This is a genomic window from Alteromonas sp. P256 (assembly GCF_036864455.1).
In the GTDB taxonomy this organism is placed as follows: Bacteria; Pseudomonadota; Gammaproteobacteria; order Enterobacterales; family Alteromonadaceae; genus Alteromonas.
This window is the reverse complement of sequence record NZ_JAZETM010000008.1, coordinates 1-57,671: the sequence shown is the minus strand read 5'-3', so window position 1 is coordinate 57,671 and position 57,671 is coordinate 1. Positions and strand designations below refer to the sequence as shown.

Here is a 57,671-nt window from a genome sequence, read left to right as displayed (position 1 = left end):
CTGCTCTATTACTTCAAACCCTAGAAGGTGAAGCCAGTCTTTCATTCTGTAGGTAGTAAAAAAGCGGGCATCGTGCAAGATATTATCGCGCTTTACGGGCAAGTATTTGGCGACGCCAGCTAAGCTAAGCGGGTTAAAGCCGCTGATAATAACGTGCCCGTCTTGAGTGATTACCCTGTCTACTTCACGCAAAATTTCGTGAGGATCTTGGGCAAAATCGAGCTCGTTAGCCAACAATAGCCCATCAATACTGTTTTCTGAAAACGGCAGTTTGTGCGCTTGGCCAATAATGAAGTTCTCGTTTGCACAGTGCGCTCTTTCGTCAGCCTCACCATTCGCGACAGCCTTAAACATGTCATCTTTAGCCCGTTCGCTACAGGTAAAGTCGGGGGTATGATTAATGCGATGATGAATTGGACTATCGTTTAGCTGAATTTGTGCGCTTAAGTTGCCTAGTTTTACAAAGTGATAGCCAAAGATACGCTCTGCATATTCATTGCAAACCTGCTCCACCGCCAACTTAATATTTTCTCCTGCGGGAAACTCATCCCAGCTACCGGGATAGCGCGGTGGCTTTGACCTAAACGCCGTTTTCATTATCACTTCACACGCTCATCGGTTGCTCTGTAAACCACATGCCCCTATAGTAACGCATAATTGAAGCTAAACAAGCAGGTGTATTATGCGCATCGACACATTGCCCTCGGGCATAAAAGTCCATCCAATTCCCGCCTTTACTGACAACTATATATGGTGCATCCACAACGGTAAAAATGCGGTTGTTGTAGACCCAGGCGATGCTGAGCCAGTGTTAAAATACATGGCCAAACACGCATTGAACTTAGCTGCCGTTCTTATTACCCATCACCATCGCGACCACACAGGTGGCATTGCCAAATTGGTCTCGGCTATTGCAGATCTGCCCGTTATAGGCCCAAGAGGCGGGCATATAAGAGGGCTAACTAAAACCGTGGCGCAAGGCGATACGGTAGCGTTGCCGGTTGTAGATATGTCGTTTCAAGTAATGGAAGTACCGGGGCATACCCTCGATCACATCGCGTTTTTTGGTCACGGTGCATTGTTTTGCGGCGATACTCTGTTTTCAGCCGGGTGTGGCCGGTTATTTGAGGGCACTCCAGAGCAAATGCTGAATTCACTCAATAAGCTCAAGCGCCTGCCTGATGCCACTGCGGTGTATTGTACTCACGAATATACCCAGGCGAATGTGAACTTTGCTCTCGCGGTAGACCCTAACAACAGCGAATTGCAAGACTATGATGCTTGGGTAAAAACGAAGCGCTCTCACGACGAGCCGACCTTGCCCAGTACATTAGACAAACAAAAACAGATAAACCCTTTCTTGCGGTCACATGAGCCTGCGATAAAGGAAGCTGCGCAGCGTTTTGCTGATACTGAGCTGACGGATGATGCCGCTGTTTTCGCCGCAGTTCGACGTTGGAAAGATGAGTTTTAGTGAATATATTTGCCATTTAGCGTAGTATTACGCCCTTGCAGTACACAAAGAGGTTTCTTCAAAATATGCAGTCGAAGTTGTTCCCACTTGCGTCCGTTCTATTGGCGTTAGGGCTTTCAGGATGTCAGTTAACCGAAAATGAAAGTGAAAATGTAGCCGTAGAGCAAAACGAGAAAGCAGCACTTGAAGCATGTGCTGAAACCTATTTAGGTGAAGAAGACATTGCCGATTGCGAGGTAGCAAGAGACGGCGTCATTGATGTTATTCACCCAAAAGATGATGTGTTAGAAGAAACTGCGGAAGTTACAGCCCCCGAAGACGCGGAAGTGGCTGCGGTAATTACCGACGTATGGCAGCGAGCCAGCAATACATTTTCACTGAGTATACCGGATGACCGCCGTGTGACTGCGCAGCGAGATTGGTATTTAAAGCACCCAGAATACATGGCCCGCGTGGTAAAACGCGCAAAGCCGTTCTTGTTTTACATTGTTGAAGAAATTGAAAAGCGCAATATGCCAATGGAGTTAGTGTTACTCCCTATTGTAGAGAGCGCCTTCGATCCGTTTGCCTATTCCCATGGACGCGCCGCAGGAATGTGGCAATTTATTCCTAGTACGGGCAAACGCTTTGGCATGCCGCAAACTTGGTGGTATGACGGAAGACGCGATGTAGTGGCTTCTACCCAAGGTGCCCTTGACTACCTTACCTATCTAAACGACATGTTTGATGGCGATTGGCTACATGCGCTAGCGGCGTATAACAGCGGCGAAGGGCGCGTTATGCGCTCAATTCGTGCAAACAAACGTGCAGGCAAGCCCACCGACTTTTGGCATTTAGGTTTGCCAAGAGAAACCCGAGCGTACGTTCCTAAGCTTTTAGCCCTTGCGGATATTTTAAAAAATAAAACGGCCTTTGATTACCCGTGGCCAGAAGTTGAAAATGTAGCGGTTATTGAAGTGGTGGATATCGGCTCTCAGGTAGACCTTGCGTTTGCCGCAGAACTTGCTGATATGTCATTGAAGGAGCTGCACGGCCTCAACCCAGGATTCAATCGCTGGGCTACGTCACCAGATGGACCTCACCGCCTTGTGTTGCCGGTAGAAAAAGCAGCGTCATTTTCACAAGCATTGGCTCAAATAGACAGAAAAGAGCGCCTAAATTGGGTTCGCCACACAGTTAAAAGCGGAGACAGCCTGGGGAAAATTGCCAATCAATACCATACTACTATTAAGGTCATTCAGCAGGTTAATGAACTCGATTCTTCAATGATACGCATTGGCCAAGCTATTATGGTACCTGTTGCTCTTAAAGCGTTAGATGACTATGCCCTTTCTCAAGAGCAGCGATTAGCGAGTATTCAAAGTAGCAATAAATCGAAGCAAAAGGTTCGCCATACCGTAAAGTCTGGTGATACGCTGTGGGACATTGCTCGAAAATATAAAGTATCGACAAGACAACTTGCAAAATGGAACGGTATGGCACCTGGCGACATGTTGCGCCCAGGCAAAACCCTGGTGGTGTGGCTAGAGGGTAAAAGCGACGCTGGTGTTACCAAAAAGGTGACTTACACAGTGCGTAACGGCGACTCGCTCTCGCGTATTGCCAGTAAGTTCAATGTAAAAGTAAGCGACATTAGCAAATGGAATAGCCTTAATACCAAGCGCTATTTGCAACCTGGACAAAAACTAAAGCTTTATGTTGACGTTACCAGGCTAACATCTACAGGATAGAGACATGTTAAAAATTAACCGAGAAAATCTGCGAAACAGTCATGAAACGCCTTGGTTAATTTTAGACTTAGTCATGCTGGGTTTATTGTTTATTAACTTAGTATGGCTCATATTTGATGCGCTGTACGCAACTAATTTTGTGTATCAGCAGCTTGGCGTGCACTTTCCTGCAGTTATCGACGCCTACGACCCCATACACAACAACTTTTTACTTGTCGACTTAGTATTCATTGGCATATTTTTTACTGAGTTTTGTTTTCGCTGGGCGGTGGCAATAGTAAGAAAAGAACACCTGCGCTGGTACTTCTTCCCATTTTTACATTGGTACGATCTCGTTGGGCTTATCCCAACGGGCGGCACACGTTTGTTTCGCTTTCTCCGCATATTGTCTATTTTGCACCGCCTGCACAAATACGAAATTATCGATTTAAATCAAACCGCTATCTTTCGATTCTTTACCTTCTACTACGATGTTTTTGTGGAAGAATTAAGCGATAGAATAGTAGTAAAAGTGCTAAGCGATGCACAAAAAGATATTTCTGCGGGCTCTCCTCTGCTTGATGATATTACTAACCAAGTGCTAGCGCCCAGACGCCCTGTTATCACCCAGTGGATGGCCGGCATTATCAATCACCTAGGGCAATCTATCAGTAACGATGAACACGGTGACGTAATAAGAGAGCACGTTCGAAAGAGTGTGGGTAAGGCTGTGCGAGGTAATGCGCAAGTATCTTCTCTTAATTACTTGCCCATTATAGGTAAAACCATTGAAAATACACTGGAGCAATCGGTTACTGACATTGTTACCTCATCCCTCGTTAATTTGTTAAGCGACCTAGACTCAGAGCGTATTGATCACTTTATTTCTGTGGGCATGCACGACTACACCCCCACGGCTGACGCCCTCGATGAAGAAGTACTGAATGTGGTAAACGAATGCCTTGAGCTTGTGAAAGCCCACGTATCGCAACAGCGCTGGAAATCCCATTTGATGGAAAAAGAATCGACCGTACCCTCCCCTGGCCCGGTTTCAAAGGAAAACGATACGTTGTAAAAGATAGGGCGGTAGATTCGCCTTTTTATAACGCCTATTAACAACAAATAAAAGAAGACTACTAATGAAGTTTATTATTTTAGCTATCGTGATTGGTTTAGCCATTTTCTTATTTACCCGCCACACATCGAACAAGAAAATCGCGACTGAAAACATTGAAGCCGGTAACGTGTTTCTAGCAGAAAATAAAGCCAATATTGCTGTAAAAGAGACATCTTCAGGCCTTCAGTACGAAGTTCTTCAAGAAGGACAAGGTACACAGCACCCAACGGCATCATCAACAGTAAAAGTGCATTACCACGGCACCTTGCTTGATGGCACCGTATTTGACAGTTCGGTGGAGCGTGGTGAGCCCATTAGCTTTCCACTAAACCGTGTCATTGCAGGCTGGACAGAAGGCGTTCAGCTTATGGTTGAAGGTGATAAATATAAGTTTTTCATTCCATCACACCTAGCCTATGGCGACAGCGCAGCGGGAAAAATAGCACCAGGCTCGACGCTGATATTCGAAGTGGAATTGCTTGAAGTTAAATAACACAAAAAACCTGCTTTGAAGCAGGCTTTTTTTAACGCTATAGCTTACTAGATAGCAAGACTAACTTCTGCGCCAAGTGGTGCCGCCCGCGCCATCTTCTAGCACTACGCCCATTGCGGTTAATGCATCGCGCGCCGCATCAGCCGCGGCCCAATCTTTTGAGGCTCTCGCGTCGTTGCGTTGTTTTATCAACGCTTCAATTTCAACAGCTTCATCGTCATTGTCGTTACCGCCTTTTAAAAACGCATCAGGGTTACTCTGCAACATACCTAGAATACCGCCTAAACGTTTTAACACAGACGCTAACTTGCCCGCTTCAGCAGGGTCATCTTTTTTGCGGTTAATCTCACGAGCCACATCAAATAGCACTGAGAACGCTTCTGGCACATTAAGGTCGTCGTTCATAGCAGCTTCAAAGCGCGCTAAATAACCACCGTGTGTTAGCTCAGCCGTTTCATCAATATCAACACCGCGTAGCGCTGTATATAAACGCTCCAGCGCTGCTTTAGCTTGGGTAATGTTATCTTGCGAATAACTCAATTGGCTTCGGTAATGGGCAGACATCAAAAAGAAACGTAAGGTTTCTGAATCATGCTCTTTTAACACATCGCGAAGGGTAAAAAAGTTACCGAGAGATTTTGACATTTTCTCGTCATCCACCTGCACCATCCCCGCATGCATCCACACGTTCACATACTCGCTGTCATGGGCGCAGCATGATTGCGCAATTTCGTTCTCATGGTGAGGGAAGGTTAAATCTGAACCACCACCATGAATGTCAAAATGTGCGCCTAGATGCTTATAGTTCATTGCCGAGCATTCTATATGCCAACCAGGTCGGCCCTCGCCCCACGGTGATGACCATGCTGGCTCGCCGGGCTTAGTGGTTTTCCATAAAACGAAGTCGAGGGGATCGTCTTTACCTTGCGCTACTTCTACTCGCGCACCGGCTTTAAGCTGGTCTAAATCTTGTTTACTTAGCTTTCCGTAGTCTTCATATTTGCTGACATCAAATAGTACGTCGCCGCTTTGCGCTTGATAGGCGTAGCCTTTTTCAACTAAGCGCTCAATGATGTCGATAATTTCGGGCATGTGGCCGCTGACCGTTGGCTCAACATCGGGCTCAAGCAGATTGATGGCTGAAAAGTCTTCATGCATCATGCCAATTGTACGCTTGGTTAATGCTTCAAAACTTTCATTATTCTCGTTTGCTCGAGCTATAATTTTATCGTCAATATCCGTAATGTTACGCACATACTTCACCTCAAGACTAAGGTGGCGCAGATAGCGCACCAGCACGTCAAAACTTAAATAGGTACGGGCGTGTCCCATATGACTGAGGTCGTATACAGTAATACCACATACATACAGACCCACCTTCCCTTCTTCAAGCGGCACAAATTTAGCCTTCTCACGGGTTCGGGTATTGTAAAGATGTAGCATAAAGAGTCTTCCTGTATATCAATTTTGGGCGCAAAGTTTAGCACTGTATAAAAATAATGGTAAGGCTTTTAACCCCCTATTTCACTGACATAAAAAGCCAAAATCGGCCTAAACGAGTAATAACATCCTGTGACCGCTTAATTATGCGTCGCTATTTCCCCAAACAACGCTTTTGCGCTACCATTAGCGCACTTTTTACAGTCAATATATAGGACATCTTCAATGGTTACGTTAAAAACAAATTATGGTGATATCACGCTAGAGCTTTTCGAAGACAAAGCGCCGAATACCGTTGCAAACTTTCTTTCTTATGTTCAAGACGGTTTTTTTGATAACACTATTTTTCACCGTGTAATCAATAACTTTATGGTACAAGGCGGCGGTTTTACAGAAGACATGCAACAAAAAGAAACCAAAGCTCCTATTGAAAACGAAGCTAACAATGGCGTAGCAAACGAAGTTGGTACCGTTGCTATGGCGCGTACGCAAGACCCTCACTCTGCTACTTCACAGTTCTTCATTAACGTTAACAATAACGACTTCCTTAACCACACTAGTGAAAGTGCTAACGGTTGGGGATATTGTGCGTTCGGTAAAGTAACTGAAGGCATGGATGTGGTAGAAAAGATCAAAGCGGTGAAAACAGGCAATAACGGTTATCACCAAGATGTACCGGTAGAACCAGTAATTATTGAAAAAGCGATTGTTGCATAAGCCAGTCAATAAACGGTTTCTTGAGCCCTAAAATAGGCGCTTAGACAAAGCTGGTATATCAATAAAATTGCGTTATTAATCACTCAATTTTATGAGCAGTTCCGCTTTACAAATAAAGTTAATGCCGCATCGTTTAGGTGCGGCCTGTTTAATCTGAAAAAGATACATTATGCCTTTCACTTACTTTATTGCCGACCTTCATCTTAGCGCTGATAGACCTGATATTACCGACTGCTTAATGCGCTTTTTGAAAGAAGAGGCTATTAACGCAGATGCCCTTTATGTATTGGGCGATCTCTTTGAAGTATGGATTGGCGATGATGATGTAAACCCATTCAATACGGCCGTCGCAAAAGCGTTCAAGCAAGTAAGTCGGCATTGCCCTATTTACTTTATTCATGGCAACCGTGATTTTGCGATAAGGCAAAACTGGCTGAATAAAGCGGGCATGACCTTATTAAATGAACAGGAAGTTGTTGATCTTTACGGCACGCCTACATTGCTCACTCATGGCGACGAGCTTTGCACAAAAGACGTGGCATACCAAAAGTTTCGCAAAAAATCTCGCGGATGGTGGTGGCCTAGGCTCATGCTCGCCCTCCCTTTATGGTATCGACGAAGAGTTGCTCGCAATGGCAGAGCCCAGAGCAAAGCAAATCAACAAAGCTTGAAGCCAGAGATAATGGATGTAACCCCCTCTGAAGTGGTTGATGCACTCGAAAAATGGGGTGTGCAGCGTATGATCCACGGGCACACGCACCGTCCTAAAATTCACTCACTTCAAGCAAACGGTAAATCTGCGACGCGAATAGTACTTGGTGATTGGTATGACCAAGGCAGTGTTTTAAAGGTTACCCCTCGTGAGGTTATGTTACAACATCACAATTTTATGTAAGTTTATCTGATACTTATAGACTGGTCGGTCCAGATAACTTCATATATATTTATTAATTATTTTTTTGTGCTTATTCTCGCAAACGGTTAATAAACAAATAGAATTTTTCAATTTCCTTTCTTAATACCCACTTTCTCTTAACGTAATGTGACAGTTGTGACGGTTTAGCAATATATCTGTCAAATAATTGTCACTAATGCTGCCTACCTTCTAGCTTGCGTTTGGGCAAATGCACGATGGAAAAGACAATTTGCCCTTCATAACGCTTACCCACAACCGATTTTTATAAAACGTTTAGGAAACAATCATGAATCGTAACTGGAAAGTAGCATGCACAGCAGTAGCAATGGCGGTATCCGCTGGGCTACAGGCTGCAGTATTGCCGGAGCATCAAACAAATAGCGCTTGGTATACCGATGCGCAATCGAAATTGACTGAGAAACTAGCAACAAACAATAAATTCAAAGCCAAAAACGTAATCTTGTTTGTTGGTGACGGCATGGGTATTTCTACCCTTACCTCTGCTCGTATTCACAAAGGCCAATTAGCTGGCAATCCTGGTGAAGAGGGCTACTTAAGCTTTGAATCGTTTCCTCACACCGCATTGGTTAAAACTTACAATGTAAATGCACAAACTCCAGATTCTGCAGGCACAATGACTGCAATGATGTCAGGCCTCAAAACAGACGTTGGCGTTATTGGTGTTGATGAAGACATTGTGCGAGGCGACTGCTCTACTGTGGCTGGAAATGAAGTGATCACAGCTCTGGAGCTTGCAGAGATTAAAGGACTTTCTACTGGCGTTGTATCTACTGCTCGTATTACACACGCTACACCTGCAGCAACATATTCAAAGTCAGCAGACCGTAACTGGGAAGACAACTCAGATATGCCTGAAGATGCAATCGCTGCTGGCTGCCTTGATATTGCTGACCAACTTGTGAATTTCGAAACCTATCTTGAAAGTAGATACAGCGGTATCGATGTTGACGGTATTGAGGTTGCAATGGGCGGTGGTCGTCGTCACTTTTTACCTCGTGACGCAGCATTTAACAGCCCAGATGCGCAAAGCGATATTGAGGGCGATCGCACCGATGAGCGCGACTTAACAGCAGAGTGGCAGCAAAAATACGAAAACGGTGTTTATGTTTTTGACCAAACCGGTTTTGATGCTATTGACACCGAGACAACAGAGCGCGTTTTCGCTTTGTTTAACGAGTCACACATGCAGTACGAAGCAGATCGCGGCAACGATATTGCCGGTGAACCTTCAGTGGCTGAAATGACAGAAGCTGCTATTAATATTTTGGACAATAACGACAAAGGTTTCTTCCTGATGGTGGAGTCTGGCCGTATTGACCACGCTCACCATGCTGGTAATGCCGCTGGCGCTCTTACCGATACACTTGCTTTTGAAGAAGCAGTGATGACAGCGGTCGAAAATACTAACCAAGAAGAAACGTTGATTCTTGTTACTGCTGACCACGGCCACGTATTCACAATTGCTGGCTACCCTAAACGTGGTAACCCTATCTTAGGAAAGGTTGTTAACGTGGGTTCTGATGAAGAAGCTACCGCGTCTGATGGCACTCCTTATACTACGTTAGGTTACACCAACGGAAGAGGCTTTTATGACCTCGGCGATGAGACGAATTCTGATGTTTCTTATGGGCTAGACATCGCTGCAGGACGCGTAGACCTCACAAATATCGATACCACTACACCAGGTTATCACCAAGAAGCACTTATTCCGCTAAGTTCTGAAACGCACTCTGGTGAAGATATTTCTTTGCATGCAACTGGTCCTGGAAGTCAACTCGCGCAAGGTGTGGTAGAGCAAAATGTTGTTTTCCACTTAATTAACCAAGCCCTTGGCCTTGTAAACGAATAAGTGGAGATAAAAAAGATGAATTTATTTAAATTAAGTTTAATTGCAGTGGCAATTGCTGGGTTATCGGCATGTTCATTAGAAGGCGATGACGGACAAGACGGCGTAGATGGTACAGATGGTGTCGCAGGCGTAGATGGCTCTAATGGAGCAGACGGTTCCGATGGCACTAACGGTGCTGACGGCTCAGATGGCGCAAATGGTTTTAACAGCCTTACCGTGCAAACGCAGTTACCGGAAGGCGATGTTAATTGCCCAAACAGCGGCGTTCGCATCGACTCGGGCCTAGACACTGACAGCGATGGCGTTCTGTCAGACAGCGAAATCACCTCAACTAGCTATGTATGCGTGCCTGGAGCTAGTTCGGTCGATAATAGCGAAATTCTGACCAGTTTAAACAACGAATGGTTTGTTGATGGACAGACAGAAGTTGAAAACAACAAGCGCGTTTGGATGAATGCGACATCAGGCAATGCTGCGTCATCGTCTAATGTCAGTGTCGCTACTGTAAGCTCGCAACAAGAACTCGATGCGATGGTTCAGAACCTGCGCGGCACAGCGAAAAACGTTATCCTTTTCATTGGCGACGGCATGGGTGTTTCAACCGTTACTGCAGCTCGTATTCTCGACGGCCAAATGAAAGGTTTAGAGGGTGAAGAAAATCAATTGAGCTTCGACGCTTTCCCTTTCTCCGGTTTATCAAAAACCTATAACGTTGATGCGCAAACGCCTGATTCAGCAGGTACAATGACTGCGATGATGAGTGGTATCAAAACTGACGTGGGCGTAATTGGCGTTGACGAAGACATTGAGCGCGGCGACTGCAGTACAGTAGCAGGTAACGAGCTTGTAACAGCATTAGAACTTGCTGAAATTGCTGGTAAATCTACCGGTATTATTTCAACAGCACGTATAACGCATGCTACGCCTGCTGCTACCTATGCAAAATCAGCAGATCGTAACTGGGAAGACATCTCAGATATGCCTGAGGCAGCAATCACTGCTGGCTGTAGCGACATTGCAGACCAGTTAATCAATTTCGAAGCTAACCTAGAAGCGAAGTTTGATGGATTGGATGTTGATGGTATTGAAGTAGTTATGGGTGGCGGTCGTCGTCATTTCCTACCAAGAGATCCTGCGTTTAATAGCCCTGATGCTTCAAGCAGCACTGAGGGTGACCGTACAGATGGTCGTGACTTAACGGCAGAATGGCAGAGCCTATACACCAACGGTGTTTATGTCTTTGACCAGTCAGGTTTTGACGGTTTAAACACAGAAACCACCGAGCGCGTGTTTGGTTTATTCAACGAATCGCACATGCAATACGAAGCAGACCGCAGTAACGATATTGCAGGTGAGCCGTCGGTTGCTGAAATGACAAGCGCTGCCATTAAAGTACTTGATAACAACGATGAAGGTTTCTTCTTAATGGTTGAGTCGGGTCGTATTGACCATGCTCACCACGCTGGAAATGCGTACGGTGCCTTACACGACACTATCGCATTTGCCGAAGCAGTCGCTACTGCAGATGAGCTTACTAACGATGAAGACACACTAATCATTGTTACAGCTGACCACGGCCATGTATTTACTATTGCGGGATACCCGAAGCGCGGTAACCCAATTTTGGGTAAAGTGGTTAATGTAGGCGCTGAAGACGCTGCAACAGCTGCCGACGGTACGCCTTACACCACGCTTGGTTACACTAACGGTCGAGGCTTTAGAGACTTGGGTGATGAGACTAATTCAGACGCGACGTATCTTGCCGATCCAGACACTGGCCGCAAAGATATCACCGATGTTGATACCACTACTCCTGGCTATCACCAAGAAGCATTGGTACCGCTTAGCTCTGAAACTCACTCTGGCGAAGACGTTGGTATTTATGCTAAAGGGCCAGGTGCTTTCTTAGTGAATGGTACTAACGAGCAAAGCGTTATTTTCCATGTAATGGACTTCGCGGGTGACTATGTGTCGCAAGCAGAAAGTGCAATGGAGTAAGTATTGCCCAAGTAATTTTTAGGCAATGCTTAAGCAATACAAAATAAAGTAAAAAAATGGCCTTAGCTTGTGAGCTAGGGCCATTTGTATTTCAATTTACATGTACGAGAGAGGATCCACTCGCTTCCCTTTTTATTGGAGCGAACTTGGAGCAAAACTGGAGCTATAATGAAAAAGTTACTCATTCTTCTCACTGCTTTTAGCCTTACCGCTACTTTGCACGCGGAAAATGCAGATGATACTGCTGCCATGTGTAAAGAAAACGGTAAACAGGTTAAAGCTGACTATACCATTAAAACGACAACGCATAACGCTACGGGGGTTCATGCGCACAATAGTATACGTGAGAGCAATCTGTCGTTGTGGCGAATGGACAATAAGGTGGCACATCAATATCCGTCGACCCAAATTACTGAAGTTTACACACTGGTTCGCAATAAACTGATTAAACCTGTCCGTTACTTTGATGGCCACCAGCGCGCTATTGAATATCAACCTGGTGAAACTATTCATGGCAAAAAAGAAACTGACTTCTCTTTTCGTTATCAGCTTATTAGCGACACGTTTATCGATACTATGACGCTAGTTAGCTCTGAAGGAAGACATTGCAATCAAAAAGACACTTACGAGCTTAAAACCGCGACGGGCGTTTTTTCACTAGTTTGGTTACCACAACAACGATTGATAGAGCGCTTTGATATTGAGCAAGGCAATATGCATCGCACTTGGACACTAACCAACGCAGATTATGAAGCAGATGTAAGCACCTTTTTCGCTAAACGCATTGATTATCAGTCAACGGATTACGCTGATATTGGTGACGATCATACCGACCCATTTCTCACAAAAATGGTCACTCAAGGCTTTATTGAAGCTGGTGCAAGTGGCTTCTACGATCAACATGGCCGTGCACTTCAAGGAGAGCACAACCATTAAGGTAATGTCGAACTTACGTTAATACCCTACGAGCTTAGTGATTGAGCAAGTATGCATGGCGCTGCTTGCTCACCATGTTGTCGTTTACATTCTGTTGCTTTTTATTACTGGAATATATTTTAGGCTGTGGTATAAAAAGTCAACACGATCACGGATGATGTACATGACAGACCTTCTTTTATCCCCCTCAAATCTTTGGTTCAGCATAGCCCTAACCGCCATAGCCTTTATAGCCGTATTGGAACTGGTAAGCATGTTATTTGGGTTAAGCTTACTCGGCATTGGCGATGAGATTGGCGAGACTAATGCCGACGGTTTTATGGGAACTGAGTTGGCAAGCTGGCTGAACATCAACAAAGTACCGTTTCTTGTATGGCTAGTAGTTTTTCTTACCTGCTTCGGACTAAGCGGTATTACGATTAACGGCATAAGTTCACTTACTTTCAATACGGCACTGCCTAAACTTATATCAGTGCCTGTGGCAGTAATATTGGGCCTTTTTATCACCTCAAAATCCGTATTTATCATTGCTCACCTTCTCCCAAGTGTAGAAACAAGTGCTATGCACAGCGACGATTTCGTAGGAGCCGTTGCACAAATTACTATAGGGCGAGCGTCAAGGGGCAACCCTGCAGAGGCAAAGTTTACTGATAATTTTTCACAACCCCATTTTGTTTTAGTTGAGCCATTAGAGCCCGAAGAGCTTTTTGATAAAGGCGAACGGGTAATATTGGTTCAAAAAAACACCCACAGCTGGTTTGCTACCCGCTATCAATAACCTAAAAGAGAAGAAGTATGGATACAATTCAAACCACTAATATGCCGTCTATTCTATTTGTTGCCGGCGCTATTGTTATTGGACTTATTGTTATAGGTTTAATATTTGCCAAACTATACAAAAGAGCCACTAAAGAAACGGCCTTTGTCAGAACCGGGCTCGGTGGTGAAAAAGTAGTTAAAGACGGCGGCGCACTAGTACTGCCTGTGGTTCACGAAATTATTCCTGTGAACATGAACACCCTTCGCATTGAAGTAGAAAAAACACAAAAAGACGCATTAATAACGAAAGATAGAATGCGTGTAGACGTAAAAGCAGATTTTTACTTGCGAGTGGCGCCTAATGCCGGTGGGATTTCAATGGCAGCGCAAACCCTAGGTACGAGAACCACTCGTGCAGAGGAAGTTAAAAAGCTGATGGAGTCGAAATTTGTTGATGTGCTGCGTGCGGTGGCCGCAGAAATGAGCATGACCGAAATGCATGAACAAAGAGCCGACTTTGTGCAAAAAGTGCAGCAAAGCGTGGCAAACGATTTAGAGAAAAACGGACTAGAGTTAGAATCGGTAAGTTTGACTGGGTTTGACCAAACTGACCTTGAGTTTTTCAATGAAAATAATGCCTTTGACGCTGAGGGCCGAGCACGCTTAGCCAAGATAATTGAAGAAAAACGCAAAGAAACAAACGATATACAGCAAGAAAACCGCATTTTAATAGAGCAGCGTAATTTGGCTGCTGAAAAGCAATCTCTTGATGTTAAACGTGACGAAGAAGAAGCACGGCTTACTCAAGAGCAGGTACTTGCATTTAAACGTCAGGAACAAAAAGCCGAAATTGCTAAACAGCGTGAAATGAAAGAGCGTGAAGAACGTGAAGCGGAAATTGCCAAAAATCGCGCGATTGAAGCCGCTGAAATTGAAAAGTCTCGAGAGATTGAAACCCAAGAGATAGCTAAGCGCCAAGCCCTTGAACAAGCAAGAATTCGTCAACAACAAGAAGTTGAAGTGTCTGAGCAAGTTAAGCAAATTGCGGTTGCTACCAAATCAGAAGAAGAGTCTGCCGCACGAGCAAAAGCAGCGGAAGCCGAAAAGCAAAAAGTTGAAAAAGAAGAAGCAGTATTAACCGCGAGGTCGGTTGCTGAGGCCGAACGTAAGAAGCAAATTGAAGTTATTGATGCGCGCAAAGAAGCAGAGCGTGAAGCAGTGAGTATTACTGTTGAAGCAGAAGCTAAAAAAGAAGCCGCTGAAAACAGCGCTCAGGCCATTTTGACAGAAGCAAAAGCGTCGGCAGATGCCAAAATGCTTCAAGCTGAAGCAGATGAAAAAGTGCTTGCTGTTGAAGCGCAAGGTAAGCAAGCGTTATATGAAGCTGAAAATACGCTGAAAAATGAGCAAATAGAACTTCAAAAATCATTAGCCATGCTGAAAATTCTACCAGAATTGGTGGAGCAAGCTGTGAAGCCTCTTGAAAATATCGAAGGTATTAAAATTCTTCAGGGCTATGGTCAAGGAGGCACATCCAGTACAGGAAGTCATACGGTTGCCACATCGGGCAGCGGACTGGCCGAACAAGTCACTCAAGCTGCGCTGAACTATCGCGCCAACGCCCCTTTAGTAGATTCAATGCTAAGAGAAGTGGGTCTCGTTGATGTTGAAAAAGGTACGTTAAGCGACTTAATAACCGGAAACAGTGAGTTACTTACGGGCACAGCAACACCGCCACAACAAACCAACGTAAACGAAACGAAATTAAACGGCAGTGCGACACCTGAGGCCTGAGCGTGAAATACACAAGTGCCACAAAGCACTTGTAGTCTACATTAACCTATAAACAAGGCCTCTATGCCTAGCATAGAGGCCTTTTATTTGAATTCCCCTTCACAGCACGACATAATCAGCCAAAACAAACATATTGTTAACAATGTATGAGTGAGCACACCAAAAACAACTTGCCTCCAGAGCCTGAAAAACCGCTAAAAGACGATTGCTGTGGCGGCGGCTCCTGCTGCCCATGCGTTTGGGACGCCTATTTTGAAAAGCTAGACGAGTGGAAAGATAAGGTGAAAATGCTAGAGAAAGAGCGAGAAAATACCAACCAATAACAAAAATACACTAAAACCGCTCTGCTTGTGTATACTTAATAAACAGCGAGGGGTGGGATTGCACTAGGTCGATAACTTGGTTTGTTGAAGCGTTATGAGAAATACAATAAAAAAACTAGCCTGTTTTGTTTTGCTGTTATGCGCATCCACAACCAGCGCGGTGAGCAGCGAAGAGAAAGTATACCGAGTGGGACTTGAGGACGTCGATTATTATCCGATGTTCACTAAGATTGACGAGCGGAGTAAAACAAGCTTTTTGGTTGACGTAATGGAGCTGTTTGCCGAGCGAAGTGGACTGAAATTCGAATACATTCACTTACCCGTTACCCGCTTTGATGAATGGTACCAACAAGACGACATTGATTTTCGTATACCTGACAGCCCTATTTGGAGCGTCAAAACTGATAATCTCGTGTTCAGTCAAGGGATTATTAAATTACGCGCTGACACAGTAGTGTTGAAACAAAATGAGTCAAAACCATTGTCGTCGTTGAAAGTACTGGGTTCTCTTTACGGTTTTGTTCCAGGCCCTCATTGGCGGGACCACATTAGCGCTGGGCATACAAAATTTATCTACGAAAGCTCTATGAGTGTGCTGGTACGAATGCTGAAAAAAGGTATGATTGATGGCCTAGACGTCAGTATTTTTGTTGTTCATCATTATGCAAAACAATTAGGTTACAAACCAGAAGATTTTGTCGCATCTTCACAAGCACCAAGCACACACTTTAGCTATCAACTATCCACAATGTCTTACCCAGAAATTATCAAAGATTTTAATGCGTTTCTTGTCGCTTCTCAAAATGAGATAAGCATGCTGAAACAAAGAAAAAACATTTTTGATGTGAAGTAGCAACTTAAATGTCGTTGATAACCACCTATATTCATTATGTTCACTAAATCTTAGTACCGAGCCTGCATATAAAATAATCTGGAATACGATCCAGGCTACTGTCCTTCTTGAGAAACAAGCGGTTCGCTTATGGAGAGAGCAATTCGCCCTTAGCTGCTTTTAGAAGATCATCCCAAACCTCGGGAGGATGACCAGCCTTCAACATCTTTTCGAACACTTTATAAGCATCTGTTTTGCTGCCGTATGCACGTTTATTTTTTCATCATTCACCCATACATAAACGATGACTTTCGACTCTAGGTGGTAGCGAAAAAACAAACGGTATTGCTGGAAGAACTTAGCTCGAAACCAATGCTTGTTGTCATCACCTAATGTACTTCCTTGGCGAAATTCAGCATTGGTAGGATCATGTGGTATTAATTCAAAGATTAGTCTTTGAATTGCAGCCAATCGTTTCGTGGCATTCTTTTTAAGGTAGCCTTTTGGATCTTTCTTACGTAAAACTTCAACTTGAAATTTAAGGCTAAGGTATTGCTCTTTAAACAATGGATGGGTGTAAAGTGTCCAACCATTTACAACCATTGGTATCGTTTTTTGCAAACTTACTCGTCCTCATCCAATAACGGAGCATCTAAGTCAATCTCAACACCTTGAACCAACGCATCAACGCTTTCACGCATACTTGCTGATAACGGCTCTAGTCTTTCAGGATGAGCTTGCATATCACGCGCTATGAACGATAAAAACTCGCCAAGCACAGGGTCACTTTCTTTTGCTTCTGCACGCGAAATAACAACACTGCCATCTGACTGAATAGCGTATTTAATTTTGTCTTTCTTGCCTAACTGCAACGCCTGACGAACAGGACTAGGCACTGTAGTTTGAAAACGGTCTGTAAGTGTTGATTCAGTTTCTAAAGCAACTTGTGCCATAACAACCTATACCTTTTACTTCTGTTATTGGTTTTGATTTTAGTATGAATGAAGAGGTAATGCAAATGCATTACTTTTTGTGGTGTGTGCTAGAAAATACTCAAATCACTCAACGCTGAGGTATGTGACTTCCCATACAATTCGGCAAGTTTAGACCGTGAGACATTTAAATCGCTGAGTCATCTTTTCTTCTTAGTACACATAATTATAAAGCAATTAAGTGTTTAAAGAAGTCTGGTCGATTCAGTTTCCTGTAATATCAACAGTCGCACCAGCAACTTTACTATTTGTTGCTTTTGCAACTAAAGAACCAGCCTTCGCAATTTTTTCACCAATGCCAGCCCCAACCGCTCCAGTCACGAGAGCAATTGCAGTTTGTGCAGGATCAACTTTGGTTATACCCCCCTCCATTTTCAATCAACTGTATTCCGACGTCTAGAGCTGCACTAAAAAATGCACCTGCTAAAAACTCTCCACTCGGGTCTTTATATTTGTATGGGTTATTATTTACATACATATACCTGTTGAATGACATCACTGGGTTTTTAGCAGTATACCCCACCGGATCATTCGAATAAAAACGCCCGATAACTGGATCATAGTATCGTGCCTGCATATACACTGTAGTGCTATAACTCTGGTGAAAAGTAAACAGGCGTAAAAAAACCCGGTTGCAGAACCGGGCTTTTTAATTACAGTTGTAAACAGTTGATTAGGGATATAAACGTTAATTTATATCCCTACTGTGATTTATTGAGGGTTTAAAGGCGTGTTCGAATTATACCGGAACTGCCCTTTTAAAGTTGGGTTAGTAAGTTCACAGCTTTGTTCAAAATCAACGGCTAAACTTTCGATATCACCAGACTCGTTGTATGACAATTCAAAAATTTCAAATCTACCGCTGCTTTGGTTGCATCCTCTTCCCGATCCAGTGAAACTTAAGCCCGGAGATGTGGGAGATTGAAAAGGATACCTTCTCGCCCCTTCATATATGCCTACGCCAATAACTTCGTCTGATGGCGCTGCTAGGTCTAAATTCCACCAATCGTTTCCATTAAACGAAACGTCCAAATAATTTGCACTTTCTTCGTAATAGTTAACATTAAACACACCGTCTTCATCAGTATAAAACTTGCTTTGCCCCCCGCCAATATAGTCGCCTTGAGGACTGTCAAAGCTCAGTATCGTGCTCATTGGTTCAACGTAACTGATAGTCAACTCTTCGGTCACGCTGTAACCTGAGGATGCAGTGATAACTACTTCAATAGAAAGATCGTCAGTTGCTTCTTCTGGTACGGTAAATCTCGTTTCTGCTCCAGTTGGGTTGTCAAAAACCACTCCCGCACTGCTCGCCTCGCGCCACTGAAAAGAGAGCTCTCCGTTTGAGTTATTTGTTGTTTCTGCCGCATTAAGTAACGGAGTATCATTAAACCGGTATAGTTTTGATTGGCTAGCTATAGCTGGAATAATTTCGTTGCTTGTTTGAATTGAGGGCAAATATACATATTCATTTTGACCGTTCGTCGCTACTACCTCAATATCTACTAAGGTATAGCTCTTATCAGCCTGAAGAGCTCGTTCAGGCGAAGCAATAATCATAGCCCCGTTGATTTCTATTGATGCAGGAACATCGACATATGGGTACTCGTTTGCACCAAACGCAAATTCTCCATAGGGTGGGCTTACCGATTCTACTGGACGAGAAAACACTAAGGTAACACTGTCACTCAAACCAAACTTATCTAGCGAGGACTTATTGGCAACGGTGACAAAAGCAAAGTTATCTGAGCGAAAAGGAACAATATAGTCTGGCAATTGTGCACTAACGCCCATCATTGCGCCTTCGATTGCATCATCCCATTGCAATAAATAAGTATCCGAATTGTATGATACATTGAAGTAAGTTGAATTTTCGACGAAATTTGCGGTTACCGTTAATACATCTGTTGAAGAGGTAGAAATGGAAATCTCTCCCTCATTCGGATATTCATTTAAGTAACCTGAGAAACCTTGCAACTGTGAAATACGGTAAAAAGTACCTAGCTCTTCGTCGTTAATACTTCCGCTAACGCCAACGCTATATTTTGCTGTTTGATAGTCGTCCCGCTTTATAATTTCAAAATTGCTGAAGGTCATAACCTTTTGGTTATTAAAATTAAGCGGTACGTTGCCTACTGTATTTACAAAAAGTGAACTTTCTGACGTCTCACCCTCATATTTAACACGTATTACGCCATCAAGATTTATGACGCCATCGATAATTAAATCGCTTATATCAACATTTGCTGTAAAACTCTCGTTCTCAGCAAATAACTCGATATCGTAGACAACACTCCCATCAGCAACATCGTCTAAGCTTGCAACATAGCATTCACGATAATTAATGGTTACCGTATCCCCATCTGAGAACTCGCCATTACTGTCATTATCGGCATGCACTTGCTCAAACAATCCACCATTACTACAGCTTAACTCCCCCGTTGAACCAGAGGTACTGTTAAGAACTAAGGTGTTTTGAGACATAAAGCCAATTTGTAGTAAGCTATCCATGGCTGAGAGGCTACTGAGTGCAGCTTGACTATCATAACCAGACAGCGTAACTGCAGGTGTGGTTGGTGGCGGGTTTGACCCACTTCCAATATTCGAATTACCACCACTATCGCTACCTCCACCTCCACCACATGCGGTGAGGATAAAAAACGAACTTAGCGACAAAATTGAGGTTTTACAGGCACGATTACAGGCGGTCATAGCCAGACTTCCTTTTCTATGTGATTGATATTGTTGAACTAGCAATCAGAGTATATGCACAATAGCAATTGATGTTAATATTTAAATGAAACCAAGCAGCGGATTATTTTCTTTGGAAAAAGTAACAAGCTTCACCAACAAAATCGCTAACTCATTAAAATTTAAAATATTTTCAGTCCTTGCCTAGCTATTTTTCTTTTTAAAACAAACATCTTGTAACAAATTACCGCTCTTTCTCAGTTGTTCTGTACAATTAAACATCTCATTTACAAATCAGTAATCCATTGCTATATTCTCCCCTAACAACTTAATCGATTAAGAAAGGCTCGAGTTGTAAAGTCATTCGGATTAACGACTCTACTCTCGTGTCACTCATTGTTAAGCTAAACCTCTATCTTATTGAAAGTGACTTCAATAAAGCGGTTCTTGCTTAATGGTATTCAATACATACCAAGGCGTACTCACTGCGCCTACTGTAACAACCGTATTTTCGGAGAATTTCAATGTCTATAAGCAACGGCGTTCAGTTAATTACTTATGCAGACAGATTGGGCGATGGCAGTATCGAAAGCCTTAACAGCCTTTTAAATGGTGCACTGGCCAACTTATTTAAGGGTGTGCATTTATTACCATTTTATTATCCCTTTGATGGTGAAGATGCCGGTTTCGACCCTATTGATCATACAAGTGTCGATAAACGTCTTGGCGATTGGGGCCATGTGAAAAAAATGGGTGAATCTGTTGATATTATGGCAGACCTTATTGTTAATCATATGTCAGCGCAGAGTCAGCAGTTTCGTGACGTACTACAGCACGGTAGAGACTCACAATACTGGCCTCTCTTTTTGACTAAACAAGACGTTTTCAACAGTAAAGACGACGCTGAAATTGATGCACAGATTGCACAGGTTTTTAGACCTCGCCCAACACCTTTTTTTAGCGACTATGATATTGCAGGCAATGAAACAGTACCTTTTTGGACGACATTCACCTCAAATCAAATTGATATAGATGTTGAGTCTGACCTTGGGAAAGACTACTTGTCGTCTATCCTTACTTCGTTTACCGAGAGTAATGTCGACCTGATTCGCCTCGATGCTGCGGGTTACGCCATTAAACGAGCTGGTACTAATTGCTTTATGCTTGAAGAGACGTTTGCGTTTATTGAAGAATTAAGCACCCGTGCACGCTCTATGAACATGCAATGTCTTGTCGAAATTCACAGCCACTATCAAACACAAATTGAAATTGCAGAGCGCTGCGACAGCGTGTACGACTTCGCATTGCCCCCATTAGTGTTGCATACCCTGTTTACCCAAGACGCAAGCGCCCTAGCCCACTGGTTATCTATTTCTCCACGCAACTGCTTTACTGTTTTAGACACACACGACGGTATTGGCATTGTTGATGTTGGTGCAAATGGTGATAAGCCCGGACTCCTTGAAAACGAGGCGATAAACGCGCTTGTTGAACAAATACATACAAATTCAAACGGCGAGTCGAGAAAAGCCACCGGGGCTGCAGCGAATAATGTGGATTTGTATCAGGTAAACTGTACCTATTACGATGCACTGGGTAAGAACGATTTTAGCTATCTTTTAGCCCGCGCCATCCAATTCTTCAGCCCTGGTATTCCACAAGTTTACTACGGGGGCCTACTCGCCGCCGATAACGACATGGAGCTTCTGGCTAAAACCAATGTAGGCCGCGATATAAACCGCCCCTATTTGTCGACTAAAACTGTAGAAGAAGCCGTTGAAAAGCCGGTTGTTAAAGGGTTGTTTGAGCTCATTAAGTTACGAAATCACAGCAACGCGTTTAATGGTGATTTTTCTGTGTCGTATGAAGAAAGCCTGCTTACTTTGAACTGGGAAAATCAAGGAGATAGCGCACGTCTTGAAATTGACTTTACGACTACTGATTTTAATGCTGTGGATGCCGCTATCCATATAAAAGATGGAGAGAAGACATCTACGTTGAAAATTAGTGAATTGTTAGGCTAATCGCCGCAACAACAATGCGAATGTAGTCAACACGAAAGGCTCGAAACTTCTGTTTCGAGCCTTTCTTTCATTAAGAGCTTTGGATTTAGAGGCTTGCTTTAAGAATCTTGTTTTGCAAGTATTTACTAAAAGCATCTTATATATGGGTGGCGTGTTTTGAGCCACTATTCTCACATGCGTATTGAAAGTATATTCACTAGCCTATACTTTTTTAATAGAAATTTTCTGTTTATGACCAGCGTTTAGCGATGATTATCGTTGTAATCTTTTCCCCATTCACATAACTGACGTAACGTGGGCTCTAATGTACGCCCAAGCTCCGTTAACGAATACTCTACCCGCGGTGGCACTTCAGCATAAACCTTACGATTTACAAGTTTATCTCTCTCTAGCTCACGCAACTGCTGGGTGAGCATTTTTTGTGTCACCCCTTGCAATCGGCGTCTTAACTGGCTGAATCGAAGTGTTTTGTGGCACAAGTGCCATAAAATTACGCCTTTCCACTTACCACCAATAATCTCAAGTGAAACAGCCACACCGCAAACATATTGCGGTGTTTCTTGATTGCTCTCACACTCGCTTTCTTTTTCTATTTCAAGCTCACTCTTATGCTCACTTAAGCGAGCACTATCCGTTTTTAATACTTGCGCCATTCTGCACTCTCAATAAAACTCAATAGTATCATTTTGGGTACTACCCTACTAAAAAGTGCATACTTGCACAAAATAAATTTACCGTCAGAATGCACTTTAAGTAAATAACAGTTAAGGAAAGCTACAATGACAACATTTCAAGCATTGCTCGTAGAGAAATCTGAAGATAAAACCTTTTCACGTTCTGTGGTTGAGCGACATGTGGATGAACTTCCTGAAGGGGCGCTTCTTGTAAAAGTAAAATACTCCTCACTTAACTATAAAGATGCGCTTTCTGCGTCAGGCAATCCAGGCGTAAGCCGAAACTTTCCTCACACCCCAGGCATTGATGCAGCAGGCACTGTTGTGTCTTGCGATGATAACGCGTTTAACGAAGGTGATGATGTCATCATTACGGGCTACGATCTGGGTATGAATACCTCTGGAGGGTTTGCAGAATATATCCGTATTCCTTCGTCATGGGCGGTTGCCAAACCAGACGGTCTGTCGTTAAAAGAAACTATGGTTTTAGGCACTGCAGGCTTTACCGCTGGATTGTCTGTACAAGGGCTAGTTGAAAACAATGTAACGCCAGAAGACGGCGAAATACTTGTCACGGGTGCAACAGGAGGCGTTGGAAGCGTCGCCGTGGCATTGCTCGCCCAAGCAGGGTTTAGCGTCGTGGGCTGCACGGGTAAAGACTCACAGGCCGACTTCCTTATGTCTTTAGGCGCTTCCCGCGTGATAAATCGCGATAGCTTGCTAGAGAATAAAGAACGCCCAATGCTTAAAGAGCAATACGCAGGCGTGGTAGACACAGTAGGCGGTGAGTTTCTTGCCCAGGCAATTAAGTCGACTCAATATTGCGGTGTGGTTACCTGTTGCGGGCTTACCGCTTCAGCTCAGCTTGATGTAAGCGTATTTCCCTTTATATTGCGCGGAGTGTCATTACTAGGCATAGACTCAGTACAGTGCCCTATGCCTCCTAGAATAAGGCTATGGGATAAGCTTGCCGGTGATTGGAAACTTAATCAACTTGAAGCATTAACCACCGAGGTCGGTTTATCTCAGCTAGACGAAAAAATTGACGCTATTTTAAAAGGTCAGTTGTCTGGTCGTACACTGGTAAATTTAGACCTATAACCGATGCTTGTCCCTGCCCAGTTTGCGCACTTTTTTCGAGATTGGGCTTATCAAGCTTAAAACTGTCGAGCTTGGACTTACCAAGCCTGAAACTCTCAATTTTGACACTCTCAAGATTAAAACTGTCGAATTTGAGACTGTCTCGCTTGAGCGTAAAAAAGCTGTGAGCAAAACCAGTCTAGGTCTGCTGATTTGGCCCTGCTGGTTTGGCCCTACTGGTTTGGGTGTGTTGATTTAGGGCTAGTTGAGTAAGTCAAAAGTGCAAAAGGCGAAAGTACAAAAGGTGAATATGCAAAAGACAGGAGTCTAATGCACTTTTTAGGTGCGAGTTATTTAAAGGCCTACAGCCAAAAACAATAGCTGCAACGCTTACAGGCAAACTATCGACTGTATTGCTTTAACATGCCAAATAGTTGATTCATGTCTATTGGTTTGCCTAAGTGGCTGTTGAATCCTTCCTCTAAATAATAGGCTACGTCTTCAGGCATCACATTAGCGGTAAGTGCAATCACTGGAATATGTTGTCTCATTGCGCTTATTTGTCTATGGGCTTCCACACCATCCATTTCAGGCATATGTATATCCATAAGAATAAGGTCAAAGTCTTCTCTTTGAACCGCATCAACCGCTTGCTTGCCGTTATCCACCATGGTTATTGCAGCCATCGTATCTTCCAGCATAGTTTGAATAACCACTTGGTTAATAGCATTGTCTTCAGCAATCAGTATTTTTTTGTTAGACATTAATGGGGCAGACAGTGACTTTTTAGCTCTAGTTTGCGTATCAACTTGTGTTGGCTCAAGTGGCAAAAGCACGGTTACTGTTGTGCCCGCACCTTCAATACTGTTGAGCTTAATATCTCCATTCATCAAGTCTATTAAGCTTAACGTAATAGCCATACCCAGCCCCGTACCACCATAACGCCTAGTGGTGCTGGCATCGGCTTGAGCAAAACGTTCAAATATCCGCTGCTGGGCTTCGTTGCTCATGCCTATGCCTGAGTCGATAACTTTTATGGCTATCATTTGTTTGCCATTGTGTTCGCAATTGGCAACTTTAACTCTCACTGAGCCCGTGCTGGTAAACTTTACAGCATTAGAAACAAGGTTCAAGAGTATTTGTTTTACCCTAACAATGTCGCCTATCCAACCATCCACAAAGTTTTCATCTATATCTACAAAATAGGCCACGCCCTTGCTGCTAAGCATTTCATCCATGTCGTATTTAACAGCACTAAGTACCTCTAATAATGAAAATGGCGCAAGCTCAATACTGAGTTTATTCGACTCAATTTTTGAATAGTCGAGAATATCGTTAATAATGGTGAGCAAGCTTTGTGCTGAGAATGCGGAGTTATCGAGAATGGTACGAAGGTTTCCTTGGATATCTGAGTTTCTCAACAACTGTAGACCACCAAGAATGGCATTCATAGGCGTGCGTATTTCATGGCTCATATTGGCAAGAAAATCACTTTTCGCTTTTGCCGCTGCCTCTGCTCGCAGCTTTTCTTGCTCAAGCACCTTCATGGTCTCGACTTTATCGGTGATATCGTAATTAACGCCGATGGCTTTTACTGGCTCCCCTGCGTCGTTACGAAGAATAATAGCGTTGGCCTTAAGGTGTTTAATACTGCCGTTTGGCATTACCACACGAAACTGAGTATCAAATTTAACATCGTTTTCTATTGAATAATCGAGCAATGCTTTTACATCGTCAATGTCTTCTGGGTGAATGGTTTTTTCCCATGCTTCAAATGCACCGTTAAACTGCTCTTCTGACACACCGTAAAGCAAATACATCCACTTATCCCAACGCACCTCTTCGGTAATGAGGTCGAACTCCCACACTCCCATACCAAGGGCATCGTTAGCGACCTGTAGTCGTATTGATTCTGCTACCGCCTTTTCACGAATTTTCTGTTTCTGCACCTCTATCTGCTTTTGCGGCGTTATATCTTGAAAAACGCCGAAAAGCCCTGTGCACTCGCCACTTTCAAATTGAGGTCGTCCTTGAGCCCTTACCCAAATGTTTCGCCCAGTTGCAGTAATAAGTTCAAGCTCTAGGTTCCAAGACTTACCCTCGCTGATCCCTGTCTCTACCGCCTCAGTTATTAGCCTTTGGCTTTCTCCTGGCTTATAAAAATTGATGCCTTCTTCTAGATTCGGTTCGTAGTCGAGCGGCACCTCATGAATGCGTTTTGTTTGGTCGCTCCACACTACCTTATTTGTTTGTAAATTGACTTCCCACGTGCCGATATTGGCGGTTTTTTCGAGTTCATCCAGTAACGTGGCCCGCTTTTGAAAAGCGAGTTTCTGTTTGCCCTCATCCTCTGTTCGCGCCTGTTCCTGTTCTTTGATGTCGGAAACATCCGTCTGCGCACCAAGCATTCGAATAGGTTTACCATCACTGTTTCTGATTGCAACCCCTCGACAGCGAACCCAAATAGTGTGTCCCGATTTATGGGTGTATCTCATGACCTGATCGAAGGTTGAGTCCTTATCGGCATAATGACTTTCTAGACTTTGAAGGGCTACTTTAACGTCGTCTTTATTGACAATATTTTGCCACTCGGACTTAAGGTGCTGTTTACTGGTAGGGTCGTAACCGAGTATTTTCCAGAAGGTGGGACTCATCCAGCCTTTTTCAGGATTTTCCAAATCCCAAAACCAAACCCCATCAAGAGCAGAACTCTCAATGAAATTAAACAAGCGGTCATCACTTTTTAATAAATCTTTTAATTCAGTGAAGAGGTAATGATCGCTACCAATATTAGTTAAGGCCAAACTCTGCTCACTCATTAGGAGGAACATTTACAGAGGGTTGTAAACGTTATAGTTAAACAAGCATAGCAGTAATATCAGGCTAAATAAAACTTGTAATAACATCTATGTATACTGATTTAAGGAGGGTTAGATTAAAAAATAGTATTTATAGATTTGAGCAAAGCGATATCGTCACGTGTAACAGCTACACTTGCTATGCTTGTTTTTAATCACCGAGATGATTTTTCTCATCAAATAGGCTTGCTTCCAGTAATCCTACATTAATGAAACACCCGACGAGCACGAAAAAGGGCGTATAAACGCCCTTCTTGTCACTTAGCGATAGGTATTTTTTAAAAACCTTCTAGCACGAGTTTACCGACAGCGGTTCCGGCCTCGAGCTGCTTGTGCGCAGTAATAAGGTTTTCGGCATTTATTTTCCCTAAATGCTTACCCACTGTGGTTTTGATTTTTTTACTATCAACCAAATCGGCGACATGTTTTAGCAGACGGTGCTGTTCAATCATATCGTCGGTTTCAAACATGGAGCGAGTGAACATAAACTCCCAATGCAGCGACAAACTTTTTTGCTTAAGCTTCGATACATCAATACTTTCAGGATCGTCAATTAATGCTAGCTTGCCTTTCGGTTTCATTACCTCAACGAACATCTCTATATTGGCTTCGGAATTAGTTAAGCTAGCAATGTGAGTTACCTGCCCTACATCAAGTGCCTTTATTTGCTCGGCCATAGGTTTACTGTGGTCGATAACATGATCAGCGCCAAGGGACTTAACCCACGATTTCGTTTCATCTCGAGAAGCTGTGGCGATAACTGTAGCGCCAGTTAGCACCTTCAGTAGCTGCAGCATAATAGAGCCTACTCCGCCTGCAGCGCCAACCACGAGCACCACTTCATCACTTTTTTCTTGTTGCTGTTTTAGCAGCAGGTGATCAAAGAGTAATTCGTAAGCCGTGATGGTAGTCAGCGGCAGCGCTGCCGCCTCGCTATCAGACAGCGTCTTTGGCGCTATTGCTACAATACGCTCATCAACCAATTGATACTCTGCGTTGGTGCCTTGACGAGTAAGGTCTCCTGCGTAATACACACGGTCGCCCACCGCGAATGCCGTGACATCGCTTCCTACTTCTTTCACTACGCCAACGGCATCCCAACCAAGTATTTTTGGTTGTCCTTGAGGCTCAACCCGTTGCCGAATTTTGCAATCTACTGGGTTAACGGCGATAGCACTAATTTTTACAAGTAAATCGGTGCCTGTTGCACTAGGCTTTTCAACTTCGATATCTTCTAGCGCATTTTCATCACCTATCGCCAACGAGCGAGTGTAGCCTACGGCCTTCATTATCAACTCCTTTAATTAACGTTTATACATAGCAGGCATACCTTCACCAGGCGTGCTGTTTTTAATGAACTCGCGTAAATCTTGATTCGATGATTTCAAATCGTCACGACGAAGGTACATCATATGCCCACTTCTATAGCCTTTGAAACTTAAGCGGTCTTTCATTGCACCGCTGTGATCTAGCTGCCACATGGTGTATTTGGCATCAAAATAATTGGTTGCACCATCGTAATAACCAGCTTGAATCATGACATTTAAATAGGGGTTTTGGGCCATCGCTAGGCGCAAATTGCTTCCTGTATTGTTATTGCTCCTGTCCCATGGACGAACAGGACCAAACATGTTGTATTTAATGTCCGTTTTATACGCGAGCTCTTCGCGAAGATAGTAGTTAATGGCCGGCGTAAACGAGTGCAACCATGAGGTAAGCTCAGCCCAGTAGTCTGGTCTATCACCACTTTGTTTGGCATCAATACCTAAATAACGACTGTCTAGTCTGCCAAGGGTTTTGCCTTCATCGCGCAGCAGCTCTTTCCAGAAAAACGCGGTACTGACATCTAAATTATTCTGCGAAACGGCGTCTTCACTTAACCCAGAGTAACGAGCCATTTTTGCCAGCACCTTGCGCTTTTCTTCTGGCTCGATGAAGCCACCTTTTGCTAATGCAGGTATCAGCTCATTGATAGTAAAGTCTTCTACCTCTGGCAGTAATTCAAGCAGGTCCTTGTTTTGAAGCTCTGAATCTAGCTTATTGTGGTACCACGCTGCCGCAGCAAAGTAAGGTAAGCGGTTAGCCGCTTTTACCGGGCCATTACGCTCAATACCAATATCGGTTGGAGAAACTAAAATAACGCCATTTAAATACATCCACTGACGATTTTGTAATTCAAGGGCAAGGCCTGACACCCGCGTAGTACCGTAGCTTTCGCCGATGAGGTATTTAGGAGAGCGCCAGCGATTGTTTCTGGTAACAAAGGTATTTACCCAATCTGCAAGGTAGCTAATATCGGCATTAACGCCGAAGAACATTTTTTTCTGCTCTTCCTGTGACGGCATTTTGCCCTCGGCATTAGGCAACACTCTGCTGTAACCCGTATTGACTGGGTTTACAAACACAATGTCAGCGGCATCTAATACTGAGTATGGGTTGGTTTGTACGCCATAAGGCTGCACTGGATAGCCTTCGTCGTCGATATTGAGAATACGAGGCCCAGTATACGCTACATGCATCCATACTGATGCAGAGCCAGGCCCGCCGTTAAATGAAATGATTAGGGGTCTTTTGGCATCGTCTTTTACATCGGTGCGCTTGTAGTAAGTGTAGAAAAGCGTTGCGACAGCTTCGTCCTTACTATTCCATACTGGCTGAGTGCCAGTAGTGGCACTGTATTTAACGCGCTTGCCTAAAATTTTGGTCTCATGTTCGGTTACAACTTTACTGTCTATTTCGATAGCACGGTCGTGTTCTTGTGCAATAGCGTTAAACGTAAATAGTGAAAGAAACAGCAGACAATACGACGCTGCCGCTTTAAAAGTGTTTGAGTAGGATATTGTCATTTTCATACACGCTTCTTTTTGTTTGGATTATTGACTCATCCACTATAACCCTAGTGGCTTATTCTCTCTAATTAGAACGATAAGTTAACGAAATTAGTCGATATACCTCTGTATAGGCTTATTCACACATATGCTCGAAGAGAAAGCCTACAGAAAATTCGCAGAGAGATTTCACAGATTGAGTTCACGGAGAGAGTTGGCAAAGAGAGGGCAATTCCGCTAAGGGCGATTAATTTTCTATTGCCTTTTCATTAACATGCTCAATAAGCTCAGGAAGAAACGAGAGAAACAAGCTCTCCAATTTAGCTTTATTGCTTGCAATATCATCCACACTTTTATGAAAGTCATTTTTAAAACGAATGCGTTTCGCTACCACAGAAATAGCCTTAGCAATTCCCTCTTCTCTTGCGTAATCGTCGAACCAGTTATGAGTGATCATATGGCCAACGCTATGCTGCATTGTGCGTGGCATTTGCGGCAGCCGCGTTTCTAGCAGTTCAAATCGCTGTGAGCAAAATGATGAAAATGGCTGGCCGGAAAAACGAGACCAATGTTTTATTAAAAGGTGATCAAAATAAATATCAATAGCAACGGGAGCATAGCGACGTCTGCTTTGATGAAACAAGGTTTTCGCTTCTTTCACTAAATCGTGTTGGTCAGTGAATTTATCCACTACATAATGATTCTCAAGCCCCCGCTGCACATCCTGTGAAAAAGCAATGACATCGACTCCTCGACGAAAGTCGCCTAGCAAATTACCAAATTGGGAATCTGCCGTTGGTTTAGCGAGAAAAAGATGAGCTAAATAATTCATAATGTTGTTTAGTTCTTATTTCGGTTGTGTGTAACAGGGGCCATCAGGTAAAATTTGTAATCAATAGTCAGCAACGCTTTTAAGTAGTCAGCGCTTAAGTTTTCAGTACATGCATCCAGCATTATTACGAGAATGCTAATCGTAACAGTTTTCACGTCATTTCATCAGGTAAGTAAATTAATGTCTGCAATATCATCTTCAGAAATATCTTCTCTTCTTGAGCCAGTAAATGCATTTTTGCAGTGTAATACGCCAGACGCGTGGTTAGATGAAGCAAAGAAAGAAGAGAACCTTCGTATGCTGCTTACCGATCATTTAATTTGTGAATTGAAAGCTGCCCAGAGCGCCATGTACTTACTTCGCCGTTATGTAGCAGATGAAGAAACCAGTAAAGTACTTCTAGGCTGGCTTAAACCTTATGAAGACTTTACGTATAGACATGTTGGCGACTGGCAGTCTCTAAACACAAAGCATTTATCAAAGAGCGTGTTCAATGTTGATGGCTTAGACAGCGTAAAAAAAGACATGTTGGACAAAATGGTCATGTTGATTAAAGAAGAACTGCACCATTTTTATCAAGTGCTTGAGATAATGCATCGCCTTGGGTTTGAGTATAAATCGGTAACCTCTAGTCGCTACGCTAACGGACTGCTTAAACACGTTCGCACCTACGAGCCAGAAAAGTTAGTGGATAAGCTTATTTGCGGCGCCTACATTGAAGCCCGCTCCTGTGAGCGTTTTGCAAAACTTGCTCCACATGTGTCTGATGAACTCGGCAAGTTTTATGTATCGTTATTACGCTCCGAAGCACGCCACTTCGAGGACTATTTGACCCTTGCTGCGGCGATTTCGCCCGTAGACATTACCGAGCGGGTTTCACTTTTCGGCGATGTTGAAAAGCAGCTTATCGAAAGCAAAGACTCAGAACTTCGCTTCCATTCTGGCATGCCTGCCGCGGCCTAACATCATTCCTTATCTTTACTGGTGATACTTTGTCCCCGCGCTTAAACCAAAAGCGGTACCTATGCCTTTAGTTACAACGATACTTTGAATTTGGCGGCAATATTGCCGCCCCACCAAACAGACGATTATTTAGTCAATATTCATTGACGCCCATATGATCTTACTGCACACTAAAATTGTAAAAATATTGTTAACGGCAGTTAGCAGCGTGCTAATCCAAGCTCTGATATAAGCTCTAATATAAGTTCTGATGTAAGCGCAAGTGTAAGTAAGAAAACTGCAGGTTGGGAACTTGTAGCTTCGAAAGCTCGAAAGCACGAGAGCTAGAGAGTTGAAGAGTTCAAAGCTTGAGAAACAACAAGCACGCTTTATGTATTTTGAGTCAATAGCAAGCGGTCACTGGTTCACTTGCGAATGATCGCTGCGTTTACCTTACCGAGTTCGCTCTACTTTGTTCGCTATGCGGCGTTCTTTAGGGTAAAACCTCACTGCCCAAACAATACACTCGCTCGTTTTTATAATAATAACGTTGTTAAAAAGGCAGGGACTATGATTCTAAATCACCTCATCGGCATCTACACTCATCCAAGAGAAGAGTGGCAGACAATTGATACTAAACACGAAAACTATTTTTACGCGCTTACCCATATTGCATTTATTGCACTTATTCCTTCTGTTGTTGCTTATTATTCTAGCGCTCATACAGGCTGGAGTATTGGTGCAGGCGACGTTATAAGACTTAGTGAAAACAGCGCTATTATGATGGGCATAGGCATGTACTTCGGTTTAATCGCTGGGGTGGTTGCGCTTGCGCTTTTAATTCATGAGCTTGCAAAAGCGTTTGACAGCTCGCCTACCTACACACAATCACTCGAGCTTGCCGCCTACACAGCTACTCCCCTATTTATGGTGGGCTTAGCTGGTCTTTACCCTGAATTATGGGTGGTGATGACGGCACTGTTAGTGGGCATTAGCTACTCGGTTTATTTGCTCTACTCTGGTGTTCCTATTCTTATGCATATGCATGAAGACAAAGGCTTTATCTACTCAAGCTCGGTGGTTACTTGCGGCCTTGTGTTGCTGGTAATATTAATGACTGGCTCGGTGTTAGTGTGGGGATTATCAGGCGGGCCTGTTTTTATTCACTAACATGGTGATGTTAACGGGTTTGACGTTATCGTATTAGCAATAAACACAAAAATGCCGCTTTAAAAGCGGCATTTTTAATGGTTTCTTTTCAAGAGTGTCATCTCTGCACACTGACCTTAGCAATAGTGAGCACAATGGCCTTAGCAATAGTAAGTACATTAGTGTTCAAAACAGCATTCACGAGAGTATGCGTACGTGCATCAACTAGTTAGAATCCATGTTATGAACATCTAAATTACTGAGCTCAGCCTGCATGGTCGGCGCTTGGTTCGATTTTTCACCACGAGACATATCAATTCGCTCTAAATATTCTTGGTCTATGTCTGCGGTAATATAGTTTCCGTCAAACACTGATGTTTCAAAACGCTGAATACTTTCGTTTTCTTCACGAACTGCTTCTACTAGGTCTGAAATGTCTTGGAAGATAAGACCATCTGCCTGAATTAAGTCTGCTATTTGATCAATCTCACGACCATAGGCAATGAGCTCGTTAGCGGATGGCATATCTATGCCATACACATTGGGAAAACGTATTTCAGGTGCTGCTGAAGCGAAGTAAACCTTTTTGGCTCCCGACTCTCTTGCCATTTCGATAATCTGACCTGACGTAGTACCGCGAACAATAGAATCATCTACTAGCAGTACACTCTTACCTTTAAACTCAGACGAAATCGCATTTAGCTTTCGGCGAACCGACTTTTTACGCAGCGTCTGGCCCGGCATAATAAAGGTGCGGCCAATGTAGCGGTTTTTCACAAAACCCTGCCTGTAAGGTAAATCGAGCGTATTGGCTATTTGCAGCGCTACGTCCATAGACGTTTCAGGAATTGGAATAACCACATCAATATCTAAGTCAGACCATTCACGCTTAATCTTTTCACCGAGCTTTCTACCCATATTGACACGTGATGCATACACTGAGATGCCGTCGATAAAGCTATCGGGGCGGGCAAAGTATACAAATTCAAAAATACAGGGCGAGGTAATTGGGTTTTCAGAGCACTGGCGAGTATGCAACTGGCCTTCTTCGGTGATAAATACTGCTTCACCTGGCGCAACATCGCGAACAAACTGAAAGCCTACTGCATCAATAGCAACACTTTCTGAGGCAACCATCCACTCTTCACCCACTTCAGTCATGCGCTTACCTAGCGCAAGTGGGCGAATGCCGTGAGGGTCGCGAAAAGCAACAATACCTTGGCCGATGATGGCTGCAACCACCGCATACGCACCGCGAATTTTCTTATGTACCTTTGTGACCACTTCAAAAATGTGCTCGGCACTTACGCTTAAGCCTGCAACTTGTTGTAGCTCATGGGCTAAGATATTAAGCAGTAATTCAGAATCAGATGTCGTGTTGATATGGCGACGAGCAATGCGGAATACTTCCTGCTGAAGGTCGTGGGCATTGGTTAAGTTACCGTTGTGAGCAAACGCTATACCAAACGGTGAGTTAACATAGAAAGGCTGTGCCTCTGCTGAACTTGATGTTCCCGCTGTTGGGTATCTAACATGCCCAATCCCCATATTGCCCGTTAAACGCTTCATATGGCGGGTGTGGAAAACGTCTCGCACCAAGCCATTGGCCTTGCGCAAGTTAAACATATTCTGATCGATAGTCATTATACCTGCAGCATCCTGCCCGCGGTGCTGAATAACCGTCAAACCGTCATAAAGAGACTGAGCTACGGGGGTTTTACCAACTATTCCGACAATACCACACATGTGCGTTACCTATTTTAAACGGGATTTAAGAAACTGGATGAGCCTTTCACATACGTGAAAAACCACTCAATAATGACACCAAACTCAGGAATAAGTACCGACGCCTGCCACCACAACGCGGTTGCAGCACCTGTAAAGGTATCCATAAAAAAGAGTAAAGCGCTAACAATGAGAACACCGCGCAATGCGCCAAAAACAATGCCTAATGCACGGTCGGTGCCTGATAAGCCTGTGGCTTGAACTAGTTGGCTAAACACATAGTTAACCATGCCACCTAGTATAAGTGTAGAGACAAATAATGCCGCGATAGCTGCGCCATTTTTAATGTAAGGATCGTCTATGGCAGTAAAGTAAATAGCAAGGTCGGCATAAAAATTACTGGAAATGAAGAGTGCAGAAAACCACACCACAAGGGAAATGGCCTCTTTAACAAATCCTCTAATAAGGCTTATTAAGGTCGATACCGCAATGATACCCAATATGGAGAAGTCAACCCAGTTCATTGTCTCTTTATTGCGTTGATGTTGCCTAACTTATGCTAGACAAACTGCCGTTGGCGAGATGGCGCGCATTCTAACAGAAGCCAAAAATATTACTAGTCTGTAGTAAACAGTCTGTAACAAATTAGCTCCTCCATTAGGATAAAAACGCGCCTTTAATTTTTCAGGTTACTCTACTTTGAAGGTTGTGACCTTGCCTTTAAGCTTAGTAAGTTCCTTTAAATGCGGCAGTGCCGACTCAAGCTTTTGTTTGTCTAAATCTGGCCCGACAAAAACTTTGTTCAGTAACCCTGAGCTGGTTTGGATTTTTCGGCTAAACGCTCGATAACCAGCGCGCTCAAGCTTCGCCAGTAAGCTTTTTACATTTTTTTCGTGTCTGAAGCTTCCCAGCTGAATGACCCACCCTGCATCCTCTTCAGCTAGGTCATTGCTAGCTTCTATTACGGTTTGGCTGGCAAGCTCATCTTTGGGCTCAGGAGAAGTTGAAGGCGTTTGCGTGTCATCGCTTGCTTGCAATTTGCTGGCCTGCAGCTCGGCTTTCTCTTGAGATTCGTATACATCGTCAAGCGCTTCAGCCTCTTCAACTTCTACTTCTGGCACGGCGGCTCGTGCAACGCGTTCAGAGGGAAATGGCTCGGGCTCTACTATTGGCTTTATCGGTGGGTTTGCAGGCACGGAAGCGAAAGGTTCTCGGTTCGTCTGTTTTTTGCCATCGAGAAAGTCAGGTAAAAAAATAACGGCAAGGGCCACTATGATAATGGTTCCTACCAATCTATTCTTTAATGCCGATGTCACTGCTGTCTCCTGCTTGAATGACTGCGCCCGTTCCCTTAAAAATTGAAAGGGCGAATTCGCGATTTATTGGCTTTGCTTTACAAGCACATCAGCCACGGTAACAAATGATCCAAACACTAATATAAGCTCATTTGCCTGATAATCTGCAAGTGCACTTTCATAAGCTAGGGTAACATTGTCGTATGTGGCTATATTCTCTATGGTTGTGCCGGCATTCACAAGGGCATTTTTAAGAACTTGCGCTTCACATCCCCTAAAACCTTGAGTACTTGCTACATACCAAGAAGCATTAAGTGACGATAAGGGTGCCAGCGTTTCAGCGATTGATTTGTCTTTCAGCATGCCTACCACAACGCGATATTTATCAACTTTATATCGAGATAGCCACTCTTGCATTGACGCTGTGGCTTGAGGGTTATGCGCTACATCTACCACCACAAGAGGTTGCTCGCTTATTTGCTGCTGACGCCCCGGCATGGTTGTGCTGCGTATAATGGTATTTAGCGCGGCTTCTTCGGGTAATAAATCAAGCATTTCTAGGGCCGCTAATGCTGTGCTGGCATTTTGGAGCGGAATATTCGGGTAAGGAAGCGCTGTGAAGGTATGCTCTTGCCCCTTCCAATGCCATTCACTATGATCAGCTTCTACAGCAGCGGTGAAATCTTTTGTCGCCCAGCGAGCGTTAACCTGTAGCTCGTCGACAACGTCATAAAGAGATGACGGTGGGAACAAATCCCCAATAACAGCATTGCCGTTTAACCGCATTATGCCGGCTTTCTCACGCGCTATTTTTTCACGCGTATTGCCAAGCCAATCTTGGTGGTCGAGGTCAATGGTAGTAATCACAGCTAAATCGGGGTCGATAATATTTGTGGCGTCTAGCCGTCCACCTAAGCCTACTTCTAATATGGCGATATCCACCTGCCAGTCTTGCATCATTTTCATTGCTGCAAGGGTGCTAAATTCGAAATAGGTGAGCGTTATGTCACCCCGAGCACTTTCTATAAATTCAAACGCATCGACAAAGGCTTGCTGTTGGGCAAGTTCACCATTAATTCGAACGCGCTCGCAATAATCAATAAGGTGGGGAGAACTGTACACTGCTACCGTTTTTCCCTGCGACAGCAACGACTGTTCAAGAAGGCGGCATGTTGTGCCCTTGCCATTGGTGCCGGCAACGGTAATGACAAGTGATTCACTGAGGTTAAGCAACATGGCGTTTGCCACGTCCTTCACTCTTTCTAACCCCATATCAATGGCGCTAGGATGAATTGATTCTAGGTAGGATAGCCATTGGCCCAGGCTTTTTTTATCAACAGATGATGTTTGCTCTAAGCCAATGTTTTTATTGTTTTCGTTATTCACTAATTTTTGTAATGCAACTTGGTCAACAAGCCGTGTAATTTATCACGCATATCTCTGCGGTCAACAATCATATCGATTGCGCCTTTTTCCACAAGAAATTCACTGCGCTGAAACCCTTCAGGAAGTTTTTCACGAACGGTTTGTTCAATAACGCGAGGCCCCGCAAAACCAATTAAGGCTTTAGGCTCAGCAACGTTAATGTCACCTAGCATGGCTAAACTTGCAGACACACCGCCCATTGTTGGGTCAGTAAGTACTGATATATAAGGCAGACCTTTCTTGCTCATTTTGGCCAGTGCAGCAGAGGTTTTCGCCATTTGCATTAACGACATAAGGGCTTCTTGCATACGCGCACCGCCACTGGCAGAAAAACAAATAAGTGGCGTATTGTTTTCAAGGCATGCATTCACTGCAGCAACAAAACGCGCACCAACTACTGAGGCCATTGAGCCGCCCATAAAGGCAAATTCAAAACACGCCACCACAACAGGCATGCCTTTCACTTTTCCTTGCATAACCACTAGCGCGTCTTTTTCATTGGTCGACTTTTGCGCCGCGGCAATACGATCTTTATAACGCTTAGAGTCTTTAAACTTTAATAAGTCTTGAGGCTCGTGCTGGGCACCAAGCTCTACGCGATCGCCTTCGTCTAAAAACGCATCAATACGACGGCGGGCAGTTATGCGCATGTGATGGTCGCACTTAGGACAGACTTCTAGTAATTTTTCTAATTCAGTTTTGTACAATACTGCCTGACAAGAGCCACACTTTGTCCAAATTCCTTCAGGTACATTGCCCTTTGTTGAAGTTTGTGTGCGTGGAAGTATTTTTTGAATCCAGCTCATGGAAATTGAATCCTTTGTTTTGATTGCCGGTATTTGTTTTTAATCTTGAGTACCAGCAATGCATTAATTTATGTCTTTGACAGCGTTACAAGAAAAAATGCGTAACCTGAAAAAGCAGCTATCTAATATAGCGCGCTATTAGACCACAATACAACGAAATGGAAAAAACAAAACTGGTCTAAGAAGTTAGCTCGGACCAGTTTTGATTGTGTGATAGCTGTGTTTAAGCACTAGGCTTTGACGCTAGCTTTGTGGCAAGAATAATGGACCAAGCGGCCCTTTAGGAAGCCCGTGCTCATCAGGATAAATCACATCAACAAGATAAAGACCGTTTGGCTTTGCCGTAGAAGCTGCCTTGCTTCTGTCTTTTAGGGCCAGTAATTCCGAAATCCATTCTACGGGTTGCTCTCCCGCACCAATTTCAACCAGCGAGCCCGTAATGTTGCGCACCATGTGATGTAGAAATGCATTGGCTTTAATATCAATAACAACGTAGCGCCCTTGTCGATAAACGTCCACATTCGTCACATTTCGAAAAGGGGTTTTGCTTTGACAAAGAGAGGCTCTAAAAGAAGTAAAATCTTGCTCGCCGAGTAACACTTGAGCAGCCTCGTGCATTTTCGCAGCATCTAAGGGCTTGTGAACATGAGTGACACCGTGATTGAGTATCGCTGGTCGCATTTTACTGTTGTGAATAATGTATCTGTAGCGGCGATGAGTAGCAGAGAAACGCGCATGAAAATTATCATCGACATCTTGTGCCCAAGTTACGGCGATGGAGTCTGGCAAGTTGGCGTTAACACCAAGAGTCCAGGCACGTTCAGCGCGATGAGTATCGCAGTCGAAATGAACCACTTGCCCTGTGGCGTGGACACCAGCATCGGTTCTACCTGCACATTGAACTTGAATTGGCTGATTAGCTACTTTTGATAACGCTTTTTCAAGATACTCTTGAACACTTGGCACTTCTCGTTGGCGTTGCCAACCAAAAACAGAAGCACCGTCGTATTCAATCCCTAAGGCAATTCGCCCCATGATTCTGCTACCTCTTAACTAAAAGCCGCCAAGTGTAGTCATATGGCACTTAACATGCAATATGTGGCAGATAAGATGAAAGATAAGATGACAGATAAGATGGCAATTACCATGCAAGCTAAACATGCAAATAATCGGATTAATCGATGGACTTCAAGATAGTATCAGCTTCCTGTTTTTGTTCTTCACTTCCCTCACGCATAACTTCTTCGAGAAGCTCCTTTGCAGCATCAACATCTTCCATTTCGAGATACGCACGCGCTAAATCTAGATTCGCATTTTGGCCCGCGTCTTTATCAATATCGATAACGGAGTCGGTATCGTTAACGCCTGTAAAGTCGGACAAACTAACGTCTAAATCAAGAGGCTGACTATCAGGATCGTTAAACGTTGTATCATCGCCGTCATCCATTAGCGCCTCAACATCTAAGAAATCTTCAGCGCCGTTGCTATCGCCACCCATCTCAACGGACGGCACATCGTTAAGTAAGGCTTCTAAATCAAGGTCTGGATTATCTAACTTTAACTCTTCTTTACTTTCCTGCTCTAGCTCCTCTTGCGAAAAAGCGTCTTGTGAAGAAGCTTCTTGCGCCTCTTCCGAGCTATCATTTCCGTCAACATCATCGACGTCAATATCAGGCAATGATAGATCATCCGGCTCGCTGTCATCATCGTCTGGTTCAAATGCATCGTCTAACTCAAATGCATCATCCTCGTGATCTGAAGCGTCATCATCTAGCTCAAAGGTATCGTCATCTTCTGCCGGCTCTGCCTCTGAATCTGGCTGGCTCTGTGATTCTTGTGTTGCATCACCAAATTGTTCACTGTCTTGCAGAGTGTTTGAATCTGCTGGTGTATCTGCCTCTAAGCTTTCAAGTAACTCGTCAAACTCGGCACTATCTAACTCATCGAAAATCTCTTCATCTTCAATATCGTCATCACTTTCACCAGACAGCCAATCATCAAGACCAGGTACATCGCCCAGCTCGTTAATATCGTCATCACTTTTTTCTGAATCAGCCGAGTCGCTTACTTGCTCTTGTTGTTCAGGTTCTTGCTGAAGTTCAGACTCTCTATTTTTGTTTGGTTCTTCGCCGTCAATTTCTTGCTCTAGAGAAAAAGCGTCTACGTCATCGAATGCATCATCGAGAATGCTATCGTCATAGTCATTTTCGTCTTGCTCTTCTGAAGAATCCGATTCCGATGCCTCAGGTTCAGCAGATTCACTCTCTGTTGAATCTGGCTCTGCGTCTCCAAATGATGGAATATCATCCATCATGTCTTTTTCAAAGTCGTTTAACGCATCATCTAATGGGTCTGCTGAAGGTTCTTGTTTAGCTGAGGGCTCCTCTTCCGCTAAAAGCTCCTCTTCCGCTGAAGGCTCTTGTTTAGCTGAGGGCTCTTTTTCCGCTAAAGGCTCTTGTTTAGCTGAGGGCTCTTCTTCCGCTAAAGGCTCCTCTTCTGCTGAAGGCTCTTCTTCATCTTCCGGAGGTAATTCTTCATTGACTTCTTCAGGCGCATCAGGTTCCGCTGTTTCATCATTGGATGAATCGTCTTCCGCAGAGGTTTTTTCTTCCGCTGAAGGCTCTTCTTCTGCTGAAGGCTCCACTGCATCTGAAGGCTCCTCTTCCGCTGAAGGCTCCTCTTCCGCTAAAGGCTCTTCTTCATCTTCCGGAGGTAATTCTTCACTGACTTCTTCAGACGCATCAGGCTCCGCTGTTTCATCATTGGATGAATCTTCTTCCGCAGAGGTTTTTTCTTCCGCTGAAGGCTTCTCTTCCGCTGAAGGCTTCTCTTCCGCTGAAGGCTCTTCTTCTGCTGAAGGCTCTTCTTCTGCTGAAGGCTCCACTGCATCTGAAGGCTCCTCTTCCGCTGAAGGCTCCTCTTCCGCTAAAGGCTCCTCTTCCGCTAAAGGCTCCTCTTCCGCTAAAGGCTCCTCTTCATCTTCCGGTGGTAATTCTTCACTGACTTCTTCGAACGCATCAGGTTCCGCTGTTTCATCATTGGATGAATCTTCTTCCGCAGAGGTTTTTTCTTCAGCTGAAGGCTCTTCCTCCGCTGAAGGCTCTTCTTCAACTTCCGGAGGTAATTCTTCACTGACTTCTTCAGACGCATCAGGCTCCGCTGTTTCATCATTGGATGAATCTTCTTCCGCAGAGGTTTTTTCTTCCGCTGAAGGCTCCTCTTCTGCTGACGGCTCCTCTTCCGCTGAAGGCTCCTCTTCATCTTCCGGAGGTAATTCTTCACTGACTTCTTCGGACGCATCAGGCTCCGCTGTTTCACCATTGGATGAATCTTCTTCCGCAGAGGTTTTTTCTTCCGCTGAAGGCTCCTCTTCCGCTGAAGGCTCCTCTTCCGCTAAAGGCTCCTCTTCTGCTGAGGGCTCTTCTTCTGCTGAGGGCTCTTCTTCCGCTGAAGGCTCCTCTTCCGCTAAAGGCTCCTCTTCTGCTGAGGGCTCTTCTTCCGCTGAAGGCTCTTCTTCCGCTGAAGGCTCTTCCGCATCATCGAAGTCAGTGGTTTCTGATTCCAATTCTGCAAGCAATTCATCAGTTAAAGGATCGCTGACTTCTTGTTCAAAGGCCGCGTCTCCATCGTCTGGGTTGGCAAGGTCTTGTTCGCCATCAACGTCATCATCAGTCTCATCACTTTCATCGCTTTCTACAATGTCTTCTGCGTTTTCTGCTTCTGGCTCAAGTTCTGCCTCTAGTTCAGCTAATAAGTCGTCGGAAAGGGAGTCATTAAAGTCGTCTTCTTGCTGGGCGGCGTCTTCAGGTTGCTCGTCTGCTGATTCTTCATTTGCGGGAGCATCGTCTGTAGACTCATCCTCATCAGGCATTTCGCTTTGCAGCTCGGCAATTAGCTCATCTGACAAGGGATCTGAGAAATCGTCAGCGTTTTCTATATCGTCGCTTTCAATTTCATCATCTAACATTTCATCTAGGCCGTCAGTGATGGAATCGAAGTTTTGTATTGATTGAGGCGAAGGTGCTGCCGAAGTGATCTCTTCTTCTAATTCATCTTCGTCAACGTCTTCATCGTCATCAAGGCCGCCCATCATTTCAATTTGCTCAATTTCATTGAGTAAATCGTCGGTAATCTTGTTTATTTCTTTGTCTTGTTGATGTATCTCGTCGTCGAGTTTCTCGAGCATTTCTTCATCAATAAGATCATCTTTGCTGTCTAATTCGTCAGTCAGTGCGGTGTCCGGCTCGTTTTCTTCTAGCAGATCGTCAATGCTGATTTCGGGCTTTTCGTCTTCATCGTCAACAGTAGGTAGTGACGCCGTTTCTGTAGCGCTGTCTAATAAATCATCAATATCGTCTTGCGATGCGTCGCCACCACTATTCTCAAGCAGCGCATCTATATCATCCACGTCCACATCTTCGTTCGCGGATGAGTCGTCTTCGCCGAACTGGTCTAATATATCGTCGGGGTCTACTTCTTCTGATGAGTCTTTACCTGAAGAATCCTCCTCTGATGAGGCTTGGCTTTGTACATCATCTAACAAATCGTCAATATCAAAATCATCGTCTGAAGCGGATGTGTCTTCTTCAGTTTCAGCATTGCCTTTATCATCAGAGCTATCTTTATCGTCAGAGTCGTCCTCACTGTCGCTGCTTTCATCAAACAGATCGTCGTCTTCAGATAAATCGATGCCGTCTAAATCGCCTGCTTCGTTTTCATTGAGCACTTTGTCAGACAAATCATCGTCGTCGAATAAACTGTCTAACTCGCTCTGGTCGAGCTCATCATCACCCGCTTCGAATAAGTCGTCTGTATCATCATCTGGTACCAACAAATCGTCTTCTAGGTCGGCAAAGTTTTCAAGCTCGTCGTCTAAGCTTTCTTCAAGGTCTGATGTTAAAACGTCATCGAGCAAGTCGTCGTCGTTAAACAAATCGTCGTCAGTGAGTTCGTTATTATCATCTAAATCAGGCGCTAGCGCGCTTGATAGGTCGCCTAAATCGCTGTCTGGAACCGGTACATCATCATCGTCGCTCAATGCATTAGATGGCGCTGCTGGCGCCTCTTCAGGCTTGCTGTTGCGCTTGAGCAACCATGTAATCAGGCCACCAACCAACAGCAAAGACAGCACTGCTGAGCCTATTAGCAAGCTAATTGGGCTCATTAATTTGTTTAAAATAGAGTCTTGTTTTTCTGCGGCTCTTTCTGCCTGCTCTGCTCTTATCATATCAAGCAGTTCTTGCTGCAGTGCCACCTGCATATCAAGCTGTTCTTTTACGTCGCCCTCTACTTGCCCTCTTAGCGATTCAAGCTCACCATTTACCGCTTCAACGCGCTCATATAGCTTTCTGTTTTCGTTCAATATTTCTTGAACATTGTCGAGTGACGCTGCGAACTGCATACGCAATTCGTCAAACTGTCGAGTCTGCTCTGCATCTAAGCGAGTAATTTTTTTCTCAATGTCGGTTTGCGTTTGTGAAAGGTCGTTTTGATTAACAAGCGGAGAGGACGGCTTGATATTTTTGACACTGCTGCCTGGCTTATTGAGGGCTTCAGCAAATTCACGCTCGTCTTGCTCGGCACGCAATTGCGCTTGCTCTTTGCTGATGCGGGCAATGTATCGCTCTGAAGGAAGTTTGAGCGTTGCGCCATTAACTAGCAGGTTGAGGTTACCGTTTTCAAATGCATCGGGGTTCAGCTCGTAAATAGCTGTCATAACCTGATACACGCTGAGATTATTGTTCTGTCTGTAGCGCTCGGCTATGCGCCAAAGCGTATCGCTAGAGTCGATGGGGCCGTACTCAAGACCAGAGAATTGATCGCTAGCGTCTTTTGGTCCTTTCAATAAGGTCGCTGTTTCTTGCGCATTTACTGAAGATATAGGGGCAAACAAACAAAATGTAAGTAAAAGTAAGCCCGTCAAATGCAATTTCATAGCAGTCCTATATGCCCTCAAGCGTCTTTACCACCCTTTTAGGTTGATGGATTTTTGCGCCAGCTTATTCCAAATAAAACGTGCTGGCTTTTATTTTTATTTTCAATTTCGTGTCGTCATTCATAGTGAATGGCGATGTACACATTGCCTTGACCATCCGCCTAATACAAAAAAGGTCGAATGGCTTTGCTAAGTGTCTGACTGAATACCAATTTTCGCAAGTTTAAATGCCCAATCTTTAGACTATAAACCAGTTAACCAGGGCAATCTAGTGAGCGGTGCCGTTTTAGTGCCATTTTCACTCAATGCGTACTAAGTGCCCTTTCCTAACCTAATTGTTCGAAACCACTCGTTTGTCACATGCTGGTTTGAAACAATCTGTATCACGAGTAACGTGTAATTATCATAGTGTCATATCGGCAAGTAGTGAAAAATGTTTATTATTTACTTACCGATACAACAACCTATCTAGGGATTACCCTTATCTAGCGATTACGCGGCCACCCCAGTACTGTGATGCTGCTGTGCTGCTACTGTAATAGCACTATGCTGTTACATATAGTCGCGAATGAGCGTTTCTGCTATTTGAATACTGTTAGTTGCAGCACCTTTTCGAATGTTATCCGACACTACCCAAAGGTTTAGGCCGCAAGGGTGCGTAATATCATTTCTTACGCGGCCCACATGCACCATATCATTCCCGCTGGCACTGCTTACCTGAGTTGGAAACTGCTCTGCACTTTCATACAGGGTTACGCCTGGTGCATCCGCAAGCAACTGCTTAACTTGCTCTGCATCAATGGGGGAATGCGTTTCTAAGTGAATAGCTTCGGCGTGACCATAAAACACAGGCACGCGCACTGCTGTGGCGTTCACCAAAATGCTATTGTCGCCCATTATTTTCTGAGTTTCCCACACCATTTTCATTTCTTCTTTGGTGTAATCGTTATCTTGAAATGCATCAATTTGAGGAATGGCGTTAAACGCTATTTGACGACTAAAGGCATCGGGTTTTACTTCACGGGCATTCAAAAGACCAGCAGTTTGCTTTGCTAGCTCTTCCATAGCGTCTTTACCTGCGCCAGATACCGATTGATACGTACATACGTTAATGCGTGATATGCCCACTGCGTCTTGGATAGGCTTCAACGCTACCATCATTTGAATAGTGGAGCAGTTAGGATTAGCAATAATATTGCGATTGCGAAAATCGGCGAGTGCGTGTGCATTTACCTCTGGAACCACTAATGGAATATCGGGGTCGTATCTAAACTCGGAGGTGTTGTCGATAACAATACAGCCTTCTTCCGCCGCTAGCGGCGCAAATTTAGCGGAGATACTGCCACCTGCAGAGAAAAAACCAAATTGAACACGCGACCAATCGAACTCATCAGCATCTTCAACTTCAATATCTTCGCCTTTAAATGAAACCGTGCTGCCTGCAGAGCGTTTACTGGCTAAAGGGTATAAACGGTTAATGGGAAAGCCGCGCTCTTCCAATAACTCAATCATCGTTTGCCCAACTAAACCTGTTGCGCCAAGAACTGCAACGTCAAACGCTTGCGACATAATGTTTTCTTCTCCTAAGTGTTAGTAAACGCACTACGCGCTTAGCTAATGGGGTATTTAAAATATTGATATAACGCCATCTTCACTCGCATTACTGCCAGTTAGGCACAGCAATCAGCAAGTGATTGGCACTCAATTCGAATTATAAATTACTGCGCTTGCTCACGCTGTACCGAAAACCCTAGGTTCTTAAGGGTTTTCGCAATTTCTTCACTGGTATTATGCGGCACCACTAATGTGTGTGCACTGCACTCTCTTCGTACCCGATAGTGCTTGCGCAATGCCGCAAACTGCGAGGCCACACTCTCAATAGAGGCATGGGCGTCAGCGCTTTCTATTTGTTTAATTGACTGCCTCATTGTTATATCGTCAACGGCGACATCGTAAATTCGGTGAAACACATCTATTAAATCATCTACGGATAATCGCGTTTGTGTCGGGTGTTGCAAAAATACCTTGATAGGCGGAATTGACTCTAAAAAGTCAGACAACGCTTTGGTCGCTTTTTGGCTGGTGCGGTGGCAAATTTGCTCATATATCATTTGTGTGCCGCGCACTTTACCCTCAACAGAATGACCCGCTATATGAGGCGTGACAAACCAGCAGTGGTCGAAAAGACGGGTATCGATCGCCGGCTCATTATCAAAAACATCGAGTACCACGGTAGGCGCGTTTGGTGACGTTAAACGAGCGTGCAAAGCGAGTTCGTCTATAACTTCGCCGCGACAGGCATTGATGAGTAACTGATGATCATTAAGTTGGCTTAGCAATGCACTATCAATTAATTTACCCGTTGGATGAGGACCACCGCGTACAAACGGTACGTGCAGTGTAATCACATCGCAACGTGCAATGTCATCCATTTCTACAAACGCTCTTTTATCTCCTGCTTCTTGAAGCGGCGGATCGCACAGCACATAGCTAACACCTACAGCGTCAAGCAATACAGACAGCGCAGTACCCACGTTACCCGCACCCACAATACCTACCGTTGCCGAGTATAAATCCAGCTTTTTACTTTTTTGGGCGTGCAGCAGAACGCTTAGTACATACTCGGCCACCGCAACGGCGTTACATCCGGCGGCTGAACTGTGCGCTATATTGTTAGCGTTTAAATAGGCCTTATCAATGTGATTGGTTCCAGCGGTGGCGGTAGTGACAAACTGAAGTCTGTTTGCATATTTAAGCAGCTCAGGCGTTACCTTTGTGGTAGAGCGAAGGGCTAAAATATCGATATCTGCAAGGTCGCTTGCCACTAAATTTTGCCATGCGTAAGTGATTACCTCACCTACGTTGTCAAGGTAACTCGCGCCAAATGGGATAGTGTCTTCAAGAAGTATTTTCATGACCACAAGTTTACCCCAAAATAGGGCGATAGTAACCCAATTAGACGGGTAAACTTGTGCTCTCGCTTAGCACTGCGTGCGCCAAGCGTTTTTTTAATCGAACATTTTTCTTCAAGCTTGCTTTAATCAGAAAAACGGTGTTTTTTGTGCTTCTTTATTTAGGCATCAAAGCCTGGGAAACGTCTCTCTACTCTGCGCTTTATACCAGGCCATGCCAACGAACCACCAGCCTGTTTAGTGACTTGGGCTGCTTGGGCTCTAATACCCTGCAGTATTGCAGAGTGGATAGGAATAAGCTTTTGGCCTGTGGCCTGGGCTTTTAACTGAATTTCGCATGCTCGCTGCATAATAAACATAAATAGGAATGCGTCTGCGATAGTATCTGCACAGGTAAGCAAACCATGATTTCGCAAAATCATAAATTGGGTATCGCCCAAATCTCTCACCAAGCGTGCTTTTTCATCGGGGTTTAAGGCAACGCCTTCATAGGAATGATAAGACAGCGACGCCAGCGGAAATAGCGATTGCTGCGAATAGGCCTGAAGCCCGTCTTCGAGTACTGATACTGCAACGCCCTCTGTAGTGTGAAGGTGCATGACGCATTTTGCATCATCGCGGGCTTCGTGCACTGCACTGTGAATGGTAAACCCTGCAGGATTAATGTCGTACTCACTGTCCATCACTTTATTGCCGTGAAGGTCTACTTTTACCAAGCTAGATGCCGTTACCTCGTCGAACATCATTCCATATGGATTAATAAGAAAATGATGTTCTGGCCCGGGCACCCGAGCAGATATGTGAGTAAAAATAAGGTCATCCCAGCCGTACATGGCCACAGCCCGATAACATGCGGCTAAATCTACACGGGTCTGCCACTCTTCTTCGCTCACCTGAGACTTTACAGAATCACTCATAACTTACCTCAAATCGTGTTGTAATTTTTTGCTACCTTACCGCTGAAAACAGGTATAGACTGTCGTTACAACGACATTGTAATAATTTTGTTAAATGGAACATTTTAAACCTGTACTAATAAGCTCTTCTTGGTTTTCTTCACTACCTGAATATTTGCAAAATGAGCTACTAGGCAAAGTGCGACTTAAGCACTTTAAAGCCGGTCAACAGCTACACGCTAAAGGCGAGGACGGCGTTGGTTTTTACGGAATATGCGAAGGTCGACTACGTGTGACCACGATTGGCGTAGATGGCAGTGAGATGCTGCTTGCGCTTTTGGGCCCAGGAACCTGGTTTGGCGAAATTTCTATGTTCGACAACCTTCCCCGCACCCACGATAATTTTTGCGAAACCGACAGTACTATTGCCGTTATCCCTAAAAATGCGTTTAACGAACTGCTGAAAAAATTTCCAGAACTGTACCCTTATTTCGCCACGCTGCTTTGCGCTAGGGTAAGAAGTGCCTTTCAGTTTATCGATGCAAGTACTGGGCTGAGTTTAAAGCATCAATTGGTAAAGCGACTGTTAATGTTAACCACCAGTTACGGGCAACACGTCCCTGAAAACAGCGCCATTACATTAACACTATCACAAGAGTCACTGGCGCAAATGATAAACAGCTGTCGGCAAACCGTGAATCGGCTGTTAGGTGAGCTTCAACAAGAAGGGCTCGTTTTACTACACTACGGTAAGATAACTATCCCCAACCCCGACAAACTGTTTCACGACTACAGGTTTAGGTAGTCGCAAAATAACGCGGTTATTTATGGTAGATAAAAAACGGTATGTAAAAAATGGTGCATAAAAAATCCCCCAAGACCGATTAGGCTCGTTGGGGGATTTTTTATGGTGTCTGAATTACAACATTGCTTTTAATAAAAGCACTAACAGAAGTGACGGCATTAGCGGTTGTAGCGCTGCATAACTAAGGTTGCATTTGTGCCGCCAAAGCCGAAGCTGTTAGACATCACTGTGTTTAGCTGAGCGTCTCTTGCCTCAGTGACAATATCAAGGCCTTTGGCTGCGTTATCTAACGTGTCGATATTGATTGACGGCGCGATGAAGTTGTTTTGCATCATAAGCAGGCTGTAAATAGCTTCGTTGACGCCAGCAGCACCCAGCGCATGGCCAGTAAGCGATTTCGTTGCACTGATGGGCACGCCCGATGAGCCAAACACTTCCTGAATAGCCGCTAACTCTTTTACATCACCAACAGGCGTTGATGTGCCGTGAGTGTTTAGGTAGTCAATTGGGCCTTCAACGTTCTGCATCGCCATTTTCATACAGCGAATAGCGCCTTCACCAGAAGGGGCTACCATGTCGAAGCCGTCTGAGGTAGCGCCGTAACCGGTGACTTCGCCGTAAATTGTCGCGCCACGAGCGAGAGCGTGCTCAAGCTCTTCAACTACAACCATACCGCCGCCACCAGAGCTTACAAAGCCATCTCGTGCTGCATCGTAGGTACGAGAGGCTACCGATGGGTTGTCGTTGTACTTTGAGCTTAGTGCGCCCATAGCGTCGAACTGACTTGATAGCGACCAATGAAGCTCTTCACCGCCACCGGCAAACACCACATCTTGTTTACCAAGCTGAATAAGCTCTAGGGCGTTACCAATACAGTGTGCACTTGTGGCACAAGCTGAGGCGATTGAATAGTTAACACCGCGAATTTTAAACGGTGTGGCTAAACATGCAGACACTGTAGACGCCATGCATCGTGGAACCATATATGGCCCTACTCGCTTAACCCCTTTTTCGCGAAGAATATCGGCAGATAGCACTTGGTTTTCAGAAGACGCACCGCCAGAGCCGGCAATAATACCTGTGCGATCATTTGAAATATCACTTTCTTCAAGGCCAGAATCTGCAATAGCCTGCTGCATGGCAACATACGCGTATGCAGCCGCATCCCCCATGAAGCGCAAGGCTTTGCGGTCGATGTGCTCTTTTAAGTCAATATCAAGATTACCCCACACCTGACTGCGCAGGCCCATCTCGGCGAACTGCTCTGAAAATGTGATCCCAGACTTACCTGCTATTAATGATGCAAGTACGTCCTCTTTATTTACGCCGATGCTCGATACAATACCAAGACCGGTGATAACTGCTCTTCTCATAGTTTACCCTTTGCGTTGATGCGGCATATGTTAACGATTTTATGAGATAAAGTGGTCTGCTTTGCACTTCAACACAAAACCCTTTTTTGTGAACACCTGTAACGGTTAAATCCAATCCCCGCACCTTGATTGTTAATGCGTTACTTCTATCGGTAACGCTGTCGCTGTGTAAACAGCTTGTCCTTAAGGTAGCATGAAACTTTGGCTTAGAATATCGCACTGCCTCGACGTTGGAAGAAAATGAAAAAGCTTTCATTAATGCTTTTATACAAGCTGCACATCACAATTTGTTCAACAATGGCTAACGCGCTTTAGATAAATTAAAAACTTTTACGGTAAAGTTTTTTGAGGCCTTGTAGAATATAGCACTGGCAAGTGACGCCATTATGACACGCGGAAACACAACAAATACATAGCTTAAAAAGAGGTTAGATAGGTAGTGAAGTCTAAACATGCGCAAGTACATTTTAATGAAAACGGCATACCCATTGCCGATCATTTTGATGACGTTTATTTTTCTAACGACAGTGGCATTAATGAAACCCAGCATGTTTTTATAAAAGGTAATGACCTTCATCAGCGCTGGACGTTATGGGATAAGCCACACTTTACTATTGCTGAAACTGGTTTTGGTACTGGTTTAAACTTCTTGGTAGCCATGCATGAATTTACAAAGTTTAGGCAGGCAAACCCTCACCACCCTCTCAAGCGCTTATTTTTTATCACTACCGAAAAATACCCGCTACCAAAGGCCGATATTCAGCGTGCGTTATCAACGTTTACGTCGCTACAGGCCGAAACAGAGGCATTAATAGCGCTATATCCGATAGGGCTTGATGGGTGCCATCGGCTGCATTTTACTGCATTTGATACCATACTAGACTTGTGGATAGGCGATGTGCATCAGTTACTTGGGCAATGGCATTCACCTGAAGAAGGGCTTGTAGATGCATGGTTTTTAGATGGGTTTGCGCCAAGTAAAAACCCTGACATGTGGACCGATGCATTGTTTTCACAAATGGCTCGGCTGTCAAAAAATGACACTACATTTGGTACTTTTACGGCGGCGGGTATTGTAAAGCGTGGGTTGGCCAATGTTGGATTTGTGATAAACAAACGCGCAGGATTTGGTCGCAAACGAGATATGCTTACCGGTTATTTTCAACTTACATCGGCAAGTGAAAATGAGGACAATAATATAGAAACGCCAGTACGGCCCTCACCTGAGTCTGAGTTACAATCTTCACCCCAGTCTTTACCTAAAGCTACACAAAAGAAGCATTCTCAGAAATTGCGACTGCCAGAGGGGCCTTACTATCGATATAACAACGCGCCCCTTACAGAAGAACACCATGTGGTTGTGGTGGGGTCTGGACTTGCTGCCGCAACAATGTGTTTGGCGCTAACCAAGCGCGATATTCGCGTAACGCTCTGCTTTGACGGCGATAGTCTAGCGCAGGGCGCTTCGGGTAATCCTCAGGGTGGCTTTTATCCTCAGCTTCATAGTGAAGCGAGTATCGCCAGTCGTTTGCAGGCTCACTGCTTCTTATATGCGAGAGATTATTACGACAGCGTTAACAGCAACATTCAGTTGCAAACCAGCATCAAAACCATCACTAAAACGAGCAATAAGAAGCCCACAAAAGAAGAAAATAAATACGATTTTTGTGGTGTTATCCAGCTTCGATTTAATGACAAAGTGGGTGTACGACAAGCGAAATTGGTGAACGACGACGTATGGCCTTCAGAGCTTATTAGGCACGTAGACATTGATGAAGTACGTCGCATCGCTGGGGTTGATTTACCCTATGAAGGTTTGTTTATTCCCAAAGGCGGATGGTTGTCGCCCCCGCAACTTGTTAGCGATATTATCGATTTGGCCAAGGCAACAGGAAAGCTAACGCTAAAACCCAACCATTGTTATGTGTCTCATAGTAGCGATGGAGATGTTGAATTTACGCATGGTAAGAGCATAACGGCAGATCATGTGGTACTTGCATTAGGCGCAGGAGCCGTGGGCACAGATGCATTTGATAGTCTTCCTTTAAGGCCTGTGCGAGGACAGGTTGAAGCCATTGCATCACAACAACCTATTGACGCATTAAAAACGGTGCTTTGCCACAAAGGGTATATGACTCCGGCCATGGAAGGACGCCATGCACTGGGCTCTACGTATGTGAAAAACGACTTGGCCGTTGAGCCTCGCGAAGAGGAAAGCGAGCAAAACATAGCTACTCATGAACAGGCCCTTGCGAATACGGATATGGTGAGCCAATTGAAGCATGATGGTATGGCGAGAGCGGCGACGCGACTTGGCTCGCCTGATCATCAGCCGGTGGTTGGCGCACTGTATAATTTTAAAACGCTAAAGCAAGAATATGCCGATTTAGGGGTAGGAAAACCGTTTCAACAAGTGGGTACGTTGCCGCAAAGCAATGTGTCTACATTAAGTTGTTTAGGCTCAAGAGGCCTCACTACTGCCCCACTTTTAGCCGAAGTATTGGCGAGCACATTATTAAGAGAGCCACTGCCGCTGAACAACGATTTGCTTAATGCGGTTAACACCTCACGCTTTATGGTGCGTGAGGCCGTGCGAGGCGAGTTTTAAATTTACTCGGTGATGGATGATGGCGCCTCAACACGCGCCATTTTATTCAGATCCATTACTATAAACGCTGGGATATACACATTTGCGCTGGCAACAATTTGTTTATTTTGCAGTGAAACAATTCTGGCATTCACTCTCACGCCTCTATCGTCTTCGATGATGGTGCCAGTTACTACATGGTCCATCTCAACGCTTTTGGCTAAACGCTTACCGCTTCGTGACATCACAAAGTCGCCCTGCGGCGTCACCGTTATGCCATCAGTCAATTTAAAATCGACGATGGCTAAGCCAAAGTCTTGCAGTTCAGTGATCAAGTATTCCGATAATTGGTTGCCCAGCACTGTACTGTCGCTTAGCCCCGCATTTAAACGTACAAAACTCGCAATACCCACGGTATGCTGCTGAGTGAGTCTTGTGGCGTTGCCCATTAGCTCCATCGCCAACTGTGACGCGTAATCGTTTAATGCTTTGTGGGTTTTAGCGGGAAAGAAACCAGAATGAATAGGGTCTTTATACCCTGGGGTCACCGCAACATGTTGCTGATACTCTCTGTCTCTAGAGTCTGGAGTGTAAACCAGACCAGAGCGACTTGGCACTGAAACAGGCTCTGCATCATGGGTAATTTCACCGTCTTCGCCTAACCAAAACGAACCGATTGATTCTGTGCTTGAGCACCCCGTTAGTGCTAAAACGCTTGATACAGCTGCAATAGAAAAAAACGCTGTTAGCTTCATCATTAGCCTCGGCTTAACTTCACACCATCACGCATGGAATTACTCTCACTACCATCGCTGGGTATAAGAGCATCGACCACATAAAATGGCACAAGCATTTGCGCGCTCGCCACTACCGCGCGAGATTCCATTCCTAAGATGCGAGCATTAACTAATACACCGCCTTGATGCTTAGTCATGGTGCCCGTTAATACATACTCAATAGGCAGGCTACTGCTGAGTTCGAGATAATCGCGGCTTAATACAAAGTCGCCACCCTCGGTAATGCGAATATACTCAGTAGCTTTAAAATCGATAACCGGCACGCGAAACTTATGCAGCTCATGCACAAACGACTCAGCCATTTGTCGGCCAAGTAAATCCGTTTGCTGAAGGTCTGTGTCTAATAACGCAAAGTGGGTAACGCCAATGGCTGTTTTGTTGTTTACGTATTCCATATTAGCAATGAGATCTTGCGTCATATTCTTTACATAATCGCCGATGTGCTTGGTTAACGGACGGCCTTTATACGCGCCCTGTACACTTGAATACAGTGGCGGCTGACCAATAGCGCCGTAGGCATCCATCCCCTGCTCTTGTGTCTCGTCATCAGCTCTGCGAGGCATTGCAGGCGCGCGATCTTCAGCCGTGATATCAATAACATTCATTGCTGGACGCACAGGTACCTGTTCAGCCACTTCTTCATCGCCCATCATCATAGAACAGCCGCTAAGGCTTAAAAACGATGCGGATAGAATATAGGCTACCGAGCTATTAAATTTTTTCATGGGCTTACCTTACACCTTCAGTTCTGTACAGCTTTCCATTGCGGGTTGTGACTTGCTCTTTTTGCCAAAAAATTTCCGCAGGAAAGAAGCGTGTAGCAGCAGCAACAACATCTTTATTTCGGGCATCAATAACGCGAGCATTGACCATGGCACCAGACTCTTGGTACACCATAGTGCCGGTGATGTAAAAATCGACCCGTTCAATACCCGAGAGCTTTTCGATATCCCGCGTGAGGATCCTATCGCTTTCTTCACTAACAATTATATCGTTCGATAACTTAAATTCTTGAGTAGAAAAGCCTCTTTTTGTAGCCTCTGTCATCATTCCCTGTTCGAGCTGATGGCCAAGCAACATAAGAGGATGTTGGTGTTCAGCGTTATATTTCATAGTATCGACCGGAACGAAACCAACAACCGCGTAGCGAGATTGACGGGGTGTGCGCACATCTGAAAACAGCTCGTTGGCCAGCATGTATGTGTAATATTCCACATTACCTAACGCAGAAATGGAGGGGTCTGACTGAATTCTCTGTGCATTGTCGTTACTTGACGATGAGCACCCCGTTACGGCAATGGCTAGTGCAGCACCCATTGCAACAACTAGCGCAGCACTTTTGTAGGCCTTGATGTTAAGCGGTTTAAACATAATACGTTTCCAAATAAAGCGCGGTTTCGAATAACGCCAGGTTTTAGTGACATCAACCTGCCCGTCAAAAAAGCGGCAAGGGTGGACTAAATCAGTACGTAATACCCTACTATTAACCTTGTGTAGCAAGTTTTACACCAAGGTTTTTACGCTTTCAGTTGATATGAGCTGGTACAAATGACATGCAGTGAGTGGGATAAAGGGCGGCCATGCCAATGACTATTCGCCAAGCGACATCGAAGAGAGCAGAAAAAGCGGAGAAAAAGGAACTATTAGCGGAAGATATTTGCCGCCTAAAAGCCGCAAAGACAAAATAGAATCACAAAGCCTCTTAGCAACACTTGATCACAAAGCATTTTTACGAAACACCTTCACAAAACATCGTCACACAGCACATTGCGTTAGTATTGTATTGGCAATACCGAGCAAGCATGTTGTTATAGTGCCAACGCAAAGCGAATTCTATCGCTAGTGGAATTTCAACGCTTATAGAGGCAATAAAGGATTTAACAAATGTCAGAAACAACGGTTAATTGGGGAATATTGTCTACAGCGAGAATTGCCCATACATTTGCAAAAGACATTGCGTACTGTGAAAGCGCCAATTTAGTGGCAGTAGGCTCTCGGCACCTCGATAGCGCGCAAGAATTTGCAGCAGCGCACGGTATACCTCATGCGTACGGCAGTTATGAAGATTTACTCAACGACCCACATATTGATGCCATATACATTGCCACCCCTCATACCCTTCATGCAGACAATGCGATAGCCGCACTTAAGGCGGGCAAACATGTGTTATGTGAAAAGCCTGCTACGACGTCTCCTGAAGAGTTGGAGCGTATTATAAGGGTGGCGAAAACAGAAGATCGGTTTTTCATGGAGGCCATGTGGACCTACTTCTTACCAGCTATTAATGAGGCGCTAGCGTGGGTTAACGCAGGCCGAATAGGCAAACTGCTTCACGTTAAAGCTAGCTTTGGATTTACCATGCCCTACTCTGCTACAAGTAGAGAGTACGCCCGTGAGTTAGGAGGTGGATGCTTGCTAGATATGGGGATATACCCTATTGCTTTAGATGCGCTTTTTAATACAGATGATGCGCCCCCTGTGGTACTAAACAGCGATGTAGCACCAAATGGCGCTGACAACGACGTACTTTGGATGTATCGATATAACGAAGTTGTGTCGGTGCTACACAGCAGTTTTAAAAGCAACTTAGGAAATGATGCGCTTCTTATTGGCACTGATGGAACCATAAAGATACCAGACTTTTGGAAGGCAACAGAGTGCATACTCTATAAAGGATTAGAGGTAGAAGCGCACTTTTCGGATGAACGCAAAGGCAGCGGTTTTGAGTTTGAAATAAGCCACGCGTGTGAGCACATTTTAAATAAAACCCACGAATCTGATGTAATGCCCTTCTCCGTATCACGCAGGTTTCAAGAGCGTTTGCGCGGTGTTAGCGAAAATATACAACGTTAAATCTGAAACACAAAATAACAAATTTAGGCGTACTCAGGCAAAAAATTTAACTGTATGTAAACACAGTTAATGCAAATTTAATTCAAACGGAAAATAAAAGGGCCATTTTCCGTTTTTCGCCCCTGAGCTTTTTAAAATAAAGCGTAGGATATTGATGCAAATGCAGTTACGTGCGAGAGTGGAATAATTATTTGAGTGATATACGGAAACATTCCACCTTGCATAAAGGATTTTTTCCGTACATTAAATTGTTAGGAGACAAGGAAATGTCAGCAGGCGTGGCACAAGCAAGCAAATTTTACGAAGAAGTCGCAGCGACTCAAATAGTTTGGTTTGGTTGCCTCCCAAACGAAATACTCTTAGAGTTTGAGTTTAGTGACAACAAAGTATCGTTGCCCCTATGGTCTTCCAAATCTAGAATCGAGAGGCTTAAAAAACTGAAGCCTGAATTGCTCGGAGAGGTCGAAGCACAAAGTGTTAGCTGGGCGCAATTTAAGGAGCACTTCTTACCTATCCTACAGGATGATGAGAAAGTAGTTGGGGTAAACCTTTCAGGGAAAAACCTGACCGGCATAGATATTCCAGCATCAATACTAGTTAAGCAAGTAGAGGCATTTGGGTAATGTCTCCTAGAAAAATCAAGTTCGCCCGCTGCGCGGGCTGGGACGCAAACACGCAGGGCGGCTTCGCCATTATGCCCTGAGTGCTTGCGCCCCTTATTTAAAAGTTAGCCTCTTGGAGATTTAAATGGAAATGAATCAAGTCACTCTTCCGGTAAAAAACATGGATGAAACAGTAGAGTTTTACCTGGCCCTAGGTTTTACTCAAATCGTAGATACTCCTCACTATGCAAGGTTTTCTTGTCCCAAAGGCAACTCAACTTTTTCTCTTTTTCTGGAATCAGAAGAGTTCAAAAATGGCGCTATCATCTATTTTGAAACCGAGGAACTTGATAAGCTTGTGGAAACTTTGGCCAAAAAAGGAGTTCAGTTTATGCAGCTTCCAACTGAACAAAGTTACCTTTGGAAAGAGGCCGTTTTAAAAGATCCCTCTGGGAACAAAATTAAACTATTTTGGGCTGGTGAAAACCGCTTATCACCACCGTGGAAAGTCAACAAACGTGGCTAACAAAACGCTAAACACATTCCCTTCGGTCACTGGGACACAAACGCAGCGGCGCTTCGCTATTTTGCCGCTACGTTTGCGCCCGTTAGCTTAAAGTTAGAGGACTATATGGAATTTAGAAACTGGATAGGTATCATCCTAATCGTTATCGGAACGTCTCTCCAAGTATATGGGTACTACGGAGAAACTTGGATACGAGTAATTTCATTCATAATAATCGTACTTGGTGTTGCCGTTTTTGCTACTCAACGATACATCGCCAGTTCCGAAAACTCTGAATTCAACTATGGCCCTAGTAGCAAAAATACTAGCTTGCCATTAATGGGTGATATTTTTAATACCAGTGGCCAACGCACTGGTGGCAGAACTGACAGTAATTACTCAAATGACCACTCTAGTGGCGGTGACGGCGGAGGTGGTGGTGACTAAGTCCCCTAACAAACCAGTCAAGCTCGCTCACTTCGTTCGCTGGGACACATACTCACCGGCGCTTCCGCGATTATCGCCGGTAAGCATGTGCCCCTTACTGGGGCTACATGGACTCCCCTTTGTCAAGCAGTAGCTCTTTAGATAACAAGAAGATCTGACAGCAGCTCTACATTCGGCGTTTACCAGCTTTGTTAGGCTATCGCCCTGATGATTTTCGCTTGAGCAATGCCTCATTCGTTAATCAGAGTATTTCTCTCTTG

The 57,671-nt window shown here is 44.4% G+C and carries 48 protein-coding genes and 1 pseudogene (1 of these 49 running past the window's edge); 23 read left to right on the top strand and 26 right to left on the bottom strand.

Annotated features, from left to right (window positions below; genetic code table 11):
* A protein-coding gene (locus V7R39_RS12850; RefSeq protein ID WP_334031149.1) for a class I SAM-dependent methyltransferase crosses the window boundary here: on the bottom strand, nt 1–597 show its 5' portion. The gene continues 234 nt to the left of window position 1, outside the view; 597 of the gene's 831 nt are visible here — the first part of the coding sequence; it begins with the start codon at nt 595–597; its stop codon lies off the left edge, out of view.
* An 85-nt stretch (nt 598–682) separates the two neighbouring features.
* Here V7R39_RS12850 and gloB point away from each other — a divergent pair, with 85 nt between their 5' ends.
* The 4 genes from gloB to V7R39_RS12830 all read left to right on the top strand — a co-directional run bounded on the left by gloB (nt 683) and on the right by V7R39_RS12830 (nt 4,793).
* Nucleotides 683–1,474, top strand: coding sequence for a hydroxyacylglutathione hydrolase (gene gloB / locus V7R39_RS12845; RefSeq protein ID WP_334031148.1), 792 nt, complete (start codon nt 683–685; stop codon nt 1,472–1,474).
* A gap of 65 nt (nt 1,475–1,539) precedes the next feature.
* Nucleotides 1,540–3,204, top strand: coding sequence for a lytic transglycosylase (locus tag V7R39_RS12840; RefSeq protein ID WP_334031145.1), 1,665 nt, complete (start codon nt 1,540–1,542; stop codon nt 3,202–3,204).
* A 4-nt stretch (nt 3,205–3,208) separates the two neighbouring features.
* Nucleotides 3,209–4,258 (top strand): ion transporter, encoded by a 1,050-nt coding sequence (locus V7R39_RS12835; RefSeq protein ID WP_334031143.1) that lies wholly within the window; start codon nt 3,209–3,211, stop codon nt 4,256–4,258.
* Between the two features lie 64 nt (nt 4,259–4,322).
* Nucleotides 4,323–4,793, top strand: a complete 471-nt coding sequence (locus V7R39_RS12830) for an FKBP-type peptidyl-prolyl cis-trans isomerase (RefSeq protein ID WP_334031142.1) — start codon at nt 4,323–4,325, stop codon at nt 4,791–4,793.
* A 60-nt stretch (nt 4,794–4,853) separates the two neighbouring features.
* Here the strand turns inward: V7R39_RS12830 and cysS are convergent, their stop codons facing one another.
* Nucleotides 4,854–6,236: a cysteine--tRNA ligase gene (cysS, locus tag V7R39_RS12825; RefSeq protein WP_334031141.1), complete on the bottom strand. Its 1,383-nt coding sequence runs from the start codon at nt 6,234–6,236 to the stop codon at nt 4,854–4,856.
* Between the two features lie 222 nt (nt 6,237–6,458).
* Between cysS and V7R39_RS12820 the strand changes: the two genes are divergently transcribed.
* The 9 genes from V7R39_RS12820 to V7R39_RS12780 all read left to right on the top strand — a co-directional run bounded on the left by V7R39_RS12820 (nt 6,459) and on the right by V7R39_RS12780 (nt 16,399).
* Nucleotides 6,459–6,950: a peptidylprolyl isomerase gene (locus V7R39_RS12820; protein ID WP_334031140.1), complete on the top strand. Its 492-nt coding sequence runs from the start codon at nt 6,459–6,461 to the stop codon at nt 6,948–6,950.
* A gap of 169 nt (nt 6,951–7,119) precedes the next feature.
* Complete coding sequence (gene lpxH / locus V7R39_RS12815; RefSeq protein WP_334031139.1) at nt 7,120–7,845, top strand: UDP-2,3-diacylglucosamine diphosphatase; 726 nt, start codon at nt 7,120–7,122, stop codon at nt 7,843–7,845.
* Nucleotides 7,846–8,152: 307 nt separating this feature from the next.
* A complete protein-coding gene (locus V7R39_RS12810; RefSeq protein WP_334031138.1) occupies nt 8,153–9,736 on the top strand; it encodes an alkaline phosphatase in 1,584 nt (527 codons plus the stop codon).
* A 15-nt stretch (nt 9,737–9,751) separates the two neighbouring features.
* The gene (locus V7R39_RS12805) at nt 9,752–11,734 is read left to right on the top strand and encodes an alkaline phosphatase (RefSeq protein WP_334031137.1); all 1,983 of its coding nucleotides are present in this window, start codon (nt 9,752–9,754) and stop codon (nt 11,732–11,734) included.
* A gap of 168 nt (nt 11,735–11,902) precedes the next feature.
* Nucleotides 11,903–12,670, top strand: coding sequence for a hypothetical protein (locus tag V7R39_RS12800; RefSeq protein WP_334031136.1), 768 nt, complete (start codon nt 11,903–11,905; stop codon nt 12,668–12,670).
* A 163-nt stretch (nt 12,671–12,833) separates the two neighbouring features.
* The gene (locus V7R39_RS12795; RefSeq protein ID WP_334031135.1) at nt 12,834–13,448 is read left to right on the top strand and encodes a YqiJ family protein; all 615 of its coding nucleotides are present in this window, start codon (nt 12,834–12,836) and stop codon (nt 13,446–13,448) included.
* 17 nt (nt 13,449–13,465) lie between these two features.
* Entirely contained in the window at nt 13,466–15,223 is a 1,758-nt protein-coding gene (locus V7R39_RS12790; RefSeq protein WP_334031134.1) for a flotillin family protein, read from the top strand.
* 146 nt (nt 15,224–15,369) lie between these two features.
* Complete coding sequence (locus V7R39_RS12785) at nt 15,370–15,546, top strand: oxidoreductase-like domain-containing protein (RefSeq protein WP_287009163.1); 177 nt, start codon at nt 15,370–15,372, stop codon at nt 15,544–15,546.
* Nucleotides 15,547–15,640: 94 nt separating this feature from the next.
* On the top strand, nt 15,641–16,399 hold the full coding sequence (locus V7R39_RS12780; protein ID WP_334031133.1) for a transporter substrate-binding domain-containing protein: 759 nt from the start codon (nt 15,641–15,643) through the stop codon (nt 16,397–16,399).
* 127 nt (nt 16,400–16,526) lie between these two features.
* On the opposite strand, the pseudogene V7R39_RS12775 reads toward V7R39_RS12780, so the two are convergent.
* The 5 genes and pseudogenes from V7R39_RS12775 to V7R39_RS12755 form a co-directional block, all read right to left on the bottom strand.
* Nucleotides 16,527–16,981: pseudogene (locus V7R39_RS12775) on the bottom strand (type II toxin-antitoxin system YhaV family toxin).
* A gap of 20 nt (nt 16,982–17,001) precedes the next feature.
* Nucleotides 17,002–17,331 carry a type II toxin-antitoxin system PrlF family antitoxin gene (locus V7R39_RS12770; protein WP_334031132.1) on the bottom strand — a complete coding sequence of 110 codons (330 nt, stop codon included), beginning with the start codon at nt 17,329–17,331 and terminating at the stop codon, nt 17,002–17,004.
* A 243-nt stretch (nt 17,332–17,574) separates the two neighbouring features.
* Nucleotides 17,575–17,748, bottom strand: a complete 174-nt coding sequence (locus V7R39_RS12765) for a hypothetical protein (RefSeq protein ID WP_334031291.1) — start codon at nt 17,746–17,748, stop codon at nt 17,575–17,577.
* Nucleotides 17,717–17,947: an RHS repeat-associated core domain-containing protein gene (locus tag V7R39_RS12760; protein WP_334031131.1), complete on the bottom strand. Its 231-nt coding sequence runs from the start codon at nt 17,945–17,947 to the stop codon at nt 17,717–17,719. The genes V7R39_RS12765 and V7R39_RS12760 overlap by 32 nt, the downstream gene beginning before the upstream one ends.
* Nucleotides 17,948–18,081: 134 nt before the next feature.
* Nucleotides 18,082–20,082 carry a hypothetical protein gene (locus V7R39_RS12755; RefSeq protein WP_334031130.1) on the bottom strand — a complete coding sequence of 667 codons (2,001 nt, stop codon included), beginning with the start codon at nt 20,080–20,082 and terminating at the stop codon, nt 18,082–18,084.
* A 503-nt stretch (nt 20,083–20,585) separates the two neighbouring features.
* Between V7R39_RS12755 and gtfA the strand changes: the two genes are divergently transcribed.
* Entirely contained in the window at nt 20,586–22,085 is a 1,500-nt protein-coding gene (gtfA, locus tag V7R39_RS12750; protein WP_334031128.1) for a sucrose phosphorylase, read from the top strand.
* A gap of 242 nt (nt 22,086–22,327) precedes the next feature.
* Here gtfA and V7R39_RS12745 read toward each other — a convergent pair whose 3' ends face one another.
* Nucleotides 22,328–22,738: a winged helix-turn-helix transcriptional regulator gene (locus tag V7R39_RS12745; RefSeq protein ID WP_334031127.1), complete on the bottom strand. Its 411-nt coding sequence runs from the start codon at nt 22,736–22,738 to the stop codon at nt 22,328–22,330.
* Between the two features lie 126 nt (nt 22,739–22,864).
* Here V7R39_RS12745 and V7R39_RS12740 point away from each other — a divergent pair, with 126 nt between their 5' ends.
* Nucleotides 22,865–23,860 carry a YhdH/YhfP family quinone oxidoreductase gene (locus V7R39_RS12740; RefSeq protein WP_334031126.1) on the top strand — a complete coding sequence of 332 codons (996 nt, stop codon included), beginning with the start codon at nt 22,865–22,867 and terminating at the stop codon, nt 23,858–23,860.
* Nucleotides 23,861–24,240: 380 nt separating this feature from the next.
* Here the strand turns inward: V7R39_RS12740 and V7R39_RS12735 are convergent, their stop codons facing one another.
* From V7R39_RS12735 to V7R39_RS12720, 4 genes are all read right to left on the bottom strand, one after another.
* Entirely contained in the window at nt 24,241–26,643 is a 2,403-nt protein-coding gene (locus V7R39_RS12735; RefSeq protein ID WP_334031125.1) for a PAS domain-containing protein, read from the bottom strand.
* A gap of 332 nt (nt 26,644–26,975) precedes the next feature.
* The gene (locus V7R39_RS12730) at nt 26,976–27,986 is read right to left on the bottom strand and encodes a zinc-binding alcohol dehydrogenase family protein (RefSeq protein WP_334031124.1); all 1,011 of its coding nucleotides are present in this window, start codon (nt 27,984–27,986) and stop codon (nt 26,976–26,978) included.
* Between the two features lie 15 nt (nt 27,987–28,001).
* Nucleotides 28,002–29,543 (bottom strand): S10 family peptidase, encoded by a 1,542-nt coding sequence (locus V7R39_RS12725; protein ID WP_438823545.1) that lies wholly within the window; start codon nt 29,541–29,543, stop codon nt 28,002–28,004.
* Between the two features lie 229 nt (nt 29,544–29,772).
* Nucleotides 29,773–30,357, bottom strand: a complete 585-nt coding sequence (locus V7R39_RS12720) for an acyl carrier protein phosphodiesterase (protein ID WP_334031121.1) — start codon at nt 30,355–30,357, stop codon at nt 29,773–29,775.
* Nucleotides 30,358–30,537: 180 nt separating this feature from the next.
* Between V7R39_RS12720 and miaE the strand changes: the two genes are divergently transcribed.
* Both miaE and V7R39_RS12710 read left to right on the top strand, forming a co-directional pair.
* Entirely contained in the window at nt 30,538–31,320 is a 783-nt protein-coding gene (gene miaE, locus V7R39_RS12715) for a tRNA isopentenyl-2-thiomethyl-A-37 hydroxylase MiaE (RefSeq protein ID WP_334031119.1), read from the top strand.
* A gap of 549 nt (nt 31,321–31,869) precedes the next feature.
* Nucleotides 31,870–32,469 carry a Yip1 family protein gene (locus V7R39_RS12710; protein WP_269520994.1) on the top strand — a complete coding sequence of 200 codons (600 nt, stop codon included), beginning with the start codon at nt 31,870–31,872 and terminating at the stop codon, nt 32,467–32,469.
* A 204-nt stretch (nt 32,470–32,673) separates the two neighbouring features.
* On the opposite strand, the gene purF is transcribed toward V7R39_RS12710, so the two are convergent.
* The 10 genes from purF to V7R39_RS12660 all read right to left on the bottom strand — a co-directional run bounded on the left by purF (nt 32,674) and on the right by V7R39_RS12660 (nt 47,463).
* Nucleotides 32,674–34,194, bottom strand: a complete 1,521-nt coding sequence (gene purF, locus V7R39_RS12705; RefSeq protein WP_334031115.1) for an amidophosphoribosyltransferase — start codon at nt 34,192–34,194, stop codon at nt 32,674–32,676.
* 14 nt (nt 34,195–34,208) lie between these two features.
* Nucleotides 34,209–34,697: a CvpA family protein gene (locus V7R39_RS12700; RefSeq protein WP_032096730.1), complete on the bottom strand. Its 489-nt coding sequence runs from the start codon at nt 34,695–34,697 to the stop codon at nt 34,209–34,211.
* 165 nt (nt 34,698–34,862) lie between these two features.
* Complete coding sequence (locus V7R39_RS12695; protein ID WP_334031113.1) at nt 34,863–35,489, bottom strand: SPOR domain-containing protein; 627 nt, start codon at nt 35,487–35,489, stop codon at nt 34,863–34,865.
* Nucleotides 35,490–35,552: 63 nt separating this feature from the next.
* On the bottom strand, nt 35,553–36,854 hold the full coding sequence (gene folC / locus V7R39_RS12690) for a bifunctional tetrahydrofolate synthase/dihydrofolate synthase (protein ID WP_334031111.1): 1,302 nt from the start codon (nt 36,852–36,854) through the stop codon (nt 35,553–35,555).
* Complete coding sequence (gene accD, locus V7R39_RS12685) at nt 36,854–37,699, bottom strand: acetyl-CoA carboxylase, carboxyltransferase subunit beta (RefSeq protein WP_032096733.1); 846 nt, start codon at nt 37,697–37,699, stop codon at nt 36,854–36,856. The genes folC and accD overlap by 1 nt, the downstream gene beginning before the upstream one ends.
* A 243-nt stretch (nt 37,700–37,942) precedes the next feature.
* A complete protein-coding gene (gene truA, locus V7R39_RS12680; RefSeq protein WP_334031109.1) occupies nt 37,943–38,734 on the bottom strand; it encodes a tRNA pseudouridine(38-40) synthase TruA in 792 nt (263 codons plus the stop codon).
* Between the two features lie 139 nt (nt 38,735–38,873).
* Nucleotides 38,874–43,634: a FimV/HubP family polar landmark protein gene (locus V7R39_RS12675; RefSeq protein ID WP_334031106.1), complete on the bottom strand. Its 4,761-nt coding sequence runs from the start codon at nt 43,632–43,634 to the stop codon at nt 38,874–38,876.
* Between the two features lie 552 nt (nt 43,635–44,186).
* Nucleotides 44,187–45,203, bottom strand: coding sequence for an aspartate-semialdehyde dehydrogenase (locus V7R39_RS12670; protein ID WP_032096736.1), 1,017 nt, complete (start codon nt 45,201–45,203; stop codon nt 44,187–44,189).
* 149 nt (nt 45,204–45,352) lie between these two features.
* A complete protein-coding gene (locus V7R39_RS12665; protein ID WP_334031104.1) occupies nt 45,353–46,549 on the bottom strand; it encodes a 4-phosphoerythronate dehydrogenase in 1,197 nt (398 codons plus the stop codon).
* A gap of 158 nt (nt 46,550–46,707) precedes the next feature.
* Nucleotides 46,708–47,463 (bottom strand): class II aldolase/adducin family protein, encoded by a 756-nt coding sequence (locus tag V7R39_RS12660; RefSeq protein ID WP_334031103.1) that lies wholly within the window; start codon nt 47,461–47,463, stop codon nt 46,708–46,710.
* Nucleotides 47,464–47,557: 94 nt separating this feature from the next.
* On the opposite strand from V7R39_RS12660, the gene V7R39_RS12655 reads away from it, so the two are divergent.
* The gene (locus V7R39_RS12655) at nt 47,558–48,247 is read left to right on the top strand and encodes a Crp/Fnr family transcriptional regulator (RefSeq protein WP_334031102.1); all 690 of its coding nucleotides are present in this window, start codon (nt 47,558–47,560) and stop codon (nt 48,245–48,247) included.
* Nucleotides 48,248–48,405: 158 nt separating this feature from the next.
* On the opposite strand, the gene fabB is transcribed toward V7R39_RS12655, so the two are convergent.
* The gene (gene fabB / locus V7R39_RS12650; protein ID WP_334031100.1) at nt 48,406–49,620 is read right to left on the bottom strand and encodes a beta-ketoacyl-ACP synthase I; all 1,215 of its coding nucleotides are present in this window, start codon (nt 49,618–49,620) and stop codon (nt 48,406–48,408) included.
* 439 nt (nt 49,621–50,059) lie between these two features.
* Between fabB and mnmC the strand changes: the two genes are divergently transcribed.
* A complete protein-coding gene (gene mnmC / locus V7R39_RS12645) occupies nt 50,060–52,228 on the top strand; it encodes an FAD-dependent 5-carboxymethylaminomethyl-2-thiouridine(34) oxidoreductase MnmC (protein WP_334031099.1) in 2,169 nt (722 codons plus the stop codon).
* A gap of 2 nt (nt 52,229–52,230) precedes the next feature.
* Here the strand turns inward: mnmC and V7R39_RS12640 are convergent, their stop codons facing one another.
* The 3 genes from V7R39_RS12640 to V7R39_RS12630 are packed head-to-tail and all read right to left on the bottom strand — an operon-like array spanning nt 52,231 to nt 54,321.
* Nucleotides 52,231–52,965, bottom strand: a complete 735-nt coding sequence (locus V7R39_RS12640; RefSeq protein ID WP_334031096.1) for a FlgO family outer membrane protein — start codon at nt 52,963–52,965, stop codon at nt 52,231–52,233.
* Nucleotides 52,965–53,729: a FlgO family outer membrane protein gene (locus V7R39_RS12635; protein WP_334031095.1), complete on the bottom strand. Its 765-nt coding sequence runs from the start codon at nt 53,727–53,729 to the stop codon at nt 52,965–52,967. The genes V7R39_RS12640 and V7R39_RS12635 overlap by 1 nt, the downstream gene beginning before the upstream one ends.
* A gap of 4 nt (nt 53,730–53,733) precedes the next feature.
* Complete coding sequence (locus tag V7R39_RS12630) at nt 53,734–54,321, bottom strand: FlgO family outer membrane protein (RefSeq protein WP_334031283.1); 588 nt, start codon at nt 54,319–54,321, stop codon at nt 53,734–53,736.
* Nucleotides 54,322–54,562: 241 nt separating this feature from the next.
* Here V7R39_RS12630 and V7R39_RS12625 point away from each other — a divergent pair, with 241 nt between their 5' ends.
* The 4 genes from V7R39_RS12625 to V7R39_RS12610 all read left to right on the top strand — a co-directional run bounded on the left by V7R39_RS12625 (nt 54,563) and on the right by V7R39_RS12610 (nt 56,985).
* Nucleotides 54,563–54,847, top strand: a complete 285-nt coding sequence (locus V7R39_RS12625; RefSeq protein ID WP_334031093.1) for a hypothetical protein — start codon at nt 54,563–54,565, stop codon at nt 54,845–54,847.
* Nucleotides 54,848–54,888: 41 nt separating this feature from the next.
* A complete protein-coding gene (locus V7R39_RS12620) occupies nt 54,889–55,857 on the top strand; it encodes a Gfo/Idh/MocA family protein (RefSeq protein WP_334031091.1) in 969 nt (322 codons plus the stop codon).
* 266 nt (nt 55,858–56,123) lie between these two features.
* Nucleotides 56,124–56,480 carry a DUF2750 domain-containing protein gene (locus V7R39_RS12615; RefSeq protein ID WP_334031089.1) on the top strand — a complete coding sequence of 119 codons (357 nt, stop codon included), beginning with the start codon at nt 56,124–56,126 and terminating at the stop codon, nt 56,478–56,480.
* A gap of 124 nt (nt 56,481–56,604) precedes the next feature.
* Nucleotides 56,605–56,985, top strand: coding sequence for a VOC family protein (locus tag V7R39_RS12610; protein ID WP_334031088.1), 381 nt, complete (start codon nt 56,605–56,607; stop codon nt 56,983–56,985).
* Nucleotides 56,986–57,671: the final 686 nt, after the last annotated feature.

Coding starts and splice junctions, on each gene's coding strand:
- cysS (WP_334031141.1), bottom strand. CDS start 6,236: ATGCTACATCTTTACAATACCCGAACCCGTGAGAAGGCTAAATTTGTG.
- V7R39_RS12805 (WP_334031137.1), top strand. CDS start 9,752: ATGAATTTATTTAAATTAAGTTTAATTGCAGTGGCAATTGCTGGGTTA.
- lpxH (WP_334031139.1), top strand. CDS start 7,120: ATGCCTTTCACTTACTTTATTGCCGACCTTCATCTTAGCGCTGATAGA.
- fabB (WP_334031100.1), bottom strand. CDS start 49,620: ATGAGAAGAGCAGTTATCACCGGTCTTGGTATTGTATCGAGCATCGGC.
- V7R39_RS12610 (WP_334031088.1), top strand. CDS start 56,605: ATGGAAATGAATCAAGTCACTCTTCCGGTAAAAAACATGGATGAAACA.
- V7R39_RS12770 (WP_334031132.1), bottom strand. CDS start 17,331: ATGGCACAAGTTGCTTTAGAAACTGAATCAACACTTACAGACCGTTTT.
- V7R39_RS12655 (WP_334031102.1), top strand. CDS start 47,558: ATGGAACATTTTAAACCTGTACTAATAAGCTCTTCTTGGTTTTCTTCA.
- V7R39_RS12800 (WP_334031136.1), top strand. CDS start 11,903: ATGAAAAAGTTACTCATTCTTCTCACTGCTTTTAGCCTTACCGCTACT.
- gtfA (WP_334031128.1), top strand. CDS start 20,586: ATGTCTATAAGCAACGGCGTTCAGTTAATTACTTATGCAGACAGATTG.
- V7R39_RS12665 (WP_334031104.1), bottom strand. CDS start 46,549: ATGAAAATACTTCTTGAAGACACTATCCCATTTGGCGCGAGTTACCTT.
- V7R39_RS12810 (WP_334031138.1), top strand. CDS start 8,153: ATGAATCGTAACTGGAAAGTAGCATGCACAGCAGTAGCAATGGCGGTA.
- V7R39_RS12710 (WP_269520994.1), top strand. CDS start 31,870: ATGATTCTAAATCACCTCATCGGCATCTACACTCATCCAAGAGAAGAG.
- V7R39_RS12840 (WP_334031145.1), top strand. CDS start 1,540: ATGCAGTCGAAGTTGTTCCCACTTGCGTCCGTTCTATTGGCGTTAGGG.
- V7R39_RS12660 (WP_334031103.1), bottom strand. CDS start 47,463: ATGAGTGATTCTGTAAAGTCTCAGGTGAGCGAAGAAGAGTGGCAGACC.
- gloB (WP_334031148.1), top strand. CDS start 683: ATGCGCATCGACACATTGCCCTCGGGCATAAAAGTCCATCCAATTCCC.
- truA (WP_334031109.1), bottom strand. CDS start 38,734: ATGGGGCGAATTGCCTTAGGGATTGAATACGACGGTGCTTCTGTTTTT.
- V7R39_RS12785 (WP_287009163.1), top strand. CDS start 15,370: ATGAGTGAGCACACCAAAAACAACTTGCCTCCAGAGCCTGAAAAACCG.
- V7R39_RS12820 (WP_334031140.1), top strand. CDS start 6,459: ATGGTTACGTTAAAAACAAATTATGGTGATATCACGCTAGAGCTTTTC.
- V7R39_RS12830 (WP_334031142.1), top strand. CDS start 4,323: ATGAAGTTTATTATTTTAGCTATCGTGATTGGTTTAGCCATTTTCTTA.
- V7R39_RS12620 (WP_334031091.1), top strand. CDS start 54,889: ATGTCAGAAACAACGGTTAATTGGGGAATATTGTCTACAGCGAGAATT.
- purF (WP_334031115.1), bottom strand. CDS start 34,194: ATGTGTGGTATTGTCGGAATAGTTGGTAAAACCCCCGTAGCTCAGTCT.
- V7R39_RS12755 (WP_334031130.1), bottom strand. CDS start 20,082: ATGACCGCCTGTAATCGTGCCTGTAAAACCTCAATTTTGTCGCTAAGT.
- V7R39_RS12740 (WP_334031126.1), top strand. CDS start 22,865: ATGACAACATTTCAAGCATTGCTCGTAGAGAAATCTGAAGATAAAACC.
- V7R39_RS12675 (WP_334031106.1), bottom strand. CDS start 43,634: ATGAAATTGCATTTGACGGGCTTACTTTTACTTACATTTTGTTTGTTT.
- V7R39_RS12640 (WP_334031096.1), bottom strand. CDS start 52,965: ATGATGAAGCTAACAGCGTTTTTTTCTATTGCAGCTGTATCAAGCGTT.
- V7R39_RS12780 (WP_334031133.1), top strand. CDS start 15,641: ATGAGAAATACAATAAAAAAACTAGCCTGTTTTGTTTTGCTGTTATGC.
- V7R39_RS12795 (WP_334031135.1), top strand. CDS start 12,834: ATGACAGACCTTCTTTTATCCCCCTCAAATCTTTGGTTCAGCATAGCC.
- V7R39_RS12760 (WP_334031131.1), bottom strand. CDS start 17,947: ATGCAGGCACGATACTATGATCCAGTTATCGGGCGTTTTTATTCGAAT.
- V7R39_RS12790 (WP_334031134.1), top strand. CDS start 13,466: ATGGATACAATTCAAACCACTAATATGCCGTCTATTCTATTTGTTGCC.
- V7R39_RS12725 (WP_438823545.1), bottom strand. CDS start 29,543: ATGACAATATCCTACTCAAACACTTTTAAAGCGGCAGCGTCGTATTGT.
- V7R39_RS12700 (WP_032096730.1), bottom strand. CDS start 34,697: ATGAACTGGGTTGACTTCTCCATATTGGGTATCATTGCGGTATCGACC.
- V7R39_RS12730 (WP_334031124.1), bottom strand. CDS start 27,986: ATGAAGGCCGTAGGCTACACTCGCTCGTTGGCGATAGGTGATGAAAAT.
- V7R39_RS12835 (WP_334031143.1), top strand. CDS start 3,209: ATGTTAAAAATTAACCGAGAAAATCTGCGAAACAGTCATGAAACGCCT.
- miaE (WP_334031119.1), top strand. CDS start 30,538: ATGTCTGCAATATCATCTTCAGAAATATCTTCTCTTCTTGAGCCAGTA.
- V7R39_RS12745 (WP_334031127.1), bottom strand. CDS start 22,738: ATGGCGCAAGTATTAAAAACGGATAGTGCTCGCTTAAGTGAGCATAAG.
- V7R39_RS12630 (WP_334031283.1), bottom strand. CDS start 54,321: ATGGGTGCTGCACTAGCCATTGCCGTAACGGGGTGCTCATCGTCAAGT.
- V7R39_RS12615 (WP_334031089.1), top strand. CDS start 56,124: ATGTCAGCAGGCGTGGCACAAGCAAGCAAATTTTACGAAGAAGTCGCA.
- accD (WP_032096733.1), bottom strand. CDS start 37,699: ATGAGCTGGATTCAAAAAATACTTCCACGCACACAAACTTCAACAAAG.
- V7R39_RS12635 (WP_334031095.1), bottom strand. CDS start 53,729: ATGAAAAAATTTAATAGCTCGGTAGCCTATATTCTATCCGCATCGTTT.
- V7R39_RS12670 (WP_032096736.1), bottom strand. CDS start 45,203: ATGTCGCAAGCGTTTGACGTTGCAGTTCTTGGCGCAACAGGTTTAGTT.
- V7R39_RS12720 (WP_334031121.1), bottom strand. CDS start 30,357: ATGAATTATTTAGCTCATCTTTTTCTCGCTAAACCAACGGCAGATTCC.